The sequence below is a fragment of the Desulfosalsimonas propionicica genome, assembly GCF_013761005.1.
Classification (GTDB): domain Bacteria; phylum Desulfobacterota; class Desulfobacteria; order Desulfobacterales; family Desulfosalsimonadaceae; genus Desulfosalsimonas; species Desulfosalsimonas propionicica.
This window is the reverse complement of sequence record NZ_JACDUS010000001.1, coordinates 747795-805465: the sequence shown is the minus strand read 5'-3', so window position 1 is coordinate 805465 and position 57671 is coordinate 747795. Positions and strand designations below refer to the sequence as shown.

The following is a 57671-nucleotide window of genomic DNA, read 5'->3' as shown; positions in this document are numbered from 1 at the left end:
GGATTAACCTCCAGCACGTACAAACAGCCGTCCTTGATGGCATACTGGACATTCATCAGGCCGATGACGTTTAGCTCCTTTGCCATGGCGCAGGTGGCGGAAACGATCTGATCGATTTCCCCGGATTTCAGGGAATATGGCGGCAGCACGCAGGCTGAATCACCGGAATGGACTCCCGCGGCCTCGATGTGTTCCATGATTCCCCCGATCACAGTGATCTGCCCGTCGGACACCGCATCCACGTCCACTTCCACCGCATCTTCGAGAAACTTGTCAATGAGCACCGGATATTCCGGGGAGGCCACGATGGCCAGGCGGGTGTAGTTTTCCATTTCCTGGTCATTGTAAACGATTTTCATTCCCCGGCCGCCGAGCACGTAAGACGGCCGCACGATCACGGGATAGCCGATACGCGCGGCTTCGGCCATGGCTTCTTCCACAGACCGGGCCGTGCCGTTGGGCGGCTGCATGAGCCCGAGATTGTTTAGAATAGCCTGGAAATGCTTGCGGTCTTCTGCCTGTTCGATATTCTCCGGGCTGGTGCCGATGATCGGGACCCCTGCATCCATCAGGGAAAGGGCCAGGTTCAGGGGCGTCTGGCCGCCAAACTGCACGATCACCCCGTCGGGCTTTTCGGTTTCCACGATATGCAGCACGTCTTCATGGGTCAGGGGCTCGAAATAGAGCTTGTCCGAGGTGTCATAGTCCGTGGACACGGTCTCGGGGTTGGAGTTGACCATGATGCTTTCAATGCCCAGCTCCTTTAAGGCAAACGAGGCATGCACGCAGCAGTAGTCAAACTCGATTCCCTGGCCGATGCGGTTGGGTCCGCCGCCCAGGATCATGATTTTTCTGCCCTCCGAAACCCGGGCCTCGTCTTCCTGCTCATAAGTAGAGTAATAATACGGGGTGGCGGCCTCAAATTCAGCCGCGCAGGTATCCACCAGCTTGTAGACCGGCCGCAGGCCCGCGGATTTTCGCATATCCCGAATTCTGCCGGCGCCCAGGCCGGTGAGATGGCCGATCTGAAAATCGGAAAATCCGTATTTTTTGGCTTTTTCCAGTGTTTCCAAAGAAATCTGCCCCCCGGCCGCGGCCATCTGCTTTTCAGTTTCCGCAAGCCGGGCAAACTGGTGCAAAAACCACGGATCGATGCCGGTGAGCTCGTAAATGGTTTCAAGGGGCATGGCCGCGATCAATGCCTGGTGCAGATAAAAAATCCGCCTGCTCGTGGGCCGGGCCAGCATCTGCTCGATTTCTGCAAGCGAAAGGGGCGGGTTTTGGCCATCCTCCTCGTCTTTTCCATCGCCTCCGAATCCGTACCGCCCGGTTTCAAGAGACCGCAGGCCCTTTTGCAGGGCTTCGGTAAATGTCCGGCCAATGGCCATGGTCTCGCCCACCGAGCGCATGGAGGTGGTCAGTTCGTCTTCTGCCTCGGGAAATTTTTCAAAGGTCCAGCGCGGAATTTTCACCACGCAGTAATCCAGGGCCGGCTCAAACGAGGCAACGGTTTTTCCGGTAATATCATTTGGGATTTCATCTAAGGTGTAGCCCACGGCCAGCTTGGCGGCAATCTTTGCAATGGGAAAGCCCGTGGCCTTGGAGGCAAGGGCGGATGAACGCGACACCCGGGGATTCATCTCCACCACGATCAGCTCGCCGTCATCCGGATTGACCGCGAACTGCACGTTGGATCCGCCGGTGTCCACCCCAATTTCGCGCAAAATGGCAATGGCGGCATCGCGCATGACCTGGTATTCCACATCACTGAGGGTCTGGGCCGGGGCCACAGTGATGCTGTCTCCGGTATGAATGCCCATGGGATCCACATTTTCAATGGAGCAGACAATAACCACATTGTCATTTTTATCGCGCATTACTTCAAGTTCATATTCTTTCCAGCCCAGAACCGATTCCTCGATCATGACCTGATTGATCATGCTGGCATCCAGGCCGGCCGAAGCGATGTTCTCCAGATCCTCGGGGTTGTAGGCCACCCCGCCCCCGGTGCCGCCCAGGGTGAAGGCGGGGCGGATAATCACGGGATAGCCGATGTCTGCGGCAAATCCGCGGGCGGCCTCCATGTCAGTGGCAATGCCGCTTCTGGGAATCCGGAGATTGATCTTTTCCATGGCCCGGCAGAACCGGTCCCGGTCTTCTGCCTTGTGAATGGCATCCAGGCGAGCGCCGATCATCTCCACGCCGTATTTTTCCAAAACCCCGGCCTCTGCCACGGCCACGGCGGTGTTCAAACCGGTCTGCCCCCCCAGGGTGGGCAGAATGGCATCGGGCCGCTCCTTTTCAATGATCATTTCCACGGTTTTGGGGGTGATGGGCTCCACATAAGTGCGGTCCGCGGTTTCCGGGTCGGTCATAATGGTGGCCGGATTGGAATTGACCAGGATCACCTCGTAGCCTTCTTCCTTCAATGCCTTGCATGCCTGGGTGCCGGAATAATCAAACTCACAGGCCTGGCTGATGATAATCGGCCCTGCGCCGATGATCAGGATCTTGTGAATGTCGGTGCGTTTCGGCATAAAAAGTCCGTATTCGGGTGCGGGTTATTGATTGTCTCGGATCATGCGGACAAAATCGTTAAACAGGTAACCGGCGTCATGGGGTCCGGGTGCGGCCTCGGGATGGTACTGGACCGTAAACAGGGGGTATTGCCGGTGAGAAAACCCCTCCAGTGTCTGATCGTTTAAGTTCATGTGGGTGATATCCACGGCCTTGGCGTCCAGGGTGTCGGGATCCACGGCAAAACCGTGGTTCTGGGAGGTGATTTCCACCTTGCCGGTGGCCAGGTGCTGCACCGGCTGATTGACCCCGTGATGACCGAACTTGAGTTTGAAGGTCTTTGCCCCCAGAGCCTGGCCCAAAAGCTGGATCCCCAGGCAGATGCCAAACATCGGCTTATACCCGATCAACTGCCTGGCGGTTTCCACGGCATAGGAAAGGGGCGCGGGATCGCCGGGCCCGTTGGACAAAAAAACCCCGTCCGGGTCCAGCTTTTTGACTGCATCGGCCGGAGTGTCAGCCGGCAGCACCAGAACCTGGCAGCCGGCGTTTTCCAGGCAGCGCAGAATATTGTATTTTACCCCGTAGTCCAGGGCAACCACCCGGAAGCCGTCGGTTTTGGGTCCCCAAAACCGCTGATCCGGGCCGGACACGTCACAGGCAACAGGTCTGTTGTTTTTCCAGAAATAGGGTTTTTTGGCCGTCACGTGACACACCAGATCCTGGCCTTCCATGGGGGGGATCTGCCGGGCCCGGGCGCTTAAGGATTGCGGATCTGTGTCATGGGTGGAAACAAATGCGCGCATGGCGCCGGCCTGTCGGATATGACGGGTCAGGGCCCGGGTATCGAGTTCATCCACTCCCATGACGCCGTGGGCCCTGAGATAATCGGCAAGGCTTTGGTCAGCCCGGAAATTGCTGTATTGATCCTGGTATTCCCGGATTACGAACGCGCCCACCTGCACCCGGTCGGATTCGATGTCTTCGGCATTGACCCCGTAGTTGCCCACCAGAGGATAGGTCATGGTCACCATCTGCCCGCGGTAGGAAGGGTCTGTGAGAATCTCCTGGTAACCGGTCATGCCGGTGTTAAACACCATCTCCCCCGAAGCCTCCCCGGGTCCGGTGAAACTTCGGCAGGCAAATGCGCGCCCGTCTTCTAGTGCCAGCAATGCTTTCATAGGGTTCAATGCTTATTGTTCAGGTTTCAGGTTCGGGATGCGCGCATCGGGAAAAATCCGCGATTTTTGGCATAAGCTCACAAAATCATCCAGATTTTTCCAGCATCCGGGTAGCAGAGTACAATAACATGGGCTTCCGGCCGGAGCAAATCATTTTGGCGAAAAAATATATCCCCTGCTTTTATTACAGCGGATCATTTTCCCGCATGGCCCAGACCCCGCAGGGGCAGGCCCCGGCACAAAAGCCGCATCCAATGCACAGATCCGGGTCCACCGCGTACTCATAATCCTTGCCTTGTAACTGCTTTCTGGAAATGGCCGCGCGCGGGCAAATATTTTCGCAAATCCCGCAATCCCGGCAGGCCCCGCAGGACGCACAGGCAGACCCGCACTGCTCCGCCCCGGAAAACGAACTGATCCTGGGGTCAAAATATTCCAGGGAAACCCGGGCGGTGTCGATCACCGGGGTTTGTCCGCCGGGACCGGCGGCTGTGCCGGGATCGGCCACTGCCTTAAAATCCGTTCCGGGATCAAGGGGCCGCTTTCCTTCGGCAATTTCCCTGATGGCGGAAGCCGCCTTTCTGCCTGCGCCGATGGCATCAGTAAGCAGGCCGGGCCGGACAATGTCGCCGATGGCAAAAATCTTTGGATCCGTGGTCTGGAAATATTCATTGACCCGCACAAAACCCTTTTCCAGGCCCACAGCGTCGGGCAGAAAATCCGTGTTCGGCACATCGCCGATGGAGACCACGACCGTGTCTGCAGCCAACACCTCGCCGGATTCCAGCACCACGCCCTGCTCCGTGATCTCACGGGTAAAGCAGGGCCAGCGGAATTTCGCCCCCGCAGCTTCTGCATGCTCCCGCTCCTTTCCAAAGGATGCCGGCTTTTGCACGTCTATGAGAACGATATCTCCGGCTCCCAGACGGCGGGCTTCAACAGCCGCATCACAGCCCACGTTGCCGGCACCGATAATAACCACTTTTTTACCCGGATCAATGGCATCGTTTTTGGCCCGGGCCAGAAAATCATTTACGGCAATCATGCGCTCCTTTCCGGGAACCGGCAGGGTGCGCGGCTTTGTGGCCCCGGCTGCGATCACCACAAAATCATAATCGGCTTTCAACTGCTCCACATCGTCTTTGCCCAGCTCCTGCTGCAGATGAACATGGGGCAGCACTTCGCGGATCCGGGAGAGTTCGGCTTCCAGCACATCAGCCGGAATACGGGAGCCGGGAATCAGTTGGCGCATCTTGCCGCCGAGGTTTTCCGACATGTCAAAAATCACCGGATCATGGCCGGCCCGGCGAAGCTGCCAGGCAATGGAGATGCCCGCAGGCCCGCCGCCCACCACGGCGGCTTTTTTCCCGGTCACAGGCGGCAGTTCCGGCGTTTTTGCTGAAATGCTGGCCCGGCCCAGGTGCGTGACATCCACCGGATGCATGTCGGCCGAATGCCGGGTGCAGGACTGCATGCAAAGATTCGGGCAGAGGTATCCGCATACAGATGCGGGAAACGGAGTATAGGCCAGGGCCATGTCCACGGCCTCGTCCATTCGGCCTTCGCGCACCAGCCGCCACCTGTCATGCACCGGAATGCCAGTGGGACATGTGGCCTCGCACGGCGGGGCATACACGCGGTTTTCCCATACCGGCACAAACCGGCGCAGGCGGCCGGTGACAATCACGGGAATCGGGCTCATATCCGTGTCCGTGAGATCGCCCACCAGGCCCCCGGCGCCAAGTTCCCGGTTCCACACCGACTCGCGGAACTCGGAAATCGACCGGGTCTTTCGCACCACCTTGTCCGCAGGACCCCTGGCAGCAATGAGCTGCCAGCGCTCGCGCTCGGCCAGTTGATCATAGAGATCCATGCGATCAGTGGCCTCCAGAAACCGCCGCAGGTTTTGTTCCAGCCACTGCCAGTCACTGTCTGTGATGGCAACGAGCCTGGCATCGCTTTTGCTGTATCCGCCATGAGGGCCCCTGAAAAAAACCCGGCCGCTGACCATGCCCACAAGGGGACGGTATCCCAAAATATTTTCCGGGGTTTGCGCATCAATGCCGCAGATCACGGCGACACCCCCGGCCATGAATTCGCCGAAATAATCGCCCGCCGATCCCAGCACCCACAGTTCCGGAGGGGCAAACCGGGGGTTTTGCTTGGTCATGGTCATGCCCCGGCTGCCAATGCTGCCGGCCACATAAACCCTTCCCTGGGCCATGGCGTTTGCCACACCGTTTGAGGCATGGCCGTGGACCACAATTTCAGCCCCGGCATTGAGCCAGCCCACGTCATCAGAGGCCGGGCCCATGTTTTCAATCCGGGTATTGGCAAATCCCATGGAACCCAGGCGCTGGCCGGAGTGTCCCGTAACCCGGATTTCCAGGGGCTTGTCCCCGGCGCGCCACAGCCGGCCGCCAATGCCGTGCTGGCCGCATGCCTGCACCTCGATCTTCCGGTGGCCTTTTGCCACCGCCTCCTGGAGCTGTTCCTCCAGGACCCGGGATTCGAGCCGGATATCGTCCTGCCGTCCGGATATCAAATAATAGCGTTGCTGGTCGTCCATCTTATGCCTCATAATCCTGATTCTCGCGCAAAAAGTCTGATTTCAGATGGCGCCGTAAAAGTTCAAGATCAAGACTTGCGCGATTGCCGAAGAATGCAGCGTACTTGTCCGTACGTGAAATTCTGAGGAATCGCGCGTAACGCAGATATTGGACTTTTACGGCGCCATCAATCTAAACCACATACTGGATCTGCAGCCGATCTGCGGCTGCCTTGTCTGCAATGCCCAAAGCATCTGACATGCCGATGGGAAGGGTGGTGGACCGGCCCAGTGGGGCCACGATCTTTCTTAGCTCCGTGTCAAAGGAGACATACATGTCCACCACGCGCTGTGCCACGTCCTCGGCATCCAGCCGCCGGTAAAGGCGGGGATCCTGGGAGGTGATGCCCTTGGGGCACAGGCCGATGTTGCAAATATTACACCGCCGGGTCTCGGAACCCAGGCAGCCGGCAGCGGCCTGCATCACGTATTTGCCCACCTGGACCCCGCTTGCCCCGAGCATGATCAGGGCTGCGGCATTGGCCGCCAGGTTGCCGTTTTTGCCGATACCCCCGCCGGCAAACAGCGGAATTTCGTTCTGTTGGCCCAGCTTCACCAGGTTGAGGTAACAGTCCCGCAGGCAGCTGGCAACGGGATGACCCATGTGGTCCAGGGACACGTTATAGGCCGCGCCGGTGCCCCCGTCTTCGCCGTCAATGGCAAGACCTGCGGCATAGGGGTTCCGGCTCAGGTTGTTTAACACCGCAAGCGAAGTGGAAGTGCCCGAAATCTTGGGATACACCGGTACCCGGAAGCCCCAGGCCATGCTCATGGACTGGATCATCTTGGCCACGGCCTCCTCGATGGAATACTTGGTCTGGTGGGTGGGCGGACTCGGCAGGCTCACGCCCTTTGGCACGCCGCGGATGGCAGAAATCAGGTCATTGACCTTGTGCCACATCAAAAGGCCGCCGTCTCCGGGCTTGGCCCCCTGGCCGTACTTGATCTCAACGGCGCAGGGATCCACCTTCATTTCGGGAATGGCGTGGATGATCTCGTCCCAGCCGAAATACCCGGATGCGATCTGCAGAATCACGTAGCGCAGAAATCGTGAGCGAAGCAGCCTGGGCGGACATCCGCCCTCCCCGGTGCTGATACGCACGGGCATGCCCATTTCCTCGTTTAAATAGGCCACACCCATCTGCAGCCCCTCCCACATGGGCGGAGAGAGCGCACCAAATGACATGCCGCCGATAATCAGCGGATAGATCTCGCGAACCGGCGGCACCCAGCCGTGCTCGCGCACTCGCTTCATGTTCTCCTCCGGCGGAAGGATCCGGCCGAGCAGGGCGCGCATTTCAAACTCATGACGACCCGCATCCAGAGCAGGGTCGGTAAGCATGGAGATCCGGGTGAACTTGATCTGGTCCAGCACCCCGGCCGGCGCGTTTCTCCGCCCGCCCCGGCGCTCGGCCTGGCCGCCCCGGTTTAAATGAAAACGGAGCTTGTCGGCCTCATCATTGTGATACGGCATAATGGCGTCATTGGGACAAACCATGGCGCACATGCCGCAGCCCACGCAGTGATAGGCCGGGTCCGTGCGCTGACGGATGCCGTGATAGACTTTGTAGATGTTGCCGGGCTGGGTGGCCGCATTGATATCCACCTCCACGATCCGCTTGCGAAACACCCCCAGTTCAATGGCGTTGACCGGGCAGGCTGCCGTGCATTGGCCGCACAAAGTGCATTTGTCCCGGCTCCAGTCAATCTGCCAGGGAAGATCCTTGAGGCTTAGTGTAGACGGGGTAATCTTTGCATTTGCTTGCATATGTGAACCTCCCGGCGGTCGGGTCGGACAACCGCCGTATCCAGGTGCATGGGTTGAAAATCCGTGTGCTTGTCCCGGCCGGGCAGGACATAATCCAGGCCGCAGACCTCTGAAGAAAAGGCCCAGGTGCCGGACTGGCCGCCCACCACCCCGGGCCGAAGCTTTTTGCGGTCCTGTGTCATGAACATGGTGTTATCCGGCAGCAGGCCGATGACGCAATTGGGCCCGTCAATAATGAGCTTTCTGCAGGTACGCTTTAAATGGGTCAGAAAATCGCCGTTGGGGTGCGATTCCAGATCTCCGTCCTGCAGGGGCGTGATCACGTGCTTGTAGGCATCCACCCCGAGTCCCAGATGTTTAAGGGTATAGTGCAGGATATGAACAAATACCTCGGAATCGGAATAAAAACCGGTGTACCCGGGCTCGCCCCGGGATTTGAGATATTCCCGGATGGGCACAAAAGCGGTGTTTTCCCCATTTGTCATGGTGGAAAAACCCTGAATGAAAAAGGGGTGGCAGGCATACAGGTCAATGGCGTAATTGGTGTTCTGCCGGCCCTGGGCCATGATGATCCGGGCGTTTAGCTTTTCGTTTCCCAGTTCCAGGTATTTTCCCACGGTCAGGGGATCGCCGATTTCCTTGATCATGATGGTGTCGGGCCAGAAGGAGAACACGATCATGTCCTGGTTTTCCCGGCCCATTTCCTGGAGGGCCAGGCGGATGTTGACCAGCCGCGCCTCTTTTTCCGCCTGGTCCATGTCCGCCCATTCCTCGGGATATTCATATGCCCGGATCAGGTACATGTCGCGTTTGGGCACTCCCCGGGGCGGCACCTTGGGAATCTTGATGGAAATCTTGTACTTGGTGAGAAATCCCAGGTTGATCATGTAACCGTCCAGACGCCGGATCCCGGACTCCGTGAAAATGCCCGACAAAATGGGCTCGTCTTTCATTTCCTCCAGAGGCCCGCCCAGATCCCGGAGACAAAGCCCCACCCCGGAGCCGTCATGGCCTTCGCGCATGACATCCAGGGCATTTAAGGCGGTCATGGGAGACTGCGGCGTATCACTGGTAATGGCGATTAAGCGGCACATGCTTGTATTGCTCCTGAATAGAATTCGTTGAAATGCGCCTCTGCGGCAGATTCAGCCGCGCGTTTTGCGCTGTGCTGTCAAAAACACCCGGAACCAAACCAGCACCGGGCGTTAAATGAAGAAGCAATATTTATACCAAAATATAAAATCAACACACTGTCGAAGATTGCAACTTGTGGGAGGAAAGCCCAGGGCCGCGGGTTGCGTTTTTTCGCTCCTGACCGTTTACGGATTCAGCCAATGCCTTCGCTAAAATTTCAAAAACTCGGCCTGCCGGCCTCAAACAGTTTGAAATTTTAACGCTCCGGCATTTGCTGAATTTTTCCGTAAACGCTCAATGTCGCTTCAAAAACACAACCCCCGGCCCTGGGCTTCCCTGGAAGCGCTCTTCCCTGGCAAACCCCGGGTCCGTGCATGAATAGCAACTTTTTTTGATGTTGCTCAGAGGTGTTGCTGAACCGCGCGCAAAATAATCACTGAGCAAGGAAATGGTCTTCAATGAACATACAATTTTGTTAATTTTTAGCTGTAAAATTTACAATTTTGTATATTAACATGTTTTCCCCAGCGCGGTGCCCTGCCCATCAGCCCCCGCAGTTTTCGGAGCCGCGTTCCAGCACCTGGGCATAAAACTTGCGGTAATACTCCTTGACCATCCGGCGCGAGGAAAAGTGCGGGGCAGTGGACTTGATGCTTTCTTTCATGTACCGGACCCAGCTGTGGGGGGTGCCGTCTTCGGCCGCCTCATAATACAAGGGAATCATCTCTTGTTCCAGCAGATCGTATAATTGTGCGGCATCATCCCGGTCCCGGCCGCTGTCAGAACCCTTTCTGCCTGATCCGAACTGCCAGCCGTTGTTTTTGTTATAACCCTCCAGCCACCATCCGTCCGGAATGCTCACATGGGGCACGCCGTTTAAGGCCGCCTTCATGCCGCTGGTGCCGCTGGCCTCCATGGGGGGCACGGGATTGTTTAACCACGCATCCACGCCGTGGACCATGTACTGGCCGAGCTGCTCATTGTAGTTTTCCACAAAGGCGATTCTGCCGCCCATCTGCGGATCACGGGCAAATTCAAATACCCGGTGGATTAATTCATGGCCCTTGGCGTCCTCTGGGTGGGATTTCCCGGCAAACAGGATCTGAACCGGCCGCCAGGGATCATTGATGATTTTCTTCAGGCGATCCAGATCATGGAAAATCAGATCCGCGCGCTTGTATGTGGCAAACCTGCGGGCGAATCCGAGCGTGAGAACCGAGGGATCTAGAAGTGTTCCCATGCCCATGATCTGGGAGGGATCTACTTCGCCCGTATCCCAGCGGTCCCGGGCCTTTTGGCGGATGTAGTTGACCAGCTTGAGCTTGAGCCAGTAATGAAGCTGCCATAATTCCGAATCCGGAATTTCCTCAATAAACTGCCATATGGCCGGGTTGTCATGGACATTGATCCAGCCCTCCCCGAAATACCGGTTAAACAGCAGCCGCATCTTGGGCTCCAGCCAGGTGGGCAGATGCACCCCGTTTGTCACGTAATCAATGGGCACATCCGCTTCGGCCTTATCCGGCCACATGCAGTGCCACATGCCCCGGGTGACCTCCCCGTGCTTCTGGCTTACAGCGTTGACATTGCCGGAAAGCCTCAGTGCCAGTGCTGTCATGTTAAACCCGGCTTCGGGATTGTCCGGATGCCGGCCCAGTTCCATAAACCCTTCCCGGTCCAGCCCCAAAAGCGGCCAGTAGCCTTCCAGGTATTTTTCCACCAAATCAAAGGGGAAGATATCATGGCCTGCGGGCACCGGGGTGTGGGTAGTAAACAGGCTCATGGCCGCCAACTGCTTTCGCGCCTGCGCGAAATCCGCGCCCTGCTCCACAAATTCCCGGATTTTCTCCAGCAGGGCAAAGGCGGCATGGCCCTCGTTTAAATGCAGCATGCCAAAATCGTGACCCAGGGTCGCCAGCACCCTGGAACCGCCGATACCCAGCAAAATCTCCTGGAGCAGCCGCTGGGTAACATTGCTGGTATAAAGCCTTTGGGAAATGGCTCTGACCCAGTCGCTGTTGGAAACGATATCGGTGTCCATGAGATACAGCCCCACCCTTCCCACGGAGACCTTCCATACGCCCACTTCCACGGGTGTGTGGTTGATATAAGGCACCCGCACGCAGAACTGCTCTCCGTTATCGGTGAGCAGGCGGCTGATGGATGCGGCATCTTTGTCCACCTTTTGGGTAAAATTTTCCTGCCAGCCGTCGCGGTTGATCACCTGATTGAGATAACCGCCCGGATACATAAACCCCACGGCCACCATGGGAATGCCCAGATCGCTGCATTCCTTGAGATGATCGCCGGCCAGAAAGCCCAGCCCGCCGGCATAAAAGGGCAGGGAATGATGCAGGCCGTATTCGGCGCTGAAATAGGCAATGGGCAGGGCATCCGGCTGCAGTTCAAACTCCGGGTAAAGCACCCGCTCGTTTAAATATTTTTCAAACAGATACATCACCAGATCATAATGCCGCAGGAAATTGTCATCCCGGGTGGCTCTGGCCAGCACCCCGGCTGATAACTGCTTTAACATCAGGTCCGGATTGTGGTTGCTTTCCTTCCAGGCCTGGCGGTCAAGCATTTTAAAAAGCGTTCGGGCCTGGGGATTCCAGCTCCACCAGAGATTTTCAGCCAGACCGCCCAGCCCTTTTATGCGGGTGGGCAGGTTGGGAAAATCATTGTTGCTCAGTTGGTACGACGGCATTCAGGTCTCCTTGAAAAAACAAAACAGGATAAAAAAATACAAGAGTCATTTATGATGAGCCTGTAAAAAGTCTGATTTCAGATGGCGCCAGCATTTATTATGGATGGTAGCAGACAGCTGTAATCCGGGTCATGTCAAAACCCGCGCTTCGGGCTGCCACGGCAAAAGCCCCTGTATATCCGGACCGGATGTCAATCGGCATAATCCGCCATTTTTCATCCATGCAGCAGCCGCGGTCGATAATCCCGTAGCCCCCGCCGGCCTGATGCCGGATCTCAATATCGCCGAGCCGGGCAATCCCCTCGCCGGTGGCCTTCAAATAAGCCTCCTTAAGGGTCCAGTACCGGTAAAAAAGCATTTTGGCCGGCTCCGGGGACAGGCTGCGGATGGCACGGACTTCGCCCGGAAAAAAGAAGCGATCCGCCAGTCCGAAGATATCGGCCCTGGGAGTTATGGACTCAACATCCACGCCAACCGGGCCTTTGAGACAAACGCCCAGCAGCATCATCTCACAGGAGTGGGACAGATTAAAACAAAAAAAATCAAAAGGCAGGTCATTTTTCAGGGTCGGCTTGCCCCGACCCTGATTTTCAAATACCAGATGATTTGGACAAATGCCGGTGAGACCGCTCAGAATCTGCCGCAAAATGCCATGGGCGGCAATAAAACGGCGCCTGTGGGCTTCAGACAAAAACCGCCGGGCCCTGGCGATTTCTTCTTTGGAAAGCAGTTTTTCCAGCCGGCCGGTCTGCTGCCGGCCGAGATCCAGGGGCGCCTGCCACAGGGCGGCGCCCCCGGCCTCAAGGATTTTCATGGTCTCCGGCAATTCGGACATGGGCACTGATCCGGCAACAAAGCGTCAATATTTTGCCATAATTTAAACCATGATGCCGGCGCAGGCAATTGTTTTTCAAACAAACCATGCTACCATGTATCAATATCCGGCCGTTTTTTGCCGGTCCGGGCGACTTCCGGGGGCATGGCGGCAAGGCCGCGCATGATCCAGTGCCGGGTATCTGCAGGATCGATCACATCGTCGATTTCCAGAAATGAGGCCATGTTGATGGCCTTTCCGTGCTCATAGGACATGGCCACCAGGGAATCGTATAACTCCTGGCGCTTTTCCGGGTCTTTTTCCGCCTCCAGGTCCTTTTTAAAACCCAGTTTCACCGCTCCTTCCAGGCCCATGCCGCCGAATTCGCCCGTGGGCCAGGAGATGTTGAACACCGGCCGGTGATAGCCGCCGCCCACCATGGCCATGGCGCCCAGGCCGTATCCCTTGCGCAAAACCACGGAAAACACCGGGATGGTGGCGCCGGCCGCAGTCACAAACAACCGGGCAAAGCGCCGCACCTGGGCGCTTTTTTCGGCTTCCGGGCCCACCATGAAACCCGGGGTGTCGCAGAGCACCACCATGGGAATGTCAAATGCGTCGCACAACTTCATAAACCGGGCGGCCTTGTCTGCGGCATCCCCGTCAATGGCCCCGCCCAGGTGCCAGCAGTTGTTGGCTGTCAGGCCGAAGGGCCGGCCCTGGATACGGATCAGGGCGGTGATAATGCCTGTGCCGTACTGACTGCGAAGTTCGGTAACAGAGTCTGTATCCGCCAGAAGCGAAATAATTTCCGAGACATTATAGGCCCTGAGCCGGTTTTCCGGAACACACCGGCGCAGCCTGCGCTGATCTGCACACTGCCAGTCGTCCACCGGACCCTGGAAATAGGAAAGGTATTTTTTGGCCGCAGCCACGGCTTCGGCCTCGTCTTGCACAAGGATGTCAATAACCCCGTTGGGTCCCTGCACGCTGGCGGGACCGATCTGCTCGGGCCGGCATTTGCCCAGGCCGCCGCCTTCGATCATGGCGGGTCCGCCCATGCCGATGTTGGCGTTTTTCGTGGCAATAATCACGTCGCTGCAGCCCAGCAAAGTCGCGTTTCCGGCAAAACAGTACCCGGAAACGATTCCCACCAGGGGCACCAACCCGCTTAAGGCGGCATACCGGGTGAAAGTATCCAGGTCCAGTCCGGCCACCCGCAGCTCCATGGCGTCCACATCCCCGGGCCGCCCCCCGCCGCCTTCGGCAAAAAGCACCACCGGCAGGCGCCATTGCTCTGCCAGATGCAGCATGCGGTCGGTTTTCTGGTGATTAAACGCCCCCTGGGTGCCGGCCATGGCCGTGTAATCATAGGCCAGCACCATGCACCGGGCCTTTGTCTCGTCAAACCGATTTCCGTTAACCGATCCGATTCCGGTGATCAACCCGTCTGCCGGGCTTTTTTTGATCAGTTCCGCCAAAGACCGCCGCCGGCGCTGGGCGGCCACCGCCAGGGCGCCGTACTCGATAAAGCTGTCATCATCCACCAGGTCGGCAATATTTTCCCTGGCCATGCGCTGCCCGGTTTTTCTGCGCTTTTCAACCGCTTCGGGCCGGGCTTCGTCCATGCAGGCCCGGTGCCGGTCGGCAACCTCGGCCAGATCCGGCCGGATATGGTCCAGATCCACCTCTTTTTCCGCATCCGCCTGCTCGGCATCCACATGGCTTGGTTCAATCCAGGCCAGCGCCCTGCCCTTGGCCAGGGTGTCGCCGCGCCTGACACAGATGCGCCGGATCACGCCGCTGACGCCGGCTTCGATGGCATGCTGCATTTTCATGGCCTCAATGACGGCCACGATCTGTTTTTCATGCACCACCTGCCCTTCTGCCGCCTCGATTTTCACCACCGTGCCGGGCATGGACACCCGGCAGGGCTCGGTGTTTTCCGGGACGTCATTGGCATCATCGCCCTGAACCGCATTTTTCCCAGAGCCCGGGCTCTCTTCGGGCTGATCAAAATAATGCGCCCGGTGGCCGCTTTCTGCCGATTCGATCAACCGGCCCAAATGGGTTTCCACAAACCGGGTGGTCACCTTATTTCCCACAACATCCGGATGCCGGACCAGGTTCTGAAGCAGGCCGATATTGGTGGCCACTCCCTCGATGCGAAACTCGCACAGGGCCCTGTAAGCTTTTGCCAGCACATCGGCATATTCGGGTGAGCGGCTGTGGCAGATCAGCTTGGCCAGCAAAGAGTCAAAGTTGGGATTGATTTCATAGCCGGCATAACCAAAGGTATCCACCCTTACCCCGGGGCCCAGGGGCGGTTCAAACACCCGCAGAATACCGGCCGAAGCCGTTATATCGCCGTTTTCTGCGATTTCTTCCATATTGATGCGCAGTTGCACGGCATGGCCCGCAGGCGCGCTGATCTGATCCTGCTCCAGTCCCAGATCCGGCAGGCTCCGGCCGCGGGCGATTTCAATCTGGGCACGCACCAGGTCAACGCCGGTGATCTCCTCGGTGACCGTGTGCTCCACCTGGAGCCGGGGATTGACCTCAAGGAAATAAAAGGGCTCTGAGCCGGCTGCCGGCCCTGCATCCACGAGAAACTCAAAAGTGCCCAGGCTCCTGTAATCAACGCTTTGGGCCAGTTGCACAGCCGCATCTGTCAGGCGGGTGCGCAGGGAGTCGTCCATGCCCGGGGCGGGTGCGATTTCCACAAGCTTCTGGTTGCGGCGCTGCAGGGTGCATTCCCGCTCCCACAAATGTGAAACCCCGCCCCGGCCGTCGCCAATGACCTGAACCTCGATGTGACGGGCATCGGCAATCAGCTTTTCCACGTACACATCCCCGCAGCCAAAAGCCGCCTCTGCCTCGGAACAGCACAGGTCAAATGCCGCATCCAGATCTTCCAGGCTGTACGCCGCCCGCATACCCCGGCCCCCGCCTCCGGCCAGGGCCTTGATCATCACGGCGGCACCGTCTCCCAGGGACTTGAAAAACTCCCGGGCCTGATCTTTTGTGACCGGTCCGTGTGTTGCCGGCAGCAGGGCGATATCGCATTTTTGCGCCTGCTGCCGGGCCATGGCCTTATTGCCGAACAGCTCCAGGCTTTCGGGCGTGGGGCCGATAAAGGCGATGCCGGCGGTTTGGCATTTTTCTGCAAACTGGGTGCTTTCGGAAAGAAACCCGTATCCCGGGGCAATGGCCATGCACCCGTTATCCCTGGCCGCGGCAATGATCTGATCTGCGTCCAGATAAGCCGCTGCCCCCAGCCCCTGAAGGGGCACGCTCTGATCCGCAAACCGGGTGTGCAGGCATTTCTGGTCATCTTCGGAGAAAACCGCCACAGTTCCCATGCGCAGCTCTGCTGCCGCGCGGATGATGCGCACGGCAATCTCGCCCCTGTTGGCCACCAATATCTTTTCCATATTTTTTCCCCGTAAAAGCTTCTCGCATCTCTTGTTGTTTATCAGGAACAATTATAATCTATCTTTTAGCTGTTCCTTTTGCACCTTGCCCGTGGCGGTCAGGGGCAATTGATTCACGATCCGGATTTCCGGGATCTTGTAAGCGGCCATGTTCTGCTTGCACCAGGAAAGCAGCTGTGTCTCATCAAGGGCTTCGGTCTGATCCGGATTGAGCTGGACAAAGGCAACAGGCACCTCGCCTTTGTCCGCATCCGGCCGGCCCAGCACCGCACTGCCGGCAATTCCGGGATGCCGGCCCAGCAGGGTTTCCACTTCTGATGGAAACACGCTCATGCCCTTGACCTTGAGCATTTCCTTGCTGCGGCCCAGATAAATCAGATGCCCCTGCTCGTCAATTGCCCCGATATCGCCAGTGTGCAGCCAGCCGTCCTTGAGCTGGTCAGCAGTGGCTTCGGGCTTTTTCCAGTACGCCTTCATCAATGAAGGGGTCTGGATGAGAATCTCGCCCTCCTGGCCCAGGTCCAGGGGTTTGGCCGTGGCAAAATCCACCACTATAAACCGGGTCCCGGGCATGGGAAATCCCACAAATACCGGACGGGCGGCCAGATCCATATCATTTTCCTGCATGCCCGCGGTAAAGGTGTCCAGGGTATGGGTTTCGGTCATGCCGTAGCTGCTTTCGCGCATCACCGTGCCGGTGAGCGCGTGCCACCGCTGCCGGTAATCCTTGTTGAGTTTTTTCACAAAAGAGGAAACCAGGGTTTCGCGCAAAGACGAGAAATCCGTGGCTGACGCATCCGGATGCTCCATGAGTTCTGCCATGTTGTCCACCAGGCCGTAAATGATTGAGGCCCTGTATTTTTCAATGGCTGCCAGCACGGCCGCAGCATCCCACCGGACCATGAGCACCTCGCTCACCCCGGAAAACACCGGAGACAGCACCCCGGCATCCTCGCCGGCAATCCAGAACACCGGCAGATAATTGAGCATCACGTCCTGGCCCCCGGGCCGGCCCAGGGCAAAAATGGAGCCGCATGCAGCTGTGTAGAGCATATCCCCGTGGGTGTGCACACATCCCTTGGGCATGCCTGTTGTGCCGCCTGTATAATTGAGCGCGGCCGTATCGTCAAGATGGATATCCACATCCGGGCAGGGCCGGGTTTCTTCATTTAAAACAGTCATAAAATCCAGGGAGCCGGGACACTCCTGTCGGGGAACCTTCGCCAGATCCGGAATTGCAATGGCCGGTGTCTCCGGCAGCCAGTCGGTCAAGCTGGTGGAAAGCACGACTTCCAGACTGGTCTGCTCCCGGGTTGCGGCCAGCACCCCGTAAAGCAGATCCAGGGCCACGATAACCCTTGGCCCGGCATCCTGAATCTCGTAAACAAACTCGGTCTCCTTAAACAAGGGATTGACCGGCACGTGGATGCAGCCCAGCTTGAGAATGCCGTAAAAGGCAATTAAAAACTGGGGGCAGTTGGGCATAAACACCGCCACCCGGTCGCCTTTTTCCAACCCCTGGCCGGCCAGCCAGGCGGCAAACCGATCACTGTAGTCATCGAGCTGGGCAAAGGTCATTTCGGCCCCGTAATAAATAATGCATGCCTTGTCCGGCATCTGCCGGGCCTGTTTACGCAAATATTCGGACATGGGGATTTCTCCCAGGGGATATTCCACCGCCCGTGGCATGCCCGCGGGCCAGTTGTCCTTCCACAGCTTTTCCAGTTCATCCAGATAAGTCTGCCGGTCCATACACCCTCCCTTGATTTTCATTTATAATTGCCAACCATCCCGGAATTCGACCCGATCAGACCACATGCACGGAAAATCGGGTTTTTGTTTTCCCGGTGCTGAATGTACCATTGAATGGGAAAGCAATGATTGTGCCGGAACCCGGGCATTTAAAAAATATAATAATTTTAGAAGTTTATATAAAACCGGCAGGGAAAAGAAAAGAACGCTATCACGAAATTTCAAAAACCAACGATATTTCGTATCATGAGTTTGCGCCTTCTCCTGTATCCGCCAAAAAAGCCGGGCCTGGTTTGGTTTCAGCGGCAAATGTGGATTTCCGGGAGATGCCCAGCTTTTTCATGCGCGAAAACAAGGTATTGGGATGGATGTCCAAAATCTCCGCAGCGCCTCCGGCTCCGGCCACTTTTCCCCGGGTTTGCGCCAACACCCGAAGAATATGACGGCGTTCGTTTTCCCGCAGTGTAACCATTTCCGGGTCCGGGGGAGCGTGGTCTTTGCCGAGATCCGGAACCTGGTAAAACGACCCGCTGCTGAGGATCACACCCCTTTCAATGACATTTTCCAGCTCCCGGACATTGCCGGGCCAGTCATAGGCCATGAGCTTTTCCATTTCCATAGAAGGTATGGTTTCCAGGTTCTTGTTGCACTTATTGGCATACACCCCGAGAAAATACTCGGCCAGCAGCGGGATGTCCTCTTTTCTGCGGCAAAGCCGGGGCACCTGGATGGGAAACACGTTTAAGCGATAATACAAATCCCGGCGGAAGCGGCCCGCCTCCACCTCCCGGGCCAGATCCCGGTTGGTGGCGGCAATCAGCCGGAAATCGGATTTCAACACCCGGCTGCCGCCGACCCTTTCAAATTCATGACTCTGGAGCACCCGCAGCAGCTTGACCTGCACCTCCATTGAAATATCGCCGATTTCATCCAGAAACAGGGTCCCGCCGTTGGCCAGCTCGAACCGGCCGATTTGCCTGGAAACCGCCCCGGTGAACGCACCCTTTTCATGCCCGAAAAGCTCGCTTGCAATCAGGTTTTCCGGAAGCGCACTGCAGTGGACCCGGATAAAGGGCTTGTCCGAACGAAGGCTGTGGCGGTGAATGGACCGGGCCACCAGTTCCTTGCCCACACCTGTCTGTCCGAAAATCAGCACCGTCGTATCGGTTGGCGCTGCTTGCCGGGCCTGGCGAAAAACGGCCTGAATGGCCGGGCTTTTGCCCACAAAATCGTCAAAATGGATGGTTTCAAGGTATTCTTTTTCGTAATGCTCTTTTTCAAGTTGTTTTTGTTCATACAATCCCCGCAGTGTTTCCCAGGCCTCTGCATTGTCCATGGCAATGGCGGCCTGGGCCGCAAAATACTGCAGCACCTCCAGATCCGTTTCCTTGAATGCGCTCCGGAAAAGGCGGTTGTCGTGATATAAAACCCCGATCAACTGATTGCGGATTTTCAATGGCACGCAGATGCAGGACCGGATGGCACTGCCGGTTGCCGGGCGGTCCGAATTCGTGGTGTCGAGCTCCATGATCCGGCCCCTGCCGGTTTCCACCGTTTGGCCGATCACCCGCATGGATGGCCTGAAGTCATCTCCTGTGACGTCTTTGGTTGTGAGATTTTTGGCAGCCTTTAACACCGGTTTCCGGCGATACTGATCCTCCGGGATGAATATGGCACCCCTTTCGGCTCCGGTAATCCGGTTGGCAGCCGAAATGATTCTGCGCAAAAGCGCACGAAAATCCCGGATGCTTGTCAACTCCTGGCTCAACTGCAGAATTTCTTCAAGAAGGCTTTCCCCGTAGCGCAAATTCCGGACCAGGGGCCGGATATCATCGGGCACAAGGGTCTCATTGAAAGAAAACAACTCCCGGGCCGCAGGCTGTGCATATTCCATGGCCATTTTCTCATCACCCATCCGAATATATTCCCTGGCGGCTTCCACCATGGACCTGGCGCGCTCAATTCTGTGCCCGCAGGTTTCCAGGTCTGAAATAGAACGGCTGATCAGGTCCAGCACCGGCTTGCCGGAAAATCCGGAATTTCTAAGCATCAGGGCCTTGTGGCGGCAAGCGACCCCTCGCATGAGCAGGTTTCCGCTTTCAATGGAATAACGGATCTCTTCGTCCAGATCCAGGCCCTCCATGCGGGGAAACGTCCCCTCGGCCGCAGCCTGGCCGATCAGGAGCATGACCGCGCTGTATTTCACTGTCATGGCCGACTTGCGGCTGTCATCAAGATACTGCCGAATGCAGGAAACAGCCTTATCGGACCGGCCCGCCAGATGGTAGCCGTAGCCGAGCAGGGCCAGGCCGCCAAGCCGGGCATACAGGCTTTTGCTCTTTTCGATTTCCTCCCAGGAGTTGTTAATGGTTTCAATGGCATCCTCCGGCCGGTGCAGTTCCAGCAGCAGATACCCCATGGAAACCCCGGCCAGGCCGGATATGGACAGGTTGCCGAGACTGCGGCCATGCTCCCGGATGGCATGCAGCATTCCCAGGGCCTGGGAATAAAGCCCTGTATGGCCCAGACAGACCCCGGCGGTCAGGGCGGCCAGAAGCGGGAGCCGTCCTTTCGGGAACCGGTCTTCCACGTCCGGCACCAGGGTTTCATAAATCCCCACCACATCCCGGTAGCGGCCGGACCAGTAATGATAGAACATCCCGAAGATGCTCACCGACTTTTGAATGGAAGGATCATCAATGCTGCGGGTCAGTTCCCACCCGCTTTGGAAATGATCCAATGCCGGCTGATAACGGGAACGGAGCCACTCGCTTTTGCCCAGGTGCATCCTGAGAAAACCCGCGGATTGCTGGCTGCCAATGGCTTCGGCCCTGGCAATGGCTTCTTTGAGAATGTCAATCACCCGGGCCGGATTGTCGCTGTCCGTGGAAACCCTGGCGTATTGAAGGGTGGCTTTAACGAAAAGCGCATCCGCCTCAGGACCGGGGATCCGCCGGAGATCCTCAATGGCTTTGTCATAATAATGCCGGGCCTGTTCATCCTGGAATTGACGGCGGTGAATGTCCCCGTTTTCGATCAACACCCGGCACCCGTCATGATCATTGGCCACATGGAGAAGGTGCCAGGCCACCCGCAGGGTTTTGTCCCTGCCGCGGACAAGGTTTCTGCTCAGCATTTCTGCAATATGCCCATGCAGGCGCTTTGATTGCTCAAATGGCAATTGCGCCCTGAATTCCTGCTGCACCTGATAATCCAGAAAGTAAAAATCACCCGGACTGCTCCGGGCAAGCCATTTTTTCTCCACACCCCAATCCAGGGCGGCAAAAATCGCAGATGCCTTGTGACCCGACAAATCCTGGAGCCAGTCAATGTTGAACTCGCCTTCAAACAGGGCCGCCAAAGACAAAATGGCTTCACATCCTGAAGCCTTATCCGATTCCGGGAAAAATGTTTTGCAGCTCATGGATCCGCCCCGATTCAAAAATGTTGTTTCACATAGACAAAATTGACACACCTAACGGAATCACCTCAGGCTGTCAATTCTCAACCGGGGGATGCTCCGGCGAAAACAGGCAGGCGGTCTTTTGTACAATGCCCTGCAATTCTGTAAAACCAGACATAATTATTGCATTTATTCACGGAACCGATATTTTTAAAACGCTCAGTTCAGGTGGTAACAGGCAAATACATGCCCCAGGCTTTTCACGGGATCCGCGTTTATGCAGAAATACATTCTTTTTACGGTGCTGTCGGCCATATTCATTGTTTTTGTGGGCATGGGCATCATCGTACCCATTCTGCCCATATATGCGGCCGAACTCGGGGCCACCGGGTTTGCCCTGGGGGTTATCGTGGCCGCCTTTGCCTTAAGCGGCGGTTTGCTGCAACCCTTTGTGGGCAGCTTCTCGGACCGGCACGGCAAAAAAGGATTTCTGATCACCGGGCTTTTGATATTCGGACTCACCGGCTACACCTATACCCTGGCCTCATCCGTGGGACACATGGTGCTGATCCGCACCCTGCACGGGGCCGGATCAGCCATGATCGTTCCCATTGCCATGGCTTACATGACCGAAATTTCCGCCGGAAAAAACGTGGGCCGCTACATGGGCATGCTCAATATCGCCATTTTTTCCGGAATCGGCGCCGGACCGGTGCTGGGCGGTTTTTTCCTGGACCTGTGGGGCAGAAATTCGGCCTTTTACACCATGGCCCTGCTCAGCTTTCTGGCCGCAGCCCTGGTGGCGCTCGTCCTTCCCGGCCGCGATTCCCTGACCATAGAGGAAGAACAGGGCTCCATGCTTTCGGTGTTTGCCCGCATGCTCCACCACCGGAAGGTCATGGGCATCCTGCTGGCCAGAATGGCCACCATGATCATCATGGTGCCCACCTTCGCGTTTCTGCCGCTTCTGATGACCCGCCACATGACAGCCAGCGGCACGGAAATCGGCATGGTCATTGCCAGCCGCACCATTGTCAATGCCCTGTTTCAGATGCCTTTTGGCAGCCTGGCCGACCGGTACAACAAAAACCGGCTTCTGCTTTTGGGAAGTACCATCATCAGTATCGGCATTTTCTCGGTTCCGTTTGCCGTCAGCTTTGTCACACTTTTGCTTTTGTTCGCGCTTATCGGCCTGGGCGAGGCCATTTCATGGCCGGCCATGGGCGCCCTGGCCGCGGAAGAAGGCCATCTCTACGGGCAGGGTTCCATGATGGGGGTGTTTAATACCGCCATGAACACCGGGATTTTTGTGGGCGCCATGGGAGTGGGCGCCCTGGTGGATGTGCTGGGCATTGCCTGGGCGTTTTACCTGGTGGCGGGATTTTTGTTTTCCAGCGCAATCATTGCCGCTGCCATGATCCGCCCCCGGAAAAAGACCTGTATTTCTACAGGCGATAAATCGTAGGTCTTTCATCCATGTCAATGTCGATGCCGATCATATCGCCGGTTTTAAAGCCCAGTCCCGCCAGTTCGGAGACGATCTGATCCTGTTTTTCGTATTTCCAGTACACAAACCACACGGGATTGCGCACGGTGTCAATGCCGTAGGCATCATGGGTGCACAGGTTCAGACGGATTCTGTCCTTGGCAATGATGGTGTCTGCCTCAGACAAAAAATAATCGATTTTGTACTGGTTTTCATAAAGTGCCCGGCTCAGCTGCTTTTGCAGCTCAGGGCTGTCATCCAGGTAATGATTGGCAATCTGGAAAAGATCGTCCGGGATCTTGATGGAAAAGCCCAGAACTCCGAAACGTTCATGTTTCAGGGCAAAATCCCGCAGCTTGGCCTCGTAATCGTCAATGCGCTGCACAATATCATCTATGGTGCAGGCCGAATCGCCCCATCCGTGCACCATGTCCTCGCACCGGTTGATGATGTCGAGGTAAAACGATTTGTTGTTCATGACATAAATCATCCGCTCCCGGTAATTTCTTCGTTTCCGGATTCTGCGGATCCCGTCGAGCTGCACCGAGCGATTGTCTATATCCTGATCCAGAAGCTCCACACGGGAAATGTCTTTTGCCTGGACCACGTGGATATCCCTTATTTTTGAAACAATATATTCAATCTCGCAGGCAAAGCCCAGGTTGTCCTGGATTTGCTCGGAGACGCGCAGCAGGGTCATGTCATGGGGGGTTTCGGTGATATAGGACTCGCACTGGATTTTGTGGGCAAATTCATTGGTATAGCCAAATTCCCAGTGCTTTCCCATGCGTTTGGCCATGACCTTGACGCCTTCGATAAAAGGCATGACCATAACGCCCATGTCCTCGGGATCGATCTCCGGGGCGTTGTTGAATTTCTGCTGTCTTTCGATGTTGAGCTTTTTGGCTGTTTTGGCAAGGGTGATGATCCGGTTTCTGGCATAGCGGATCCCGGCGATATCGGCATTGACCTCCAGGGAATCAAAGGTCCCGCTTTTGAAACGGGATTCCAGGGGATGGGCCGAGCGCACAATCACTTTGTAGCTTTGACAGGATTTTTTCAGAAAATCCGCCAGGGCGCCAAAGTTTTCATTCTCAAAATCTTCGGCTGTGAGATAAATAAAATCCGGAATCTCAAATCCGGATTTTTTCAATATTTCCAGAAGCCTTATTTTTTCAGGCAGGGGTTGTTGCATTGGTTTTTCCTTAAATTGCCCGGCGATTCGGCCAGGTCTTGTTCAATAACATAGGTTTCCAGATCGTCCGGATTAATCCAATCTTCCGGGATGGCCTTATTGCGCACGGAGATACCGGCTGTATGCACGGATTCGGGATCGCCTGTGACAAGAGGATGCCAGGAGGCCAGATCCCGTCTTTCAAACAGCATCCGGTAGGCGCAGGTTTTTGGCAGCCAGGTCATCTCGCAGATGTTTTCCGGCGTAAGGCAAAGGCATTCTTTTCTGGCGGATTTTCTGTGCTCATAAGCGGTACACCGGCATTTGGAAATCTCGAGAAACCGGCAGGCCACGCTGGTATATGCAATCTCGCCGGTATCAACGTCTTCCAGCTTATGCAGGCAGCACCTGCCGCACCCGTCGCAAAGGGCCTCCCACTCCGCAGAACTCATTTCTGAAAATGTTTTGTATTGCCAGAATTTTTTGTTCATAAAAACCTCTTTGATCATATTGCCGAATATATTCCAAATCCACCCGGGTGTCAAAACAGGATTGCACCGCCCTGCCAACCCATCCCCGTGGTTGCCTTTTTTCCCGATCAGACGTAGGGTGTACCGAAACGCTCAATTTAAAAATCAAAAACCTGAACCATTGATGACAAAAATGTCCGATTCCTGGATTGCACTGATTTATCCGCCCGTGGCCAAACCGGCCGAGCCGCCGGCCGGCATTGCCCGCCTGGCCGGGGCCCTGCGCGCCGGCGGTGTGGACTGCAGGGTCATTGACGCCAATATCAGCGGGCTTTGTCATCTGCTCAATACGGTCTTACCGCAAAACGACACCTGGTCTGCAAGGGCGTTCAAACACCGCGACAACCATCTTCACGCCCTCCGGGACCCGGCGGTTTACGCCCGGCCGGATGCATACAGCCGCGCCTTGTCAGATCTTGGCCGGCTGCTGCACAATGCGGGCCAAAGCACGGCCGCGCGCCCGGGGCTGGCTGATTTCACCCACGCCCGGTTCAGCCCGGTAAACAGCGCGGATTTGCGCAAAGCCGCCCAAAGACCTCAGGACAACCCATTTCATGATTATTACCAAAACCATCTTGCAGCAGAAGTCCTGGAATCCGGTCCCTGTGTGGCCGGTATTTCCATCAACTATTTGTCCCAGGCTTTGTGCGGGTTTGCCCTGATCGGGGTGCTCAGACAACTGCGTCCGGATCTCAGAATCGTTCTGGGCGGCGGCCTGATCACTTCCTGGATGCGACAGCCGGGCTGGAAAAACCCCTTTGAGGGCCTTGTGGATGCCTTGATTTGCGGGCCCGGGGAAAAGGCGCTGTTGGAAATGGCCGGATGCCGGGACACTGGCAAGCTGCCAGCGCCTTTGCCCGACTACACGGACCTGACTGCAAATTTCTATTTGAGCCCCGGTTTTGTACTGCCTTACAGCGCCTCAGACGGCTGCTGGTGGCGCAAATGCGCATTTTGCCCGGAAAAGGCTGAAAAAAGCCCCTTTCGCCCGGTGGCCCGCAGCACGGCAGCAGCCCAGCTCCGGCACCTGACCCAACAGCTTCAGCCGCGCCTGATCCACTTGCTTGACAATGCCATTTCCCCGGCCCTTTTGGGCCAAATGGTCCATACACCGCCCGGAGCCCCGTGGTACGGGTTTGTGCGCATGGGCCCGCCCCTGGATGATCCGGACTTTTGCTGCAACCTGGCCGCCTCAGGGTGCGTGATGCTCAAACTTGGCCTGGAATCGGGCAGCCAGGAAGTAATCGACCACCTGGAAAAAGGCATTAACCTGAAAACCGCCTCAAAAGTGCTCAAAAATCTGGCCCGGGCCGGCATTGCCGCCTATGTTTACCTGCTGTTTGGTACACCGGCCGAAACCCGTGCAAAAGCCTTCCAAACCCTGGAATTTACCGCGGCACACAGCCCATATATTGATTTTCTCAACATGGCCGTGTTTAATCTGCCCGCACACAGCCCTGAGGCCGAAACCCTGGAATCCAGAAATTTTTACAAGGGCGACCTTGCCCTGTACCGGGATTTTGACCACCCCTTTGGCTGGCACCGGCCGCAGGTGCGCGGGTTTCTGGAAAAAACCTTTAAAAAACATCCCGCCATCCGCCCGATTGTCCGCCGGGACCCGCCGGTATTCGGCGCCAACCATGCCCCGTTTTTCATCCGCGCCTTTGAGCACCCGAAAAAAAGGCGGACAATGCCCTGTTGATTTTGCCTTTTTTCAAGGATATATTCATCGATATATCCGCAAACACATTGCTTTCAACTCATATCGGGAACCGCCCATGACCGCCAACCGCAAAAACTGCTCCATGGAACATCTTTACGCGGTGTTAAACTCCACCCACAACGGCATTATAGCCGTGGACAACCACGGCATTATCACCCTGTTTAACCGGGGGGCTGAAAAAATCCTCGGGTTTTCCACTCAGGAAGCGCTGGACCAAAAAGTCGATGCCCTGTTTAATGTGCCCTCGCTTCTCACCACCCTGCGCTCGGGCCGGCCCGATGTGGGCCGCAACGTGGTCATCAACGGCAAAAGCATCTATTCCAACCGTTCTCCGGTTTACAGGGACGGCAAACAGGTGGGCGCCGTAGCCATCTTCCAGGATACCACAGATATTGAAAAGCTGAGCCAAGAACTGGCTGCTGCGAAAAATTCAGTGGAAATTCTGGAAACGATTCTGGAAACCACCTATGACGGCATCGTGGTTGTGGACAAAAACGGCATTATAACCCGGTTTAACAAGGCATACCAAAGCTTCCTGGGAATTGATGAAAAAAATGCCCTGGGACGGGCCGTGGAAGATGTGATCGAAAACACGCGCATGCATATCGTGGTGAAAACCGGCAAGCCTGAAATCGGTGAAACCCAGAAAATACAGGGCCATGAAATGGTGGTCATGCGGATTCCCATCTACAAAAAGGGCGAGGTCGTCGGCGCCGTGGGCAAGGTCCTGTTCCGGGATGTCAAAGAAATCCGGTCCATGGTGGAAAAGCTGGATTTGGCCACCAAAGAACTGAAATACTACAAGGGCGAAGTCATGCGCCTGAAGGGGAGCCGGTATAATTTCAAAAATATCGCCGGCCGCTGCGAAAAAATGCTGCAGGCCAAGAATCTGGCCAAAACAGCCGCATCCGGCAGCTCCAACGTGCTGATCCGGGGGGAAAGCGGCACCGGAAAGGAGCTTTTCGCTCACGCCATACATGATTTAAGCCTGCGGCGCTACGGTGCGTTCATACGGGTCAACTGCGCGGCGATCCCCGCGGGTCTTCTGGAATCCGAGCTGTTCGGCTACGAGGGAGGCGCGTTTACGGATGCGAAAAAAGGGGGCAAACCAGGAAAATTTGAAATGGCCCAGGGCGGCACCCTTTTTCTGGATGAAATCGGCGATATGCCGTCGGAAATGCAGGCCAAGCTGTTGCGGGTGCTCCAAGAAAAAGAAGTCGAACGCCTGGGCGGTGAACGCATCATCCGATTGGACATCCGCCTGATCGCCGCCACCAACCGGGACCTCGAAGAGTTGGTGAGAAAAGAGGCGTTCCGCCAGGACCTGTATTACCGGCTCAACGTGCTGAAAATCGAAATTCCGCCTTTGCGCGAAATCCGCGAAGACATTCCGCTGCTTTGCGAACGGATGCTCCAGGAAGTCAACGAGGATCTCGGAACCGCAGTGGAAACCATCGACCCCGGGGTTATCGAAATTTTAAAAGCCCATGACTGGCCCGGCAACATTCGAGAGCTTAAAAATGTCATGGAAAGGGCCGTGGCCGTTAACACGGACCGGCAACAGGTGGTCCGGAAACACCACCTTCCGATTTATCTTCTGGATATGGATACCGGCCAAAACTCCGGCGCTCTGCAGCCGGATAAGAACGCACCCGAATGGTTAACCGGCGGCACCCTTTCCGAAATTCTGGCAAAGACCGAGAAAGCCGCCATTGAAAACGCGCTTCGCGCAGCCGGCAACAACCGGAAAAAAGCCGCGGAAATGCTGGGAATCCATCGCTCCGGCCTGTATCAGAAGATAAACCGGTACAATATTGGCGCCGGCAATAGCGGCCCGGATTAAAGTTTTAAAACCACCGTCGATCTTGTTTCTGCAAAAGGGGGGGGGGGGAAACCGGCCTTTGAAATCCGGCTTCACGCTTATATGTCCAAAAAAAGGGACATGTCTATTTTTCAGGAATAGCTGATTTCGCAACCCCTGCCCCATGCTCTTGCCATCTTTGTCTATTTTGATAGACACCACTATCCTCCAAAGCCTCTTTTTTCCCGTACAAACAATGTTTCCGGGTCATGAATATGCTGCTTTCAAGGGTTTTTCAAACAGGTGGCACGCCTGTTGCTTTTCGGTCCATGTTCAAATTCTTTAATTTTGTATTTTAAAGCTAAAACTGTTTATGTTTCGAACATTCGTTTTCCCGGCCAGAAATCAGGGGAAAGCAAAACAAAAACAGCCCCGCCGGCGGCGACTTCCGGACAGGACGCCGCCCTCAAGCCGGGGCAACCAAAGACAAGGGGGTTGACATGTTTCGAATCAAAACCATCACGTTGGTCATGGCCGCAATTTTTTCAATGGCCGTGGGATTTACCGGGTGCGGCGGCCAGGAGGCCGAAGAGCAAAGCGCTGAAGCAGCCCTTCCGGAAGTGCGCTGGACCCTGCAGACCACTTGGTCCCAGGGTTGGCTCCTCCATGAAATGGCAGAAGATTTTGCAAAACGGGTCAATGATTTAAGCGGGGGCAAATTCATCATCGACGTCCAGCCGGCAGGCGCCATAGTGGGCGGCCTGGAAGTCCTGGATGCCGCGGACTCCGGGGCCATTGACGCCTATCACTCCTGGCCCGGCTACTGGATGAGCAAGCATCCGTCCGCGCCCTTTTTCGCTTCCATCCCTCTTCACCTGGAACCGCTGATGCATACCACATGGCTTTACAACTACGGCGGCAAGGAGCTCTACCAGGAAATGATGGACGAAGCCGGCCAGAATGTGGTTGTGATGCCCGGCGGCGTGACCGGTCCGGAAATGCTGGCCCATTCCAACAAGCCGGTTGAGGAAATGGAGGACTGGAAAGGGCTGAAATACCGGGCTCCGGGCTGGTGGGGCGAAGTCTTAAAGGAACTGGGCGTGGCCGTGACCATGCTGCCCGGAACCGAACTCTATCCCGCCCTGGACCGGGGCATTCTCGATGCCACCGAATTTTCAACACCAGCGGTAAACCGGCAGCAGGGATTTCACGAAGTGGCTGACTTTATCGCGGGCCCGGGCCTGCATCAGCCCACCTGCTTTTTTGAGCTGGGCTTTAACAAGGACGCCTACAATGAACTGCCCGAACTCTACAAAAAGATCATCGATAACGCGGCCATGGCCATGACCCTTCACATGTGGACCAAGAGCAACGTCGCTGACATGGAAGCCCTGGATCACTTCGAGGAACGCGGCATTAAGCGCACCTACGTGGAACCGGAAGTGCAGCGGGAGATGCGCGAACAGGCGTGGGAATGGATCGACAACGACGTCAAAAAGCGTGGCAACGACCACTACAGCCGCACCTGGGCGTCGGTCAATGAATTCTGGGAACGGTTTTCCGATTACGAGCAATTCATGGTGCCGGTGCGAAAATAGCATGATGCAGACAGAAGGGCCGGCACGCACGGACCGCCGGCCCTTCTGTTTTTCCCAATCGCGGCGGAATGATTGAAGCATAAGGATTTCCAATGGTTGTGATCAATAAAATTATTCGGGTTATTGATTGGATCAATGAAAAAATATCCAAGGCGGTTTCGTTTCTGGTTTTTGCATTGATTCTCACGCTGACCTATGAAGTGATCGCCCGCTACTTTTTCGGGTCCCCGACCCAGTGGAGCCTGAACCTGACCTACTTCATCTGCAGTTTTTTTCTCATTCTCACCATGGGCTATACCTGGCAGTGCGGGGAGCACGTGGGCGTAGACCTGCTTTCCAGCAAACTGCCCAGGCGGGTGGGCGCCTTGTTAAACGTTATCTTCATTCTGGGACTTTTCTTTCTGACATGGACCAATATCGGACGGGTCATGTACAACGACATGCTCCGCTCCTGGGCGTTGCAGGAAAGATCGACCATCGGCGCCATGCCGCCTGTCTATCCCTATAAAACCTGGATATTTGCCGGGGTTGCCCTGCTTTTGCTCCAGGGTGTTTCGCAATTGCTCAAGGAAATTCAGGTGATGCTGGGAAGGGACAGACAATCATGAGTGTTGAACTGATAACTGTACTGATGCTGACAAGTCTGATTCTTGTCATCATGATGGGTTTTCCCATCGGGTTTTCCCTGGCCGGGGTCGCCACGGTCTTCGGACTCATCTTTGTGGGACCTCACATCGCCAGCACCTTCATGCTGCGAATGCATGTAACCCTTTCCAATTATACGCTCATTGCCATACCCTTATTCGTCTTCATGGGCATTGTCATCGAAAAATCGGGCCTGGCCGGCAGACTCTATGACGCCATATACGTTTTGACCGGCCGACTCAAAGGCGGCCTGGCCATTGCAACCGTGCTGACCTGCGCCATATTCGCGGCAGCAACCGGCGTTGTGGGCGCAACAGTGGTCACCATGGGCATTATTTCCATGCCGGCCATGATGAAGTACCGTTATGACAAGCCCATGGCATCCGGGGCGGTATGCGCCGGCGGCGCGCTCGGGATACTGATCCCGCCTTCCATCCTGATTCTGGTCTATGCGCCGGTGGCCAATGTTTCCGTAGGGGCTCTTCTCATCGGGGCGTTTGTTCCGGGAATGATCCTGGCGCTGCTCTATGTTCTCTATATCGGCATACGGTGCTTTATCAATCCGGAAATGGGGCCGTCTGCGGCAGACGGGGGTGTTCATTACACCTTTTGGCAGAAATCCAGAATGTTTTGCGTCTCGGTGCTGCCGGTGCTCACCCTTATTCTTGCGGTGCTGGGCACGATTTTCTTCGGCCTGGCCGCGCCCACCGAAGCCGCAGCCATCGGCGCTTTTGCCGCGGTACTGCTGGCACTTGGCTATCGCAAACTTACGGCCGCGATGTTAGTGGAGGCCGCCATCCGGACGGCCAGAACCTCTGCCATGGTCTATCTGGTGGTCATCGGCGCCTCTTTTTTTACCTCGGTCTTTGTGCGGCTGGGATGCGGACGGGTTATCGAAAGCTCCATCCTGGGCCTGCCTTTCGGCCCCTGGGGAGTGCTGATCGTCATGTGGCTGATCATCATCCTCATGGGCTGCTTTCTGGACTGGATCGGCATCATCATGATCGTTGTACCCCTGTTTACGCCTGTGGCGGTAAAGCTGGGCTTTGACCCGGTCTGGTTTTCCCTGATGAACATCATCGTACTCCAGACCTCTTTTCTGACCCCGCCATTTGCCCTGACCATTTTCTATCTCAAAGGGATCGCCCCGCCAGAGGTTTCCCTTGCCGACATCTACAGGGGCGTGGTGCCTTATCTGCTGCTGATGCTGGCCGCATTGCTTCTTTTTTCCCTGTTCCCGGATATCCTGCTGTTTATGCCAAGGGCGGCGGGATTGATTTAAAACAGGCAAAAAGCCCAACAATCGCAAAATTACGGAGAACCAGATATGGGCCGTGAATATAAAGGACCGAAAAAACCTTCGAAACATCCGATACTCTCGACGCTGACGCCGTTTTCGGCCCAGAAGGGCAAGATCGTCACATGCGAAGAAGCCGTGGGCATCATCTGCGACAATGATACCATTGCCACCGGCGGATTCGTGGGAAACGGGTTTCCGGAGCACATCGCGGTCGCCCTGGAAGAACATTTCCTGAAAACCGGAACACCGCGCAACCTGACGCTGGTGTATGCCGCGGGTCAGGGTGACGGAAAGGACAAGGGCCTTAATCACCTGGGCCACGACGGCCTGATCCGGCGGGTAATCGGGGGGCACTGGGGGCTGGTTCCCAAGGTGCAGAAAATGGCGGTTGAAAACCGAATCGAAGCCTACAACCTGCCCCAGGGGGTGATCTCGCATCTGTACCGGGATATCGCAGCCGGAAAACCCCGAACCATAACTGCGGTGGGCATCGGAACGTTTGTAGATCCGCGCAAAGGCGGCGGAAAGCTAAATGAGATGACCACCGAGGATCTGGTGGAGCTGATTTCCTTTGACGGAAACGACTACCTGGCCTACCGGACCTTTCCCATCAACGTTGCCATTTTGCGGGGCACGACCGCCGACACCATGGGCAACATCAGCATGGAAAAAGAAGCCCTGTTTTTGGAGGCCCTGGCCATGGCCACGGCGGCGAAAAACAGCAACGGCCTGGTCATCGTGCAGGTGGAGCGCATCGCGGAAAAGGGGAGCTTAAACGCCAGAAACGTGAAAATCCCCGGCATCATGGTCGATTGCGTTGTGGTGGCCGACCCGGAAAACCACTGGCAGACCTTCGGGGAGCGCTACAACCCGTCCTTTTCCTCTGAGATCAAGGTCCCGCTGCATTCCATGCCCGCCATGGCCCTGGATGGACGCAAAATCATCGCCCGGCGCGCGGCCATGGAACTGGAGGCCAACTCCGTGGTCAACCTGGGCATCGGCATGCCCGAAGGCGTTGCCAACGTGGCCAACGAGGAAAGCATCCTCGACTACCTGACCCTTACCGCCGAACCCGGGGTCATCGGCGGCATTCCGGCCGGCGGCCTCAATTTCGGAGCTGCCACCAACACTGAGGCCCTGATCTCCCAGCCCGAGCAGTTTGACTTCTACGACGGCGGGGGCCTGGACATGGCATTTCTGGGACTTGCCCAGGCCGACGGCCACGGCAATCTCAATGTGAGCAAGTTCGGTCCCCGGCTGGCCGGCGCCGGCGGATTTATCAACATCAGCCAAAAGGCCAAGAAGGTGATATTTGTGGGAACCTTTACCGCCGGCGGCCTTGAGGTGGATATCCGGGACGGTAAACTCCACATCAACCAGGAGGGAAGCGCCAGGAAATTCGTGGACCATGTGGAGCATACCACCTTTTCCGGGCCCTATGCCCTGGAAAGAAACCAGCCTGTGCTCTACATCACCGAGCGATGCGTGTTCCGTCTGACAGCCAAGGGCATGGAACTGGTGGAAATCGCCCCGGGCGTGGATCTGGAAAAAGATATTCTGGCGCACATGGATTTTGAACCCATCATGGACCACAAACCCGAAATCATGGATCTCCGGATATTTTCAGACCAGGCCATGGATCTGAAAAAAGACCTGCTGTTTTTGTCAATTGACAAGCGGCTTTTCTATGACCGGGAGCGCAACCTGTTTTTCGTCAACTTTGAGGGCTATGCCATCAAAAGCCGTGACGATATCGGCCGGGTGGAACAAAAAGTCCGCCGGATTCTGGAACCGCTGGGCCACAAGGTTTATACCGTGGTCAACTATGACAATTTCCAGATCTATCCGGAGCTGATACCGGAATACACGCAGATGATCAAGCGCCTTTCAGAGGATCTGTATTCCGGAGTGACCCGCTATACCACCAGCACCTTCCTGCGGGCCCGGCTGGGCGATGCCCTGCTGCGCTTCGACATTACCCCCCATATCTACACAACTGCCGAAGAAGCCCTGCAAGCCCTGGGCCGGGAAGACGAACCGTGGCAATTTCCGGAGTAAAAGGGCGGCCATGGGATTGCCGGCACATGGCCGCAAACCGGTACGCCCGGATCAGCCAAGACAGACTTCGACAAGATGGCAGTCCGCTTCTGAACGGCGTTTATACGGCCAGCCCAATTTTTCTGTCAATTGTTCGGTCAGCCGGAGGCCAAGGCCGAATCCAAGGTCCGGAGCTGACGCGTTTTCTCCGGCTGTATGGTTTTTGATCTCAACGCATCGGCCTTTCTGGGTAATACGGACAGTGCCGCAATGGGTATGCTGAAACGCATTGCGGATGAGATTTCCCAGAACAATACGGGCGGCGATGCCGGGGATTGAAACCGGACAGGCGTCTGTCCCGACAATCAAATCCACGTCCTTGTCTTTTAAAAGATAGCGCGACTCCTCAATCAGATCGCAGATAAGCTGCTCCAGATCCAGCGTTTCTGCCGGAAGTTCGCCTTCACTCTCCCGGCTCAGCCAGAGAAGCGTCTCCGTGAGATGCTTCATTGTCAGGCTGGCGCGGTCGATCCGCCCGACAATCCGCTTCTGCCGGGATTCCCGGTTTCCTCCAGGATGCTCCTGGAGTTTATGCAACAGCTCCACATTGTTCCGAATCACGCTGATCGGCGTTCTTAGCTCGTGGCTGCTGTGGCGCAGAAAAAGATATTCACGCTCAAGGCTTTTCTTGACCGACCCAAGGCTGGTGCGGATCAGCTCCGCCAGTTCATTCAGTTCCGGATAGGAAAAATCAGGCGGGACCGCGTCCAGGCTGCTTTCATTGAGCCCGTGCGCCCATTGGCCAAGCGCCCTGACCGGCCGTTCCACCTGACGGATCACCAGCCAGGTGATCCCGACCAAGGTTAACACGCTGAAAAGGCTTAAAAGGAGCAGCAAATGCATGTTCTGCGCCGCGTTTCGTCCCACCAGCGGCGAGGCGGAGGCACGGGTAACCGTTCGGCTGATAAAATAGCTGTCGCCGCCGCATGTCACCCGCATTACAAAATAAACCTTTTCAGGCGGAGAAAACCATCCGGCGTCATGGTATTTTCGCAGCACAGCGCTTTGAACCGGCGGTGTCAGGACCTTGCGGATCTCATCGGGCATCTGCTGCCAGCGCCCCGCGATATGATAGCCGCTGAACAAGTTCAGCGGCCGCCGCTTGCCTGCCGGGACAGTCTCGACATAGCTTTCCACAACCTGATCCATGTTGCCGGCAAAGACACTGTCCATGCCGCGGACAAAAGACCGGGCACTCAAAAACGAATACCCGGCAACCAGAACAAGCGCCAGGGCCAGAAAGGACAGGGCCACAAACCATTTCAGACGAATCTTTCTTTTCATGACCCATCTTCCGCTTTGACAGCAAATCCTTTTCCGGGGACGGTATGAAGCAAAGGCATTGCAAAAGGGCCGTCCACGGCTTTTCGCAAATTAAAGAGATGGACTTTAAGGCTGTTGCTGTCCGGCGGCGTCTCGCCCCAAACCGCATCCATCAGTTTCTGTCTGGAAACCACAGCCGGAGATGCACGAAGAAGCGTCTCAAGGATTTTCCAGCCCGTAGGTGATAGCCGGATCCCCCGCCCGGCCCGCACCACGCTCCCCTCCTTCAGGTTCATTTCCAGATCCCCGCATCGCAACACCCGGATTTGCCCGCTACGCCTTTTGGCCAGGGCATGGATTCTCACGACCAGTTCTTTTAATTCAAAAGGTTTCACCAGATAGTCGTCGGTTCCCGCCTCAAACCCCGCCAGCTTGTCGTCCAGCCGGTCCCGTGCGGTAAGCATCAAAATCGGCGTATCATTGCCTGCCGCACGCAGCCGTTCACACAGGCTCAGGCCGTCCAGGCGCGGAAGGTTCAAATCAAGAAGAATCACGTCATAAGCGTTTTCCCCGACCAGTTGCAATCCAGCCACGCCGTTGCTGGCGTAATCACAGACAATGGATTCCAGCTCCAGATAATCTCCCACGGTTTCCGCAAAATCGAAATCGTCCTCAATCAGAAGCACGTTTAGCATGGCTGCGCCTTCTTCTGTAAGAGTTTGATTTGCCGTGGGATACGCGAAAGCCGTTCTCCCGCATCATGCCGGATCATCAGGAGCACCGGAATTAAAATCAGCGTGATAACAGTGGCAAAGATGATGCCGTACGCCAGGGAAACGGCAGCGGGAATCAAAAACCGGGCCTGCATGGACGTCTCGCTCAGAAGCGGCACCAGACCGGCAAAAGTGGTCAGTGAGGTGAGCAGCACGGCGCGCAGCCGGCTTTTGCCCGCCCGGCTGATGGCCTGCACCAGGTCCGCTTCCTCGTCCTTTAAGCTGTTATATGTTGAAACCAGCAGCAGGCTGTCGTTGACCACGACCCCGGACAAGGCAATGATACCATTTAAAGATAAAATTCCCAATGAAAGATCATTGAGCCAGTGGCCGAGCATGGCGCCCACAATCCCGAAGGGGATGGCCGTCATGATGAGAATCGGCTGGATATAGGATTTCAGCGGCACGGCCAGCAGAAAATAAATGATGAGCAGGGCCAGCAGAAACATTTTCAGCATTGAGGTCTGGGTCTTTGCCTGTTCTTCGGCTTCCCCGGCAAAGTGAATGTCCAGGCCGGGATACTGGTTTTCCAGTCCGGGGGCGATGTCGCGCTGCAACATACTGACCAGATCGGTGGAAGAGAGGGTGTCCTTGTCCACATCCGCCGATATATAGACGGCGCGTTTGCCGTCAATGCGGGCAATTGTATCCCGGGTAAAACCGTAGCCTGCCCTGGCAACCGCGGAAAGCGGCAGCACTGTTCCGTCCGCTGTGCGGACATTGGCATCCAGCACATCCGCGGCGCTTTCCCGGGCGGATTCCGGGTAGCGGACCTTGACCTCGATCTCGTCGCTTCCCCGCTGAAACCGCTGAACGACCTGGCCGTTAAACGCTTGTAAAATCTGCTCGGCCAGCATCTCCATGGTAACGCCAAGGGATCGTCCCTGCTGCGTCAGCTCAAAACGAAGCTGCGGCTGGCCGGGTTCGAGATTGTCTTCAATACCGCTGACACCCGGAATTTTCTGAAGCCTTTCCTTGAATGCCCGGCCCGCAGTTCTCAGCAATTCATCATCGTTTGCCCGCAGTTCAACACGCAGGGCATCGACCATGGCCGGCGCGTTCTGAATGCTTACTGTCCGGGTGCCTTCCGGCAGGCCGGTCGCCTCCCGCCATTGTTTCGTGAACGTGCCAATGTCATAAGGGGCTGTCTTTTTGAGCTCCACCTTCACCGATCCGGACTGATCGGCCTCGGACAGCACCTGAAGATTGGCGATGCCTGTTTCACCCTCATCTGTGCCGCAAAGCCGCCGGCCGGTTTCATAGGCTCTTTCCTCCAGGAGATTTAAAGCCGCATGGGTCCGGCCGAAGCTGGCATCATTTTCCATCGTCAGTTGGGCGCGGACGGTATCACCCGGGATATCGGGGAAAAAACTCACCTGTAGCGCACCGGTCAAAGGCATTGTCACAACCAGAACAAAAATCGTCAGAAACAGAACAACAACCGCATACCGGTATTTGAGCGCCCGGTCAATGACCGGCCCGTAACAGCGCCGGTTAAACCAGGAAAGCCCCTTGTCCGCGCCGGTCTGAATCTTCTGCCAGCCCCGCAGCAAAGGATTTTTGCTCACCTGCGGCCGGGTGTTGAGATGAGCCAGGTGGGCGGGCAGAATCAGTTTGGACTCAACGGCCGAGAGCATGAGGCAGATGGCCACAATCATGGCGAACTGGGCATAAAGTTCTCCCAGGTGCCCGCTGGTCTGCGAAATCGCATAAAATGCCGCCACTGTGGTAAAGACCCCGAACAGGGTCGGTATCGCCACCTGCCGGGTTCCCTTGATGGTGTTCTCCACCGTGTCGCCAAGGGCGGAACGTGTGGTGTAGACGTTTTCTCCGATCACCACGGCATCGTCGACCACGATACCCAGGGCAATGATAAAGCCAAAGGTGGTCATTTCATTGAGCGAGAGCCCGGCAAAGGCATCACCCATAAAATACAGGGTGCCCAGAAACACAAAGGGCAGTCCCATGGCCACCCAGAACCCCACCGAGAGGTTCAAGAAAACGGCCAGGAGGACAAAAACCATTGCGATACCGGCCAGCGCATTCTTGATCAGAAGCTGCAGACGCTCCGTGATCATGGTACTGCGGTCATACCAGCTCGAAAGGGACACGCCCTGGGGCAGGCTGCCGTTGTTCCGCCACTCTTCGACCACCTGCCGGGCTCCCGCAACCGAATCTGAAATGTCGTCCTGCCCGGTGGTAATGACCTGCAGGGCAATGCCGGGATGGCCGTTAAAACGCGACAGCACCGAGGTGTCATCATCGAAGGTGTCACGGATCAAGGCCACATCCCCCAGCCGCACCCGGCTGCCGTCATTTCGGGTCAAAAGCGGAATGGCAGCGAAAGCTTCATTGTAATAAGCCTGCTCCGAAGCCTTGAGCTGGAGATATACACTCTCGTTTCTCAGCACAGCTGTTGCCGTGTTCGAAGACTCCTGGTTAACGGCCGTCTCCACATCCGCCAGCGACAGACCATAAGCCTGAAGCTGCCCCTCGCCGATCTCAATGACCATCATCGGATCAAGCCACCCGGAAATGGTCACCCGGTTGACATAAGGATTGGCGAGCAGATCTGTTTTGAGTTCATCGGCAAGCTGCTGCAGCGTGTGCCGGCCGGCCTCGCCGTGGAGCTGGAGCCAGAGCGAATGTTCTTCCCGCTCCGCTTTTTCAATAACCGGGTTTTCCGCTGCAACGGGAAAGTTGGAAATGGCATCCACCTTGGTCTTCACGTCTCTTAACAGCACATCGAGATCATAGTCGGCCTGTTTCTCAACGGTCACAGTGCTGCCCCGCCGTGTGGAGGAACTGGTGATCGATTCAATGCCGGTGACATCCTCGAGCTGGTCCTCGATTTTTATCGCGATCCCTTCCTCGGATTGCTTGGCTGAACCGCTGTCATAGGTGACCGAGATCGTCAGGCTGTCGGGCTCCATACTGGGAAAGGCTTCCTTGCGCAAGTTTGCCGCCTGAAAAAGGCCAAGCACAATGACGAGGACCAAAAGCAGGTTGGCAGCCACCGGGTTGGTGGCAAACCAGGCGATAATCCCTTTCATCGAATTATTCATGGACCCTCTCCGCAACCGGCCGGACCCGCATTCCCCGCATATAACTTGTCAGCGGATGAACCAGAACTCTCTGTTCGCTCTTTCTCAAGGCCTCCGGCACGGGCACATACATGGCCTTTTCATCGCTGAAACACACTGCTGCCGAAAATGCTGCCAGCGTATCGTCGGCTTTGACATACCAGATCTCGCCCTCCTGGCTCAAAGCCGAGCCGGGCAGTTTCCAGAGGTTTTCCATGCTTCGGCCGGGAATGGTCGCTTTAATAAAGGTCCCGGGCAAAAAAGGCGGTTTTGAATCAAGCGGGTTATCAACAGCAAGGATCAGATCCCTCTGCCGGGTTGCTTCCTCAAGGTGCTGCTCTGCCCGCAGGACCCGGGCTGACCAGGTTTGTCCGTTTCCGATATTTTGAAGTTCGGCATTCCAGCCGCCGCTTTCAAGCAGCCTTGCCCCGGGCAGTTTGGACCAATCTTTGGCAGACAGGGAAACAAAAATTTCAGCCCTGTCCGTACTGTACAGCCTGGCAATATCAGTACCGGCCTGGACATAGCTTCCCGGCGAAATCATACGTTCAACCACCAGTGCATCAAAGGGTGCGGTAATACGGGTCCGGGCAAGATCCTTGCGGGCGCTTGCCAGAGCGGCGCGGGCATTGGCAACGGCGGCTTCAGCGGCGGCCACCTGCGGCTTGCGAAGCACCAGTTCGGATTCGGGTTTCCCGCCTACCCCGGAAGCCTCCCATTCGGCTTTGGCCTGCAGGGCCTCGCGATTTTCTTCCAGCAAATTAAGCTGCGCATCACTTAAATCCTGCTTTGCGGCGGCCACTTCTGCCCGATAATCGGAGTCTTCCAGCCGGGCCAGGGTGTGTCCTTTTTTCAACCGCTTTCCGGGTTCAAAATCTTCGGCCAGGGACTGTACCCGGCCGGACACCTGTGAAACCAGCGTCAGATCAAAATGAGGAAAAGCCGCTGCATGGGCGCTCACGCTGGCCCGGTAGCGTGCGGTATCAACGGTGACGACGGATACATTCGGGTGTTTTTCAGCGGTTTTTTTTACCGGCACCGTCCGGTTCGCATGCACCTTCATCCTGTGCTGGATATAGAAAGCTGCGGCCAGCAGAACAAAAATGGCCGCCAACAGAATGAACCATTGTGAAAAACGTCGTATCATTGTTTCACTCCAAGGCCGAGCGCCAGGCCGAGATCAATCCGGTTGACCAGGCGCTCATGAATCAGGTTGTTTAATTGCTGTTCAAGATCATAGGTCTGCTCCTGGACATTGAGAAGATCCAGCATCCCGGCCAGACCGGCCCGATATTTTTCCCGGTACTGCAAGCGGTTGCTGCGCGCCGAGGCCAGCGCGGTGTTGATATGCCTTACCTGCTTTTTCAGCGCCTGCTCCTGGCCGACGGCGTCTTCGACTTCATTTACGGCATCAAGCAAGGTCTCGCGGTATGCCTGATAGGCTTTTGCGGTTTCCATCCCGGAGATTTCGGCCGCAGCTCTCAGTTTTCCGCCCTGGTAAAGCGGCGCGGTCAACCCGGCCAGCACCGACCAGACCGGATCGGTCAAAAGGGCAGCGCCGGGAGTGTCGGCCACGTCTTCAAAGGCCGCCTCCAGATCAATGCTGGGCAAAAGCGCCTTGTAGGCTGCGCTGGCCCGCAGGCTTTCCGCCTCAATGGCCAGGTAGGCGGCCTTCAGGTCGGGACGGCGCTTCAGGGTCTGCGCCGGAAGAGAAATCAGCGGGGGGACGACCGTGGGATAATCGGCCGGCAGGGTGAGAGCAGGCCCGGCTTCCCGCCCCAGAAGGGAGTTAAGGGCCCGCCGCTGCCTGGCCAGGTTTTCCCGGTATTCTTCCAGGCTGGCCCGGGAGCTTGCCGTACGGGTACGGGCGCTGTCCAGGTCCTCAAGGGTCCCCAGCCCGTTCTTGTAACGTCCCAGAATAAAGGCTTCGTTTTTTTCCAGCACACCGAGACGTTTCTTTTCAATTGTGATATTCTTTTGCGTGGCGATCAGCTCCAGCCAGGCCTTCATCACCTCGGCACCCAGGGTGTCCCGGGCGGATTGGTAAAGGGCCTGCTGCTGGGCCGCATCTTTTCCCGCCGCCCGGCTCTCATCGGCCAGTTTCCGCCACAGGTCCACCTCCCAGCCGATGGAAAGGGAGCCGGTATAACTTGGATCCGTGTCCTCCTCTTTGCCGGCCGTATAGCCCCCTTTGATTTCCGGCAGCCGGTCTCCGAAAGTCTTCCGGTATTGGACCTGTCTGATGCGCAGGGTCAGCAAGGTCTGCTGCAAATCCGGATTGGCCGCCAATGCCTCATCCACAAGGGCCTCCATCTCAGGGGAACTGATCAGATCCCCCAGAATGGCGGCCTGCTCCCCTTCATCCAGCACGGACCAGCGCTGGATCCGCTCTCGATCCTGATCCGCCAATGCTGCGTAATCCTTCTTCAGCCCCATACTGCAGGCGCTTAAAAACAGGATGACAAGGAAGAGAAGAAAAAAAATGCCTTTTGTCCGTAAACGGTTCCGCATTGTCCTTTTTTCCCCTTAACCAAGGATTTCAAATGCAATTTTGGAATGCATAAAACTTTTGCGTTTTTTTGTTTTGGCTACGCAGGACATATAACAGGCAGGAGGTTAACACGCGGTTAAGGCCGCCATTTGCAGCACAGGCGCTTCATGCATTCTGATCATGCCGATTTATCCGGCCCTTTGGCATTGTTCCCTGGCGGTGAGGTTCAGGCAGTTTTCCCGACCCATCAAATAGCTCCAGCACGCCCGGTGCCGCCTTGCCTTGTCACCATTACAGGGACAGCGATCCTTTGCGTAATCATAGATAATTTCAATAAAATAAAATATATTTATAAATAGAAAGTATTGGAAAAAGCAATTTATTTACATTAAGTTACGTTCTTTTGTTTACAACTGGAAAATTTCTGAAAAAGGAGCCGAATGAAGTTATCTGCCGCCCCTGTTCCTGATCACCCATGCATGAGTGACCGGGCTCATCACCGCATCGCAAGGATCCATCTGCCCGTTGCCGCCCGCTGCAACATCCGCTGCGCCTATTGCGAGCGCGGGATCGGCCGTGAATTGAACCAAAAAGACCGCCCCGGCATTTGTGAAAAAATCCTTTCGCCCAAAGAGGCGGCGAATGAAGCCCGGGACTTTCTTTGCGAGCAAGGCGAGCAGGCAATTGTGGGGATTGCGGGGCCGGGCGATCCGCTGGCCAACCCGGAGACCTTTACAACCCTTTCCCTGATCAACCGGGAACTGCCTCACGCGCGGCTCTGCCTGTGCACCAACGGCCTGAACCTGCCGGGTGCTGTAGAAAAACTCAAAAAAATGAGGGTCGCGTTCCTGAGTGTGACAGTAAACGGGGTGGATCCAAATGTCACCGCACAAATCCATTCAGGTGTGAGAAGCGGGGAGAGGCGACTGGATGGCATCCAGGGGGCGGGGCTTCTGTTGGAGTGCCAACTTGAAGGCATTCGAAAAGCGCTTGACGCCGGCATTTATGTCAAGGTGAACACTGTGGTGATTCCCGGGATCAATGACCGCCATATTACAGAAATTGCAAAATTCGTTTCAAATCTCGGGGTCGGGGTGATCAACCCCATGCCGCTAATTCCGGCCGCCCGGCTGGGCCACTGCCAAACGCCCGATGCGGCGATGATGGCAGCAATTTACAAAGCGTGCCACCCTTACCTGCATGTATTTAGATCCTGCAAACAATGCCGGGCTGATGCCCGGGGAATTCCGGGAAAGGAGTCCTGCAAATGGCAAAAGACCGCCTGAACCGACGCGCCTTTCTAAAAGCCGGCAGCCTTGCTCTTGGGGCGAGCATTTTCACGGGAGCCTCCGCTTTTGCCGGCGGCTTCACGAATAAAACACTTCAGGCCTGGTCCTGCGGCGGCCTGGCCGAGGCATTTCAACCCGCCAACCATGCTTTTGAACAAAAAACCGGCGCCGCCATTGCCTACACCGGCGCGTTTGCCGGAGCCCTGGGCAAATCGCTTTTGTCCGGAACAGCCGAAACCGAGGTGTTTGCCCCGAGGGTTCTTGAATTGGCGCGAAAACTCAGAGCGCAGGGCAAAATGCGCTGGTTTGAGCCATTGTGTTTTACCCGCTACGTGGTGGCCACGCCCAAAGGCAATCCCGCCGGGATCGAAGGAATCGCGGACCTATCCCGCGACGATGTCCGGACGGCTCTGGCCCCGGACGCTTCGCCGCCAGGCGGCAAAGCGAGCCTGATCATAATGGAAAAGGCCGGAGTGGTTGAAAAAGCCCGAAAAAATGCCGTCCAATCGGGAGACTGCGTTCAAACGGCCATGACCACGCTTGCCGACGGAAAAGCGGATGCTGCAGTCATCGAGCTGCGTATCAGCCGGCTGCCCTGCTTTGCGGGACGGCTTGAGATCCTGCCGATTCCCGAAAAATACATTCCACCGGCGCCCGTCCCTTTTACTATCGGCATGATGAAATGGGCGAAAAATCTGGATCTGGCCGAGGCGTTTATTGAATACATCCTCTCGGAAAAGAGTCAGCGCTTTTTTGAAGCAGCAGGCTTCATCCATGCACGCTCCTCTGAAGGCCGGCGACTGACCCACAAATACGGAGTTACCGATGCTTAAAACATTCTTCAGCAACTGGAAACGGCGAATCGTCCAGTTCATATCCCTGGGTCTGATCGGTGAATGGTCCTTTTACGGCATCTTCAGATGCCCCTTTGCCGTACCCTATATTGGATGCGGCAATTGTCCGGTTATCCAATGCCCGGGACGCAGCCTCTGGCTGTGGAGCTGGATTCTGATCGGCGGGTCCGTGCTTGTTTTCGGCCGGGCCTTTTGTGGCTGGATCTGCCCGGGCGGGCTGGTCTCTGAGATCCTCTCCATGGGATCGTTTCTCAAAAGCAAGCTAAAAAAGCGGGTAAGCGCCGGTCTTGCCTACGGCAAATACTTTGTGCTGGTGCTTGCCCTTTATTTCTTTTTTCTGGCCCAAAACCCGCGATGGGCCATCCCCATCCGCACGGGAGATTTTTTTAAATCCGTGGGCCTTACCGTTGAACATGCAGATCCCGTATGGATCTATAAAATCCTGTTCGTACTTGCGGCCCTGGGCCTGAGCCTGGCCGTGCCCATGTTCTGGTGCCGGTTTTTGTGCCCCACGGGCGGCGCAATAGAAATCCTTTCCCGTTTTTCCCTTTTTGGCTTTTTAAAAAACGCCCGTTGTTCGGACTGCGATCAGTGCAGGCACCGTTGCCACCTGGAGACCCGGCCTTCAGAAATCAACTGTGTCCAGTGCGGCGACTGCAAGGAATCGTGTAAACCAAACGCCATTGAATGGAAAAGTCCCCTTGCGCCATGGCGAAATCCGGATACGAATTTTGGAAGCGGGCAGGCCCGGTCGGCAAATAAACCGCATTTCCTTTAATTGATGGGGAAAAACAGCGTATCGCCTACCCCGGGATCCCCGGATTCATCCGACAACCCAAATCTGCCGCTATTGGCCGAACCCGATGCCCCCCCTGCATGCCCCCTTTCCCGCCCTGCTTGAAACCGCCTATACTGTTGCGGCCTTTCCTGCTATAATAATTCAGTTTTAAAATCTTGATGGCGCCATAAAAAGTCCAATATCTGCGTTACGCGCAATTTCTCAGAATTTCACGTACGGATAAGTACGCTGCATTCTTCGAAATTGCGCAAGCCTTGATCTTGAACTTTTTACGGCGCCATCTGAAATCAGACTTTTTACAGTGCCATCAAATCTTGGGGAATAATCAGATTATCCGGAATGCCCGATCACTGAAAGGCCAAAAGGAGCTGATCATGCAGGAGAAACATCCTCCAAAACCTTCGGATATGCCATCCCTCACGGCTCACGATTACCAGGACATGTTGATGAACGCCCCTGTGGGAGTATTTTCCAGCACGCCCGAAGGAAATTTTCTTTATGTCAATGTCGCCATGGCAGAAATATTTGGCTTTGCATCCCCGCAGGAAATGATGGCGTTGGTTGAAAACGTTGCCAAAGACCTCTATGCCGATTCCAAAGACAGAAAAGAAGTTTTGCGCCTGCTGGAAGAAAACAAAGCAGTGCGAAACCACGAATGCCGCTTTGTCCGAAAAAACAACACCACCTTTTGGGCCTCTTACAGTGTTCGTGCCGTGCGCAACGAAAAGGACGGAAAGCTTTATTATCAAGGTTTTTTATCAGATATAACGAAACGGATATTGGAAAAAGAAGCGCTTTTAAGGACACAGTTCGCCATGGATCGGGCACCGGACAATATTCTCTGGATCAATAGCGACGGCCATATTGTGTATGCAAACGATTCATCCTGCAACTGCCTGGGATATTCACGAGATGAACTGCTTGCCATGAAGATATTCGATATCGATCCGGATTTCTCCCCGAATCAATGGGAGCAGCACAAAGAGAAAAGGCGCCGGGTAGGCACCATGGCTTTCGAATCGCGGCACGTTACAAAGGACGGACGCATTTTCCCGGTTGAGATCCGAAGCAATCATTTCGAGTATAACGGCTATGAGTTGTCGCTTACTTTTGATCGCGACATTACCGAGCGCAAGCGTACGGAACAAGCCCTGCGGGAAAGCGAAACCCGCTTCCGGCAATTGTTTAAAATGGCTCCCACACCCATGGCCCATATCTCCAAAAACGGCCGGGTTCTTGATGTAAACGACGCTTTCCTTGACACGATCGGCTATTCAACCAATGACGCACCAACCCTGGAGCAGGCATGGCAGCTTTCGTTCCAGGATAGCGACCAAAAAGAAATCATGAGCACAAAATGGCAAAACGAACTGGAACGGGCCCGGGCTGAAAACGATGATCAGATGGAAGCCATGGAATGTCCGGTGCGCTGCAAGGATGGCAATGAACGCCGCATGATTATCAGCACCCGTCTGATAGAAGACAGCATTATTTTAAGTTTTTTTGACATCACTGCGCACCATCAGGCAGAAGCGGAACGGAAGCGGCTTCAGGAGCAGCTTCACCAGTCTCAGAAGCTGGAGGCTGTCGGTGTTCTGGCCGGCGGCGTGGCCCATGATTTCAACAATATGCTGGGAACGATCATGGGCTATGCCGAGCTTGCCATCAACGACACAGACCCGGCTGATCCCATCCGCGGAAAGATTGAATCCATCCTGGATGCAGCCCGGCGCTCCGCGGGCCTTACCCGTCAGCTGCTGGCCTTTGCCCGCAAGCAGACCATCGAGCCGGTGGCATTTGATCTCAACACCGCGGTTGAAGCCATCATGGAAATGATACGCCGGCTGATCGGCGAGCATATTGAACTGGCATGGCTGCCGGGAGACAAGCCCTGTACAATCTGCATGGACCCCGTTCAACTCGATCAGATTCTTGTCAATCTATGCGCCAACGCAAGGGATGCCATTGCGGATATCGGCCGGATCACCATTGAAACAAATGCTGTTTCATTTGATGCGGATTATTGCCAATCTCACGCGGAATTCCTGCCGGGGGATTACGTGCTTCTGGCCGTGAGCGACAACGGCTGCGGCATGGACAACGAGACACTCAGCCATATTTTTGAACCGTTTTTTACCACCAAGGGCCTGGGCATGGGAACCGGTATGGGGCTTTCCACCGTGTACGGCATTGTTCGGCAGAATCAGGGTTTTATCAATGTTTACAGCGAACCGGAAAAAGGCACTACATTTAGAATTTATTTGCCCGAAAACGCCGCCGATTCAGCAGAGGCAAAACCGCAACGAACTGAAACCATCCGGAAAAGCCGGGGAGAGACCATCCTGATCGTAGAGGATGAACCGATGCTTTTGGACCTGGGCATGATGATGCTCCAACGGCTGGGATACTCGGTTATCGCCGCGGCCACGCCCCACGAAGCCATACGGGCAGCCAGGGAAAACACTGGAGAAATTCAACTTTTTATTACGGACGTGGTCATGCCGGAAATGACCGGCCGGGATCTGGCTAAACGACTTCAGGAAATCCGGCCGGACATGGAATGCCTTTTCATGTCCGGGTACACAGCCAATGTTATCGCCCATCAGGGCGTATTGGACAAGGGCATCAACTTCATACAAAAACCTTTTTCCCTCAACGATCTGGCAGAAAAAATCCGAGAAATTCTAAATTGATCCGGAGATTCGCCCCCGCAAAGATGCTTTTTGTCATTGAAAATATTGCTGAAAACATGCGGCCAGCATTTTTGCATCCACCCGCCCAAGAGGCGGAATCTCCGCCGGAAGGGGGACTTTTCCATAGTCGGCAATGGCCTCCCGGTTCTCCGGGTTGGGTTCTCCGTTTAACACAATGCCGGCAACCGCTATTTCCCGGCGCTTTAATTGTTCCAGGGAAAGCAGGGTGTGATTGATGGTGCCAAGGCCGCTTTTGGCAACAAGCAAAACAGGCAGGCCAAGATGCTTTATCAGGTCTGTGATCATGGCTTTTTCGTTAAGGGGAACCATGATGCCCCCGGCGCCTTCGACAATAAGGGGCCCGGTGCATTCAGGCAGCGCAAAGGCCTCAAGATCAATGCAAAGACCGTCGGCCCTGGCTGCGGCGTGCGGTGACAAGGGCCGGGAAAGCCGATAGGTCTCGGGGTGAAAATGATGCTTCGGAAGTCCGGTGACCGTCATGATCCAACCGGTGTCAGATCCCTGCGCATGGCCGCTTTGAATCGGTTTCCAGTAGGTTCCTTTCAATCCCGCCATGAGAATGGCGGCTGTCATGGTTTTTCCGATTCCCGTGTCTGTTCCGGCAATGAAAAACCGTTCCGGCAGCCGCAGGGTCATTTTTGTTTAGTCCTTTTCCATCGATCCAGGGCGTCTATAAGCTGGTTGAGGTGTTGGTCTGTATGAAGCGCCGTAAGGGCCAGGCGAATCCGGGAGCGTCCCTTTTCAACCGTGGGCGGCCGAATGGCCATGGCCAGAATGCCGGCATCTTCGAGCCGGCCGGCAAGGGCAAGTGTTTGGGCTTCGCTGCCAACGATAACCGGAATGATATGTGTTGCTGACGGACCTGTATCCCAGCCCATGCGATGCAGCTCCGCTCTCAGATCCCGGGCTTTTTCCATAAGCTGCTTGCGCTCCCGCTCCATTTCGGGCACCAGATCCAGGGCTGCATCCACGGCTCCCATCACCGACGGGGGAAGCGCAGTGCTGTAAATGAATCCGGAACAACAATTGACCAGATAATCCCGCATTTGTTTTGAAAAAGTGCCGTAAGCGCCAAAAGATCCCAGCGCCTTGCCAAAGGTACCCATGCAGCAATCCACCGCGGTCCCGGCGGTCAGCCCCATGCCCCGCGCTCCGGCAACACCTGTTGCATGGGCTTCGTCTACGATCAGGATCGACCCGTAACCGCGTGCCATTTCAACCAGTTGCGCCACGTCACTGATGTCTCCGTCCATGCTGAAAATGGATTCAGTGACAATAAAGATGCGGCTGTAGTCCAGGTAACGGCTTTTGTGCAATATCTCTTCAAGGTGGGCCAGGTCATTGTGGCGAAAAACCGCAAGGGCGCAGCGGCAGAGGCGGGCGCCTTCGATGATGCTCCGGTGGTTGAGCCGGTCGGATAAAATCAGCGATTTTTTGTCTGCCAGGGCCGGAAGAAGCGACAGGTTTGCCTGAAATCCGGAGTTGAAAATCAGCGATGATTCAGCCCCCTTCAGCCGGGCCAGTTTTCCTTCCACCGCTTCTGCACAGGGCAGGGTGCCGCACACCAGCCTGGACGCCGTGGCTCCGGCCCCATAGCGATCCATAAAATCCTTTGACCGCTGCCGCAGCAAGGGGTGGCGGGCCAGGCCAAGATAATCATTGGAACAAAAATTTATTAAAGACTTCCCGTTTCGTTTAACCATGACCCCGTCGCAGGGCGTGACAGGAACCAGAAAACGCAAATGGTTCTCCTGCTTGCGCCGGCCCAGTTCTTCCTTCATAAAATATGTGGCAGAGGTGCGTTTTGTCATTCCCGGCCCCTGTTCATTACAGACTTCCGGCAACCCTGACAATGGCCCGGGTCAGGAAATCCAGATCATCATCAGAGATGATGTAAGGCGGCATTGTATAAATCAATTTTCCAAAAGGACGGATCCAGACGCCCTGGTTCACGAACTGTTTCTGGACAGCTGCAAGATCCACCGGTGTTTTCATTTCCACAACACCAATGGCGCCCAGTGCCCGGACATCGGCCACCCCTGAAAAACCGCGGCATGGAGCCAGTCCGGACAAAAGGCGCTGCTCAATGCGATGGACGCTTTCCCGCCAGGGACCGTTGAGCAGGAGCCGAATGCTCGCTTCGGCCACAGCACAAGCCAGGGGATTTGCCATGAATGTGGGGCCGTGCATAAGCACGCCGCCGTTTTTGGAAATACCCCGGCTTACCCGGTCTGTGGCAAGGGTGGCGGCCAGGGTCATGTAGCCGCCCGTAAGCGCCTTGCCCAGACACATGATATCCGGCGAAATCCCCGCATAATTGCAGGCAAAGAGCTCGCCTGTTCGTCCGAATCCGGTGGCGATTTCATCGGCCACGAGCAAAACATCATGGGCCTCGCAGAGCATTTTCACCTGACGCAGATATTCCGGGGAATAAAAGCGCATACCCCCGGCGCCCTGCACGATGGGTTCGAGAACCACCGCAGCCAGCTGCTGGTGATGGGCTTCCATGAGTTGTCTGAAATCCTGGATATACGCATCATCCCAGGATTCGTCAAACCGGCACCCGGGACTTTCGGCAAAATAATGCTGCTGCAGCACGGAAGTAAAATGTTCGTGCATACCCGTCACCGGATCGCACAGGGCCATTGCTCCGAACGTATCCCCGTGGTATCCGCTGCGAACCGTGAGAAACCGGTTTTTTTCAGGACATCCCATGCCGTGCCAGTATTGAACAGCCATCTTGATGGCCACTTCAACGCTTACCGAACCGGAGTCGGCAAAAAAAACCTTCTGCAGCGGTTCAGGAGTGAGGTCCACGAGCATTGATGCGAGCGCTACAGCCGGCTCATGGGTGATGCCGCCGAACATGACATGGCTCATCCGGTCGATCTGGCCGTGGGCGGCATTGTTTAAAACCGGGTGGTTATACCCGTGAATCGCCGCCCACCAGGAAGACATGCCGTCGATAAGCGCCTGACCCTCAGCTGTATAAAGCCGAACCCCGTCAGCAGACACGATAGTGGTTGCCAAAGGCGGGTCAACAATGGATGCGTATGGATGCCAGACATGATCGCAGTCCTGTTGCGCCAGCCGGTGCCGCCTATCCATGGGCACCTCCCTTGAAAAACAGGTCCCCGCTGGTGACCCGCTGACGGATGCCGCCGGCGCATTCCATGACAAGCGCACCGCTGCCGTCGATATCCACGGCCTTACCTTCAATGGATTGCCTGCTGCCGACAACCGTGACGTGTTTTCCCAGGGTATGGCTTTTTTCTTTCCACTGTTTCCGCAACGGCTCAAACCCCTGTGTTTGAAACATATCCAGCGCCTCTTCGAGTTCATAAAGGATATCGCCAAGCAGTTGCGCCCGGTGCACAATGCGGGTTGATTCAATGGCCAGCGAGGTGCTCGTCCGGCGAATTTCCGGGGGCAATTGCACAGATGCGGCAGCCACATTCACACCAATGCCAATGACCACCCAATCCAGGCGATCCATTTCCGCGCTCATTTCAACGAGAATCCCCGCTGCTTTCCGTTTTTGGATCAGCACGTCATTGGGCCATTTCAAGCCGGGGGCAACCGCGGTGTATGGCTGTATTGCCCGGGCCAGGGCCACGGCTGCCACCAAAGGCAATCCGGCGGCACCGGCAAGTGTAATGCCGGGGCGCAGTATAACCGAAAAATAGAGTCCTCCGGGCGGCGATGCCCATGACCGGCCCATGCGCCCGCGGCCGGCACTCTGGGTTTCCGCAACAACAATCGTACCTTCAGAGCCCCCCTGAATGGCCAGTTTTTTGGCGTGATCCTGGGTTGATTGCATCTCCCTGCAGGAGATGATCTTTCGGCCCTGGATACGGGTTTGGAGATTCTCTTCAATTTCTGCGGCAAGAAGGCTGTCCGGCACGCTGTCGAGTGTATAGCCAAGCCTGGGCGATGAGGAAATCCGGTAGCCTTCCCTGCGAAGTTGATTGACATATTTCCAGACAGCAGTGCGGGAAATACCCAGTTCCGAGGCCAGGGATTGGCCTGAAACGACCCGCTTCTGTTTCAGTGATTTGAGAACCGTATCTTTCATGGCGAAATGGGTATCCCGGATGCGATTTAATGTCAACCAATTTTATAAAAATAGTTGACATTAAATCGTCCTGCCCGGCTCTCCCTGTTTACCAAAAAGGTGGCCAGCTTGGTCAATTTTGCATCTTCTCCGCCAAATCCCGGTTTACATGCATCATATGCATGTATATATTTGTTTTGACGTTAACCCAAATTGAATGTTTCAGACTTTTAAAAGCAATCCCTTGAATTGAATCTGTTAAACCAACGCAAAAGAAAGGAGTTTTTGTCACCCATGACAGAAGTGGCTGCGTCAGACAATGCCCAACCCGCTAAAACCAAAAAGCAAGCGGTCAAAATCCGCGAAATGACGATTGATGATCTGGCAGATGTGTTCCACCTGGGAGAGCATCTGTTTGTGGCCAGAAAGGCGCCCAACACCTACCGTGCCTGGGATGAATACGAGGTGGCGGATTTGTTTTACAGTGACACGGAATTCTGCCTGGTGGCCGAGCATGAAAACGAGATCATCGGATTTGCCCTGGGCACCACGGTGAGCAAAAACCGATCCGCCTGGAAATACGGCTATCTTCTATGGCTGGGTGTGCTGCCGGAATATCAGCGTTCGGGAATTGCCGAGCGCCTGTTTTACAGATTCAAGTCCATTATGCTCCACGACGGAGTGCGCATCCTGGTTGTGGACACCGAGGCCGACAACATGCCCGCCATTCATTTCTTCGAGCACCAGGGTTTCGGCAATCCCCAGCAGCACGTGTATCTGACCATGAATCTCGACCAGGAACGCCAGCGCATGAAAAAGCGCGAAAACGGCCACTAAAACAAAACGAATATGAAATGATCAGCAAAGACCGGCTCAAAAAACTCTTCCAGCGGCTGGTGGACATCTACAGCCCGTCGGGCAAGGAAAACGATATTCTGGACTATCTTCGGGGGTATCTGAAGCGAAACAGCATTGCCGCAACAGTCCAGACCGTGGATGAAAGCCGCTACAACCTGGTGGTGCTGCCGGAAAACGGCCAGGCCGAACTGGCCTTAATCGGCCACGTGGATACGGTCACGGCCTACGATATCGAGGACTACGGCTGGCACGAAAAACAGGATACCATTTCCGGGCTGGGCACTGCGGACATGAAATCCGGGTGTGCGGCCATGGTGGAGGCATTCCTGGCCCTGCGTCGGGACTACGGCCCCCGACTGCCCGCAGCCCTGTGCCTTGTGGTGGGAGAAGAGGAAAACGGAGACGGTGCCGCCCGGCTCATCGAGGACTATCATTTTCCCTGGGCGGTCATCGGCGAGCCCACCAACCTCGTGGCCTGCCTGGGATGCTACGGGTACCTGGAAACCCAGATGGTGAGCACGGGCAAACGCCTGCACGCATCTCTGGCCAACAACCGGGAAAACACCATCGAGGTGCTGCTTCAGATGATGATGCGCATATCCCAGTACATGCGTGATCAGCGGCCCGAGCTGGTCTACAATTTCCGGGATCTTTACAGCAGCCGCTCCGGTCTCACGGTGCCGGACCGCTGCGAGGCATGGCTGGACGTGCACCTGCCCCCGGATGCGGCCATCGGCGAAATCGTCACGGAGCTCGAAGAGGTGTGCATGCCGGCCGAAACCGGCCATTCCGGCATTGAAACCCGCTTTCACATTGAAACCATAGACGCCGGCTACCGCCTGCCGGAAAAGGGACCGGTGGTCGAGGCGGTCCGGGATGTTTACACCCGGATGCAGATGACCTGGCAAAGCGGCGATTTTCGCAGCCATTCAGATGCCAACCAGCTCTGGGCCGCGGGCATCAAACCCATGGTCCTGGGCCCGGGCCGGCTGGAAAACGCGCATGTACACGACGAATGCGTATCCTTCCCGCAGGTGGCACAGGCCGCGGAAATTTATCTGGGCCTGATGCAGCAGTTGTTCTGCGGGCAATGAGCCAATAGATGAGGATCTTTTATGAAATCGCTGATAAAACCCATTGACCGGCGCACCTTTTTAAAACAAATGCGCGGGCTGGCCTGCTTTGCCGGCGCCTCCATGCTGGTTCCCGCAAGCCTGTGGGCCCAAAACAAAATGCCGGATCTGGCTGTTGTCAACGGCGAGATCGAGCCTGCGGTGAAAAAGGCCGTGGATATGCTCGGCGGCATGTCGCGTTTTGTGAAAACCGGCAGCCGGGTGGTGATCAAGCCCAACATGAGTTTTGCAAGCGGCCCGGAACGGGCGGCCAACACCCATCCCCTGGTGGTCAAGGCCCTTGCGCAGCTCTGCCGCCAGGCCGGGGCCGGCCGGGTGCTGGTGTTGGACAACCCCCTGGCACCGGCCGAGCAGTGCATTGAAAACTCCGGTATTGGCGCGGCCTGCAGCGCCATTGAAAAAGACATGGCCCAGACGGTCTCAGACCCGTCCCGGTTTCGGGAAGTGGAGATTTCCGGGGCCAAAAGCCTGAAACAAACCGATGTCATGCGCGAAGTGCTAAACGCGGATGTCCTTATTGCCGCCCCCCAGGCCAAGTCCCATTCCGGTGCCGGGGTCAGCCTTTCCATGAAAGGCATGATGGGCCTGATTTCAAACCGGCGGGTCATGCACCGGCTGGATCTTCACGAATCCATCGTGGACCTGGCCTCACTTCTGACCCCGGATCTGGTGGTGGTCGATGCCAGCCGCGTGCTGTCCTCGGGCGGGCCCGGCGGGCCGGGCACGGTGCTGACCCCAAAGACGATTATTGCATCCGCGGACATGGTGGCGGCAGACGCCTATACGGTATCATCTTTTGAATGGTACGGCAGCCGCTATTCCGCAGACCAGATCAAACACATCCGCATGGCCCACCAGCGTGGCCTGGGGCGCATGGATATTGACAAGCTGAAAATCGGCAGGGCCACGGTATAAAATGATGTTTCGCCGCATGACCCGGGCCATGTGCCTGGCGATTTTTCTGGTGCTGCTGGCCGGTGCCGGGAAAATCGCCGCATCGGATCTTTTCCTGCGAATGGATCCGGCATTGACTGGCCTGGCCGGCCTGGCCATGCGGAGCCTGACCTGGATATGGCTGCCCGCGGTCATTGTGATGGCCTCGGCCCTGTTGGCAGGCCGGATCTTTTGCGGCTATATCTGCCCCATGGGCACCACCATTGATGTGGCAGACAAGTGCCTGGCCCCGGCCCCGAAAAAACAAAAAGCTTCATATGCCCCTTCTGCCCGGCTGAAGTATTACATCCTGACATTTGCCGCCGGCGCCGCGCTTTGCGGGGTCACATTCGTTTACTGGGCCGCGCCCCTGTCTTTAATCACCCGGTTTTACGGCCTGGTGGTCTATCCGGTGGTCCTGATGATCGGAGATCAGGCCGTAACCGCGTTTTACCCAATAGCCAGCCGCATGGATCTGCGCACCCTGATGTTTCTGGAAATCGATCCGCCCCGGTTTGCCACGGGATTTTTCGTGCTCCTGTTTTTTGCCGCAGTCTTTGCCGCAGCCAGAATCTCGCCCCGGTTCTGGTGCCGGTATTTGTGTCCTTCCGGGGCCCTGCTGGCCATTTTGTCCAGAAAACCCCTGATCCGCCGGCGGGTTTCCCCTGATTGCAATCAATGCGGTATTTGCGTGCGCAACTGCCCCATGGCCGCCATTGACCCGGACGCACCCGAACAGGCCCGCCATGAAGAATGCATTGTCTGCCGGCAATGCGAATCCATCTGCCCCAAAAATGCCGTTGCATTTTCCGCAGATGCTGCCACGGCCCGGCGCCTGCACCCATCGGTTTCCCCGGCGCGCCGGCAGGTGATTTTCTCCGGGATAGCCGGTGCGGCAACCGCCTCCGTGGCCTTAACCGGCTTAAACGTGGTGGCCCGGGACCTGTCAGAGAAGGGAACGGTGCGGGAAGCCCGCATTATTCGCCCGCCCGGGGCGCTTCCGGAACCCGATTTCCTGGAAGCCTGCGTGCGCTGCGGCCAGTGCATGGCCGCATGCCCCACCAACACTTTGCAGCCGGTTTGGTTTGAGGCCGGTCTTCTGGGGCTGTTTTCCCCGGCGGTCACACCCAGAAGAAAATACTGCGATCCCGAATGCACGGCCTGCGGAAATACATGTCCCACCGGCGCCATTCAAAAAATCGCATCTGCCGAGCGCACCTGGGCCAAAATCGGCACAGCCGTGATTTACCGGCAGCAGTGCCTGGCATGGGAATACAAAAAAAGCTGCATGGTCTGCGACGAGGTCTGTCCCTATGACGCACTTGAATTTGAAAAGCGACCGGACCTGCCCTATCCGGTGCCCCATGTGAAAGAAGACCGATGTGCCGGCTGCGGCCATTGCGAGCATGCCTGCCCGGTCTATAACCAAGCGGCCATTGTGGTCACCCCCATGGACGCGATTCGGCTGCGGCCCGGCCAATCTTTTGAATACGCAGCCAAGAGCCGGGGATTTAAACTGAAGAAGGAGCCCCAAGACCAAAAGCCGGCTTCAGCCGCTCCCGCCTATCCCGGCGCAGACATTCCGGATGGCCGGGCCCCGCAACCCCCGGGCATGGCACCGGGATTTGACGAAGGCGGATAAAAATAGTAAAAAATATTATTTTAATTTTGCCCCAAAGCCCCACGCCAAACAAAAGACATTGGAAATTATGGAAGAACAAGACCAGCAGGAACAACATCCGGAAAAAAGCGCCGTTGAAAAAGCAGGCGAGGATCTTTTCAATTTTGCCGTGGACCGCGAAGACATCCGGGAACTCATGGCCCAGCTGCCCGAAAACGCGGATGTCAATGCCACAACCGTGGAGTATGAACTGCCCCTGCTCAAAATCATCACAGTGGGATGGGCTGCGCCCTATCTCATGGAAAACAGCCGGCACAAGCCCGAACTCATGGAAGTTTACTGGAATGCGGTGCGCGCCTTTTCTCAAAACCTGTCCGGCACGGCCGGATTGATGACTGGTCAGGACATCGATTATTTCGGGGTGGTCAAGCAGCGGTTTCACACCTATCTTGCCGCCATGGAGGCCAATTCCGGGGCCGGGGATCCGGCCGCGGTCATCGGCCCGGAGTTTGCCGAAGCCTGCGGCAACAGAGACGACGTGTTCACCGTCCTGATCGGCTCGCGCATGTTTGTGGGCACGGTCAACTGCGTCCGGGAATATCTCAAAGCCTTTTCCATCATTTAACCAGTGATGGCGCCGTAAAAGTCCAATATCTGCGTTACACGCAATTTCTCAGAATTTCACGTACGGATAACTACTCTGCATTCTTCGAAATTGCGTAAGCCTTGATCTTGAACTTTTTACGGCACCATCTGAAATCAGTCTTTTTACGGTGCCATCAACTAGTGCCCGAACGAAAGCCAGGCAAACTGATACCCCTCCAGCCGCAGACCCTTTCCGTTGGAAATGGTTGTCTCCGTGATCCGGTCCGTAAACCGGGTGGCGCTGGTCACGGCATTTAACTGCTCCTGTGCGATTGACTGGGGCGTTTCGGAAAAATTGTTGACGATCAGCAATTTCTGGTTTTCAAATTCACGGACAAACCCGAACACATGGATATTGCCCGTGTCAATGACCTCCATGTTGCCGTTTTGCAAGGCCGGCAATTGCTTGCGAAGACGGATTAGCCCGGTCATTTCATTGAAAAACCGCCATTCCAGCACCTCGGCATCGGTGACATCATTTCTGGCCTCCCAGCGCTGCCGGGCCCGGTGAACCCAGCGGCTGTCGCCTGCCTTGGCCGGATCAGACAGGTATGTGTAATCGTTTAACATCCCCCATTCATCGCCCAGATAGATCAGGGGAATGCCGCCTGCGCTGAGCATGATGGAGCGAAGCAGATTGATTCGCCCCACAGCAGCCTCGATGAGCCCGGCATCCTCCTTCTCCAGAGCCGCTTCCAGGCCGGCCAGGGAGGCCAGGGTGCCGGATATACGACGATCTCCCGTGTCCGGATTGTACTGAAAGGGCAGTCCCCTGGCAAAGGAGCCGGGAAACTCGCCGGTGTAAAACCGGTTTAGGAATTGGCGGTGATCATGGGGATTGATCCCCAGTTCCATGGCGTCCTGATCGTCAAATGTCCAGCCGATATCATCATGGCAGCGCAGATAATTGACCCAGGCGCATTCCGGGTGAATCCGGGCGCGCTTCCACATGGCGGAGTTTAACAGCCGCACCTCCCGGGTGGCCAGGGCCTCCCACAAAAGGGCCATGAGCAGGGGGTTGTAGGAAAGCTGGCACTTGTCCGGGTGAATATAACGAATGACCTCGTCGGGATGCACAATGGCCTCGGACTTAAACAACAGGGAGGGTGCGGCAATTTTGGCCACTGCATTAAAGGCCTCCACCAGCATGTGGGCTTCGGGCAGATTTTCGCAATCAGTGCCCAGCCGCTTCCAGGTAAAGGCCACGGCATCCAGGCGCAGCACCTGGACTCCCTGATTGGCCAGAAACAGCATTTCCTCGGCCATGGCCCGAAACACCGACGGGTTGGCGTAATTGAGATCCCACTGGAAACTGTTAAACGTGGTCCACACCCACTTTCCCGACTCCGGGTCAAAGGTGAAACATCCCCGGCGGGAATCCGGAAAAATATCGCGCAGATGCTGCTGATACTGATCCGGAAGGGTGCGGTCGTCAAACATGAGATAATATTCCTGAAAATCCACGTCCCCGCCCCTGGCCCGTCTGGCC

The 57671-nt window shown here is 56.1% G+C and carries 38 protein-coding genes (2 of these 38 cut by a window edge); 16 read left to right on the top strand and 22 right to left on the bottom strand.

Annotation, left to right across the window (positions count from 1 at the left end):
* The 10 genes from carB to HNR65_RS03365 all read right to left on the bottom strand — a co-directional run.
* Window positions 1-2537, bottom strand: the 5' portion of a protein-coding gene (gene carB, locus HNR65_RS03410) for a carbamoyl-phosphate synthase large subunit (protein ID WP_181550019.1). It extends 688 nt beyond the left edge of the window; the window shows 2537 of its 3225 coding nt (coding positions 1-2537); it begins with the start codon at window positions 2535-2537; the stop codon falls past the left edge of the window.
* Between the two features lie 24 nt (window positions 2538-2561).
* Window positions 2562-3698 (bottom strand): glutamine-hydrolyzing carbamoyl-phosphate synthase small subunit, encoded by a 1137-nt coding sequence (gene carA, locus HNR65_RS03405; protein WP_181550018.1) that lies wholly within the window; start codon window positions 3696-3698, stop codon window positions 2562-2564.
* A 184-nt stretch (window positions 3699-3882) separates the two neighbouring features.
* On the bottom strand, window positions 3883-6267 hold the full coding sequence (locus tag HNR65_RS03400; protein ID WP_181550017.1) for an FAD-dependent oxidoreductase: 2385 nt from the start codon (window positions 6265-6267) through the stop codon (window positions 3883-3885).
* A 172-nt stretch (window positions 6268-6439) separates the two neighbouring features.
* Window positions 6440-8074, bottom strand: coding sequence for a glutamate synthase-related protein (locus tag HNR65_RS03395; RefSeq protein ID WP_181550016.1), 1635 nt, complete (start codon window positions 8072-8074; stop codon window positions 6440-6442).
* On the bottom strand, window positions 8038-9168 hold the full coding sequence (locus tag HNR65_RS03390; RefSeq protein WP_181550015.1) for a class II glutamine amidotransferase domain-containing protein: 1131 nt from the start codon (window positions 9166-9168) through the stop codon (window positions 8038-8040). Before HNR65_RS03390 ends, HNR65_RS03395 begins: the two co-directional genes overlap by 37 nt.
* 584 nt (window positions 9169-9752) lie before the next feature.
* Complete coding sequence (gene glgP / locus HNR65_RS03385; protein WP_181550014.1) at window positions 9753-11915, bottom strand: alpha-glucan family phosphorylase; 2163 nt, start codon at window positions 11913-11915, stop codon at window positions 9753-9755.
* 97 nt (window positions 11916-12012) lie between these two features.
* A complete protein-coding gene (locus tag HNR65_RS03380; RefSeq protein ID WP_181550013.1) occupies window positions 12013-12750 on the bottom strand; it encodes a 4'-phosphopantetheinyl transferase family protein in 738 nt (245 codons plus the stop codon).
* Between the two features lie 89 nt (window positions 12751-12839).
* Window positions 12840-16163: a carboxyl transferase domain-containing protein gene (locus tag HNR65_RS03375; RefSeq protein WP_181550012.1), complete on the bottom strand. Its 3324-nt coding sequence runs from the start codon at window positions 16161-16163 to the stop codon at window positions 12840-12842.
* 51 nt (window positions 16164-16214) lie between these two features.
* Window positions 16215-17915, bottom strand: coding sequence for an AMP-binding protein (locus HNR65_RS03370; RefSeq protein WP_181550011.1), 1701 nt, complete (start codon window positions 17913-17915; stop codon window positions 16215-16217).
* Between the two features lie 244 nt (window positions 17916-18159).
* A complete protein-coding gene (locus HNR65_RS03365) occupies window positions 18160-21339 on the bottom strand; it encodes a sigma 54-interacting transcriptional regulator (RefSeq protein ID WP_181550010.1) in 3180 nt (1059 codons plus the stop codon).
* 256 nt (window positions 21340-21595) lie between these two features.
* On the opposite strand from HNR65_RS03365, the gene HNR65_RS03360 reads away from it, so the two are divergent.
* Window positions 21596-22783: an MFS transporter gene (locus HNR65_RS03360; RefSeq protein ID WP_181550009.1), complete on the top strand. Its 1188-nt coding sequence runs from the start codon at window positions 21596-21598 to the stop codon at window positions 22781-22783.
* Here HNR65_RS03360 and HNR65_RS03355 read toward each other — a convergent pair.
* Together HNR65_RS03355 and HNR65_RS03350 are read right to left on the bottom strand one after the other, a co-directional pair.
* Window positions 22764-23999, bottom strand: a complete 1236-nt coding sequence (locus HNR65_RS03355; protein WP_181550008.1) for a hypothetical protein — start codon at window positions 23997-23999, stop codon at window positions 22764-22766. The two genes, HNR65_RS03360 and HNR65_RS03355, sit on opposite strands and share 20 nt — an antisense overlap.
* The gene (locus HNR65_RS03350) at window positions 23972-24469 is read right to left on the bottom strand and encodes a YcgN family cysteine cluster protein (protein ID WP_220128264.1); all 498 of its coding nucleotides are present in this window, start codon (window positions 24467-24469) and stop codon (window positions 23972-23974) included. Before HNR65_RS03350 ends, HNR65_RS03355 begins: the two co-directional genes overlap by 28 nt.
* A 163-nt stretch (window positions 24470-24632) precedes the next feature.
* On the opposite strand from HNR65_RS03350, the gene HNR65_RS03345 reads away from it, so the two are divergent.
* From HNR65_RS03345 to HNR65_RS03320, 6 genes are all read left to right on the top strand, one after another.
* Complete coding sequence (locus tag HNR65_RS03345) at window positions 24633-26210, top strand: B12-binding domain-containing radical SAM protein (RefSeq protein ID WP_232364624.1); 1578 nt, start codon at window positions 24633-24635, stop codon at window positions 26208-26210.
* Window positions 26211-26286: 76 nt separating this feature from the next.
* Window positions 26287-28074: a sigma-54 interaction domain-containing protein gene (locus HNR65_RS03340; RefSeq protein WP_181550006.1), complete on the top strand. Its 1788-nt coding sequence runs from the start codon at window positions 26287-26289 to the stop codon at window positions 28072-28074.
* Between the two features lie 458 nt (window positions 28075-28532).
* On the top strand, window positions 28533-29630 hold the full coding sequence (locus tag HNR65_RS03335; protein ID WP_181550005.1) for a TRAP transporter substrate-binding protein: 1098 nt from the start codon (window positions 28533-28535) through the stop codon (window positions 29628-29630).
* A 92-nt stretch (window positions 29631-29722) separates the two neighbouring features.
* The gene (locus tag HNR65_RS03330; RefSeq protein ID WP_181550004.1) at window positions 29723-30238 is read left to right on the top strand and encodes a TRAP transporter small permease subunit; all 516 of its coding nucleotides are present in this window, start codon (window positions 29723-29725) and stop codon (window positions 30236-30238) included.
* A complete protein-coding gene (locus HNR65_RS03325; protein WP_181550003.1) occupies window positions 30235-31557 on the top strand; it encodes a TRAP transporter large permease in 1323 nt (440 codons plus the stop codon). Before HNR65_RS03330 ends, HNR65_RS03325 begins: the two co-directional genes overlap by 4 nt.
* Before the next feature lie 45 nt (window positions 31558-31602).
* A complete protein-coding gene (locus HNR65_RS03320; RefSeq protein ID WP_181550002.1) occupies window positions 31603-33633 on the top strand; it encodes an acyl CoA:acetate/3-ketoacid CoA transferase in 2031 nt (676 codons plus the stop codon).
* 51 nt (window positions 33634-33684) lie between these two features.
* On the opposite strand, the gene HNR65_RS03315 is transcribed toward HNR65_RS03320, so the two are convergent.
* Genes HNR65_RS03315 through HNR65_RS03295 form a run of 5 tightly spaced genes read right to left on the bottom strand, consistent with a single transcriptional unit; the run spans window position 33685 to window position 41227 of the window.
* Entirely contained in the window at window positions 33685-34956 is a 1272-nt protein-coding gene (locus HNR65_RS03315; RefSeq protein WP_181550001.1) for a sensor histidine kinase, read from the bottom strand.
* Window positions 34953-35630, bottom strand: coding sequence for a response regulator transcription factor (locus tag HNR65_RS03310; protein ID WP_181550000.1), 678 nt, complete (start codon window positions 35628-35630; stop codon window positions 34953-34955). Before HNR65_RS03310 ends, HNR65_RS03315 begins: the two co-directional genes overlap by 4 nt.
* On the bottom strand, window positions 35624-38773 hold the full coding sequence (locus HNR65_RS03305) for an efflux RND transporter permease subunit (protein ID WP_181549999.1): 3150 nt from the start codon (window positions 38771-38773) through the stop codon (window positions 35624-35626). Before HNR65_RS03305 ends, HNR65_RS03310 begins: the two co-directional genes overlap by 7 nt.
* Complete coding sequence (locus HNR65_RS03300) at window positions 38766-39938, bottom strand: efflux RND transporter periplasmic adaptor subunit (RefSeq protein ID WP_181549998.1); 1173 nt, start codon at window positions 39936-39938, stop codon at window positions 38766-38768. Before HNR65_RS03300 ends, HNR65_RS03305 begins: the two co-directional genes overlap by 8 nt.
* On the bottom strand, window positions 39935-41227 hold the full coding sequence (locus HNR65_RS03295; RefSeq protein ID WP_220128263.1) for a TolC family protein: 1293 nt from the start codon (window positions 41225-41227) through the stop codon (window positions 39935-39937). The genes HNR65_RS03300 and HNR65_RS03295 overlap by 4 nt, the downstream gene beginning before the upstream one ends.
* Before the next feature lie 495 nt (window positions 41228-41722).
* Between HNR65_RS03295 and HNR65_RS03290 the strand changes: the two genes are divergently transcribed.
* From HNR65_RS03290 to HNR65_RS03275, 4 genes are all read left to right on the top strand, one after another.
* Complete coding sequence (locus HNR65_RS03290; protein WP_181549996.1) at window positions 41723-42568, top strand: radical SAM protein; 846 nt, start codon at window positions 41723-41725, stop codon at window positions 42566-42568.
* A complete protein-coding gene (locus tag HNR65_RS03285; protein WP_181549995.1) occupies window positions 42550-43404 on the top strand; it encodes a substrate-binding domain-containing protein in 855 nt (284 codons plus the stop codon). Before HNR65_RS03290 ends, HNR65_RS03285 begins: the two co-directional genes overlap by 19 nt.
* A complete protein-coding gene (locus tag HNR65_RS03280; RefSeq protein WP_181549994.1) occupies window positions 43397-44203 on the top strand; it encodes a 4Fe-4S binding protein in 807 nt (268 codons plus the stop codon). Before HNR65_RS03285 ends, HNR65_RS03280 begins: the two co-directional genes overlap by 8 nt.
* Window positions 44204-44598: 395 nt before the next feature.
* Window positions 44599-46917 (top strand): PAS domain S-box protein, encoded by a 2319-nt coding sequence (locus HNR65_RS03275; protein ID WP_181549993.1) that lies wholly within the window; start codon window positions 44599-44601, stop codon window positions 46915-46917.
* 33 nt (window positions 46918-46950) lie between these two features.
* On the opposite strand, the gene bioD is transcribed toward HNR65_RS03275, so the two are convergent.
* Genes bioD through HNR65_RS03255 form a run of 4 tightly spaced genes read right to left on the bottom strand, consistent with a single transcriptional unit; the run spans window position 46951 to window position 51013 of the window.
* Window positions 46951-47574, bottom strand: coding sequence for a dethiobiotin synthase (gene bioD, locus HNR65_RS03270; protein ID WP_181549992.1), 624 nt, complete (start codon window positions 47572-47574; stop codon window positions 46951-46953).
* The gene (locus HNR65_RS03265) at window positions 47571-48749 is read right to left on the bottom strand and encodes an aminotransferase class I/II-fold pyridoxal phosphate-dependent enzyme (protein WP_181549991.1); all 1179 of its coding nucleotides are present in this window, start codon (window positions 48747-48749) and stop codon (window positions 47571-47573) included. The genes bioD and HNR65_RS03265 overlap by 4 nt, the downstream gene beginning before the upstream one ends.
* Before the next feature lie 16 nt (window positions 48750-48765).
* Complete coding sequence (gene bioA, locus HNR65_RS03260) at window positions 48766-50046, bottom strand: adenosylmethionine--8-amino-7-oxononanoate transaminase (protein ID WP_181549990.1); 1281 nt, start codon at window positions 50044-50046, stop codon at window positions 48766-48768.
* A complete protein-coding gene (locus HNR65_RS03255; RefSeq protein ID WP_181549989.1) occupies window positions 50039-51013 on the bottom strand; it encodes a biotin--[acetyl-CoA-carboxylase] ligase in 975 nt (324 codons plus the stop codon). The genes bioA and HNR65_RS03255 overlap by 8 nt, the downstream gene beginning before the upstream one ends.
* A 273-nt stretch (window positions 51014-51286) precedes the next feature.
* Here HNR65_RS03255 and HNR65_RS03250 point away from each other — a divergent pair, with 273 nt between their 5' ends.
* The 5 genes from HNR65_RS03250 (at window position 51287) to HNR65_RS03230 (ending at window position 56162) form a co-directional block, all read left to right on the top strand.
* On the top strand, window positions 51287-51829 hold the full coding sequence (locus HNR65_RS03250) for a GNAT family N-acetyltransferase (RefSeq protein ID WP_181549988.1): 543 nt from the start codon (window positions 51287-51289) through the stop codon (window positions 51827-51829).
* 17 nt (window positions 51830-51846) lie between these two features.
* Window positions 51847-52944, top strand: coding sequence for a M20 family metallopeptidase (locus HNR65_RS03245; RefSeq protein ID WP_181549987.1), 1098 nt, complete (start codon window positions 51847-51849; stop codon window positions 52942-52944).
* 21 nt (window positions 52945-52965) lie between these two features.
* The gene (locus HNR65_RS03240) at window positions 52966-53898 is read left to right on the top strand and encodes a DUF362 domain-containing protein (protein ID WP_220128262.1); all 933 of its coding nucleotides are present in this window, start codon (window positions 52966-52968) and stop codon (window positions 53896-53898) included.
* A 1-nt stretch (window position 53899) separates the two neighbouring features.
* A complete protein-coding gene (locus tag HNR65_RS03235; RefSeq protein WP_181549986.1) occupies window positions 53900-55558 on the top strand; it encodes a 4Fe-4S binding protein in 1659 nt (552 codons plus the stop codon).
* Window positions 55559-55625: 67 nt separating this feature from the next.
* Window positions 55626-56162 (top strand): hypothetical protein, encoded by a 537-nt coding sequence (locus tag HNR65_RS03230; RefSeq protein ID WP_181549985.1) that lies wholly within the window; start codon window positions 55626-55628, stop codon window positions 56160-56162.
* A gap of 158 nt (window positions 56163-56320) precedes the next feature.
* Here HNR65_RS03230 and HNR65_RS03225 read toward each other — a convergent pair whose 3' ends face one another.
* On the bottom strand, window positions 56321-57671 hold the 3' portion of the coding sequence (locus HNR65_RS03225) for an alpha-amylase family glycosyl hydrolase (RefSeq protein WP_181549984.1). The gene runs 608 nt beyond the window's last position; the window shows 1351 of its 1959 coding nt (coding positions 609-1959); the start codon falls outside the window, past its right edge; it ends in the stop codon at window positions 56321-56323.

Coding starts and splice junctions, on each gene's coding strand:
- HNR65_RS03325 (WP_181550003.1), top strand. CDS start 30,235: ATGAGTGTTGAACTGATAACTGTACTGATGCTGACAAGTCTGATTCTT.
- HNR65_RS03380 (WP_181550013.1), bottom strand. CDS start 12,750: ATGTCCGAATTGCCGGAGACCATGAAAATCCTTGAGGCCGGGGGCGCC.
- HNR65_RS03275 (WP_181549993.1), top strand. CDS start 44,599: ATGCAGGAGAAACATCCTCCAAAACCTTCGGATATGCCATCCCTCACG.
- HNR65_RS03345 (WP_232364624.1), top strand. CDS start 24,633: ATGACAAAAATGTCCGATTCCTGGATTGCACTGATTTATCCGCCCGTG.
- HNR65_RS03390 (WP_181550015.1), bottom strand. CDS start 9,168: ATGTGCCGCTTAATCGCCATTACCAGTGATACGCCGCAGTCTCCCATG.
- HNR65_RS03330 (WP_181550004.1), top strand. CDS start 29,723: ATGGTTGTGATCAATAAAATTATTCGGGTTATTGATTGGATCAATGAA.
- HNR65_RS03240 (WP_220128262.1), top strand. CDS start 52,966: ATGAAATCGCTGATAAAACCCATTGACCGGCGCACCTTTTTAAAACAA.
- HNR65_RS03335 (WP_181550005.1), top strand. CDS start 28,533: ATGTTTCGAATCAAAACCATCACGTTGGTCATGGCCGCAATTTTTTCA.
- bioA (WP_181549990.1), bottom strand. CDS start 50,046: ATGGATAGGCGGCACCGGCTGGCGCAACAGGACTGCGATCATGTCTGG.
- HNR65_RS03245 (WP_181549987.1), top strand. CDS start 51,847: ATGATCAGCAAAGACCGGCTCAAAAAACTCTTCCAGCGGCTGGTGGAC.
- HNR65_RS03320 (WP_181550002.1), top strand. CDS start 31,603: ATGGGCCGTGAATATAAAGGACCGAAAAAACCTTCGAAACATCCGATA.
- HNR65_RS03370 (WP_181550011.1), bottom strand. CDS start 17,915: ATGGACCGGCAGACTTATCTGGATGAACTGGAAAAGCTGTGGAAGGAC.
- HNR65_RS03285 (WP_181549995.1), top strand. CDS start 42,550: ATGGCAAAAGACCGCCTGAACCGACGCGCCTTTCTAAAAGCCGGCAGC.
- HNR65_RS03250 (WP_181549988.1), top strand. CDS start 51,287: ATGACAGAAGTGGCTGCGTCAGACAATGCCCAACCCGCTAAAACCAAA.
- carA (WP_181550018.1), bottom strand. CDS start 3,698: ATGAAAGCATTGCTGGCACTAGAAGACGGGCGCGCATTTGCCTGCCGA.
- HNR65_RS03340 (WP_181550006.1), top strand. CDS start 26,287: ATGACCGCCAACCGCAAAAACTGCTCCATGGAACATCTTTACGCGGTG.
- HNR65_RS03300 (WP_181549998.1), bottom strand. CDS start 39,938: ATGATACGACGTTTTTCACAATGGTTCATTCTGTTGGCGGCCATTTTT.
- HNR65_RS03395 (WP_181550016.1), bottom strand. CDS start 8,074: ATGCAAGCAAATGCAAAGATTACCCCGTCTACACTAAGCCTCAAGGAT.
- HNR65_RS03310 (WP_181550000.1), bottom strand. CDS start 35,630: ATGCTAAACGTGCTTCTGATTGAGGACGATTTCGATTTTGCGGAAACC.
- HNR65_RS03305 (WP_181549999.1), bottom strand. CDS start 38,773: ATGAATAATTCGATGAAAGGGATTATCGCCTGGTTTGCCACCAACCCG.
- HNR65_RS03360 (WP_181550009.1), top strand. CDS start 21,596: ATGCAGAAATACATTCTTTTTACGGTGCTGTCGGCCATATTCATTGTT.
- glgP (WP_181550014.1), bottom strand. CDS start 11,915: ATGCCGTCGTACCAACTGAGCAACAATGATTTTCCCAACCTGCCCACC.
- HNR65_RS03255 (WP_181549989.1), bottom strand. CDS start 51,013: ATGAAAGATACGGTTCTCAAATCACTGAAACAGAAGCGGGTCGTTTCA.
- HNR65_RS03230 (WP_181549985.1), top strand. CDS start 55,626: ATGGAAGAACAAGACCAGCAGGAACAACATCCGGAAAAAAGCGCCGTT.
- HNR65_RS03265 (WP_181549991.1), bottom strand. CDS start 48,749: ATGACAAAACGCACCTCTGCCACATATTTTATGAAGGAAGAACTGGGC.
- bioD (WP_181549992.1), bottom strand. CDS start 47,574: ATGACCCTGCGGCTGCCGGAACGGTTTTTCATTGCCGGAACAGACACG.
- HNR65_RS03365 (WP_181550010.1), bottom strand. CDS start 21,339: ATGAGCTGCAAAACATTTTTCCCGGAATCGGATAAGGCTTCAGGATGT.
- HNR65_RS03290 (WP_181549996.1), top strand. CDS start 41,723: ATGAAGTTATCTGCCGCCCCTGTTCCTGATCACCCATGCATGAGTGAC.
- HNR65_RS03315 (WP_181550001.1), bottom strand. CDS start 34,956: ATGAAAAGAAAGATTCGTCTGAAATGGTTTGTGGCCCTGTCCTTTCTG.
- HNR65_RS03280 (WP_181549994.1), top strand. CDS start 43,397: ATGCTTAAAACATTCTTCAGCAACTGGAAACGGCGAATCGTCCAGTTC.
- HNR65_RS03295 (WP_220128263.1), bottom strand. CDS start 41,227: ATGGGGCTGAAGAAGGATTACGCAGCATTGGCGGATCAGGATCGAGAG.
- HNR65_RS03350 (WP_220128264.1), bottom strand. CDS start 24,469: ATGAACAAAAAATTCTGGCAATACAAAACATTTTCAGAAATGAGTTCT.
- HNR65_RS03400 (WP_181550017.1), bottom strand. CDS start 6,267: ATGGACGACCAGCAACGCTATTATTTGATATCCGGACGGCAGGACGAT.
- HNR65_RS03375 (WP_181550012.1), bottom strand. CDS start 16,163: ATGGAAAAGATATTGGTGGCCAACAGGGGCGAGATTGCCGTGCGCATC.
- HNR65_RS03235 (WP_181549986.1), top strand. CDS start 53,900: ATGATGTTTCGCCGCATGACCCGGGCCATGTGCCTGGCGATTTTTCTG.
- HNR65_RS03355 (WP_181550008.1), bottom strand. CDS start 23,999: ATGCAACAACCCCTGCCTGAAAAAATAAGGCTTCTGGAAATATTGAAA.